The organism is Pseudonocardia sp. DxW (genome assembly GCF_058448985.1).
In genome coordinates, this window is record NZ_JBZFLK010000005.1 from 1 (window position 1) to 56,529 (window position 56,529).

Annotated in this window: 52 protein-coding genes, 1 pseudogene and 1 riboswitch (1 of these 54 only partly in view); of the genes and pseudogenes, 30 read left to right on the plus strand and 23 right to left on the minus strand. The window is 75.7% G+C overall.

Annotated elements, in window-relative coordinates; genetic code table 11:
• Window positions 1–95 precede the first annotated feature (95 nt).
• Window positions 96–683, minus strand: a pseudogene (locus tag ACVJO7_RS08960) (sodium:solute symporter family transporter); the annotation flags it as partial.
• A gap of 203 nt (window positions 684–886) precedes the next feature.
• Here ACVJO7_RS08960 and ACVJO7_RS08965 point away from each other — a divergent pair.
• Entirely contained in the window at window positions 887–1,681 is a 795-nt protein-coding gene (locus ACVJO7_RS08965) for a DeoR/GlpR family DNA-binding transcription regulator (RefSeq protein WP_491672469.1), read from the plus strand.
• A gap of 8 nt (window positions 1,682–1,689) precedes the next feature.
• Entirely contained in the window at window positions 1,690–2,772 is a 1,083-nt protein-coding gene (gene galT, locus ACVJO7_RS08970; protein WP_491672699.1) for a galactose-1-phosphate uridylyltransferase, read from the plus strand.
• 457 nt (window positions 2,773–3,229) lie between these two features.
• On the opposite strand, the gene ACVJO7_RS08975 is transcribed toward galT, so the two are convergent.
• Window positions 3,230–4,378, minus strand: a complete 1,149-nt coding sequence (locus ACVJO7_RS08975; RefSeq protein ID WP_491672470.1) for a C40 family peptidase — start codon at window positions 4,376–4,378, stop codon at window positions 3,230–3,232.
• A gap of 620 nt (window positions 4,379–4,998) precedes the next feature.
• On the opposite strand from ACVJO7_RS08975, the gene ACVJO7_RS08980 reads away from it, so the two are divergent.
• Entirely contained in the window at window positions 4,999–6,405 is a 1,407-nt protein-coding gene (locus tag ACVJO7_RS08980; protein ID WP_491672471.1) for a glycosyltransferase family 2 protein, read from the plus strand.
• 39 nt (window positions 6,406–6,444) lie between these two features.
• Here the strand turns inward: ACVJO7_RS08980 and ACVJO7_RS08985 are convergent, their stop codons facing one another.
• Window positions 6,445–7,611 carry a CaiB/BaiF CoA transferase family protein gene (locus ACVJO7_RS08985; protein WP_491672472.1) on the minus strand — a complete coding sequence of 389 codons (1,167 nt, stop codon included), beginning with the start codon at window positions 7,609–7,611 and terminating at the stop codon, window positions 6,445–6,447.
• A gap of 83 nt (window positions 7,612–7,694) precedes the next feature.
• Between ACVJO7_RS08985 and ACVJO7_RS08990 the strand changes: the two genes are divergently transcribed.
• Entirely contained in the window at window positions 7,695–8,432 is a 738-nt protein-coding gene (locus ACVJO7_RS08990) for a GntR family transcriptional regulator (protein ID WP_344018518.1), read from the plus strand.
• 11 nt (window positions 8,433–8,443) lie between these two features.
• Here ACVJO7_RS08990 and ACVJO7_RS08995 read toward each other — a convergent pair whose 3' ends face one another.
• On the minus strand, window positions 8,444–9,181 hold the full coding sequence (locus tag ACVJO7_RS08995; RefSeq protein WP_344018520.1) for an IclR family transcriptional regulator: 738 nt from the start codon (window positions 9,179–9,181) through the stop codon (window positions 8,444–8,446).
• Window positions 9,181–10,743: an SLC13 family permease gene (locus ACVJO7_RS09000; RefSeq protein WP_491672473.1), complete on the minus strand. Its 1,563-nt coding sequence runs from the start codon at window positions 10,741–10,743 to the stop codon at window positions 9,181–9,183. Before ACVJO7_RS09000 ends, ACVJO7_RS08995 begins: the two co-directional genes overlap by 1 nt.
• Before the next feature lie 153 nt (window positions 10,744–10,896).
• Here ACVJO7_RS09000 and ACVJO7_RS09005 point away from each other — a divergent pair, with 153 nt between their 5' ends.
• From ACVJO7_RS09005 to ACVJO7_RS09015, 3 genes are read left to right on the plus strand one after another with little or no spacing between them, the layout of a single operon-like run.
• On the plus strand, window positions 10,897–12,063 hold the full coding sequence (locus ACVJO7_RS09005; protein WP_358481993.1) for a pyridoxal-phosphate-dependent aminotransferase family protein: 1,167 nt from the start codon (window positions 10,897–10,899) through the stop codon (window positions 12,061–12,063).
• A 50-nt stretch (window positions 12,064–12,113) separates the two neighbouring features.
• Window positions 12,114–15,068 carry an FAD-binding and (Fe-S)-binding domain-containing protein gene (locus ACVJO7_RS09010; protein WP_491672474.1) on the plus strand — a complete coding sequence of 985 codons (2,955 nt, stop codon included), beginning with the start codon at window positions 12,114–12,116 and terminating at the stop codon, window positions 15,066–15,068.
• Between the two features lie 4 nt (window positions 15,069–15,072).
• Window positions 15,073–15,846 carry a fumarylacetoacetate hydrolase family protein gene (locus ACVJO7_RS09015; protein WP_491672475.1) on the plus strand — a complete coding sequence of 258 codons (774 nt, stop codon included), beginning with the start codon at window positions 15,073–15,075 and terminating at the stop codon, window positions 15,844–15,846.
• Window positions 15,847–15,861: 15 nt separating this feature from the next.
• Here ACVJO7_RS09015 and ACVJO7_RS09020 read toward each other — a convergent pair whose 3' ends face one another.
• The gene (locus tag ACVJO7_RS09020; protein WP_491672476.1) at window positions 15,862–17,031 is read right to left on the minus strand and encodes a glycosyltransferase family 4 protein; all 1,170 of its coding nucleotides are present in this window, start codon (window positions 17,029–17,031) and stop codon (window positions 15,862–15,864) included.
• A 147-nt stretch (window positions 17,032–17,178) separates the two neighbouring features.
• On the opposite strand from ACVJO7_RS09020, the gene cobF reads away from it, so the two are divergent.
• From cobF to ACVJO7_RS09040, 4 genes are all read left to right on the plus strand, one after another.
• Complete coding sequence (gene cobF / locus ACVJO7_RS09025; RefSeq protein ID WP_491672477.1) at window positions 17,179–17,976, plus strand: precorrin-6A synthase (deacetylating); 798 nt, start codon at window positions 17,179–17,181, stop codon at window positions 17,974–17,976.
• An 11-nt stretch (window positions 17,977–17,987) separates the two neighbouring features.
• A complete protein-coding gene (gene mptB, locus ACVJO7_RS09030) occupies window positions 17,988–19,430 on the plus strand; it encodes a polyprenol phosphomannose-dependent alpha 1,6 mannosyltransferase MptB (RefSeq protein ID WP_491672478.1) in 1,443 nt (480 codons plus the stop codon).
• Between the two features lie 113 nt (window positions 19,431–19,543).
• Window positions 19,544–21,079: an apolipoprotein N-acyltransferase gene (gene lnt / locus ACVJO7_RS09035; RefSeq protein ID WP_491672479.1), complete on the plus strand. Its 1,536-nt coding sequence runs from the start codon at window positions 19,544–19,546 to the stop codon at window positions 21,077–21,079.
• Between the two features lie 53 nt (window positions 21,080–21,132).
• Window positions 21,133–22,113: an SDR family NAD(P)-dependent oxidoreductase gene (locus ACVJO7_RS09040; protein WP_491672480.1), complete on the plus strand. Its 981-nt coding sequence runs from the start codon at window positions 21,133–21,135 to the stop codon at window positions 22,111–22,113.
• Here ACVJO7_RS09040 and ACVJO7_RS09045 read toward each other — a convergent pair.
• Window positions 22,103–22,693 (minus strand): TetR/AcrR family transcriptional regulator, encoded by a 591-nt coding sequence (locus ACVJO7_RS09045; protein WP_344018545.1) that lies wholly within the window; start codon window positions 22,691–22,693, stop codon window positions 22,103–22,105. The genes ACVJO7_RS09040 and ACVJO7_RS09045 overlap by 11 nt on opposite strands.
• Before the next feature lie 151 nt (window positions 22,694–22,844).
• Here ACVJO7_RS09045 and ACVJO7_RS09050 point away from each other — a divergent pair, with 151 nt between their 5' ends.
• Window positions 22,845–23,375, plus strand: a complete 531-nt coding sequence (locus tag ACVJO7_RS09050; RefSeq protein WP_491672481.1) for a DUF5709 domain-containing protein — start codon at window positions 22,845–22,847, stop codon at window positions 23,373–23,375.
• 140 nt (window positions 23,376–23,515) lie between these two features.
• Here the strand turns inward: ACVJO7_RS09050 and ACVJO7_RS09055 are convergent, their stop codons facing one another.
• On the minus strand, window positions 23,516–23,926 hold the full coding sequence (locus ACVJO7_RS09055; protein ID WP_344018549.1) for an SsgA family sporulation/cell division regulator: 411 nt from the start codon (window positions 23,924–23,926) through the stop codon (window positions 23,516–23,518).
• 259 nt (window positions 23,927–24,185) lie between these two features.
• Window positions 24,186–24,896: a hypothetical protein gene (locus ACVJO7_RS09060; RefSeq protein WP_491672482.1), complete on the minus strand. Its 711-nt coding sequence runs from the start codon at window positions 24,894–24,896 to the stop codon at window positions 24,186–24,188.
• Window positions 24,897–25,075: 179 nt separating this feature from the next.
• On the opposite strand from ACVJO7_RS09060, the gene ACVJO7_RS09065 reads away from it, so the two are divergent.
• Window positions 25,076–26,773 carry an AMP-binding protein gene (locus ACVJO7_RS09065; RefSeq protein ID WP_491672483.1) on the plus strand — a complete coding sequence of 566 codons (1,698 nt, stop codon included), beginning with the start codon at window positions 25,076–25,078 and terminating at the stop codon, window positions 26,771–26,773.
• 19 nt (window positions 26,774–26,792) lie between these two features.
• Here the strand turns inward: ACVJO7_RS09065 and ACVJO7_RS09070 are convergent, their stop codons facing one another.
• Window positions 26,793–27,434 (minus strand): flavin reductase family protein, encoded by a 642-nt coding sequence (locus ACVJO7_RS09070; protein WP_491672484.1) that lies wholly within the window; start codon window positions 27,432–27,434, stop codon window positions 26,793–26,795.
• Window positions 27,435–27,485: 51 nt separating this feature from the next.
• Between ACVJO7_RS09070 and ACVJO7_RS09075 the strand changes: the two genes are divergently transcribed.
• Window positions 27,486–28,451, plus strand: coding sequence for a cobalamin biosynthesis protein (locus tag ACVJO7_RS09075; RefSeq protein WP_491672485.1), 966 nt, complete (start codon window positions 27,486–27,488; stop codon window positions 28,449–28,451).
• A 66-nt stretch (window positions 28,452–28,517) separates the two neighbouring features.
• Here the strand turns inward: ACVJO7_RS09075 and ACVJO7_RS09080 are convergent, their stop codons facing one another.
• Window positions 28,518–28,847, minus strand: a complete 330-nt coding sequence (locus ACVJO7_RS09080; RefSeq protein ID WP_491672486.1) for a hypothetical protein — start codon at window positions 28,845–28,847, stop codon at window positions 28,518–28,520.
• A 122-nt stretch (window positions 28,848–28,969) separates the two neighbouring features.
• Window positions 28,970–29,908, minus strand: a complete 939-nt coding sequence (locus tag ACVJO7_RS09085) for an SURF1 family cytochrome oxidase biogenesis protein (protein WP_491672487.1) — start codon at window positions 29,906–29,908, stop codon at window positions 28,970–28,972.
• Between the two features lie 41 nt (window positions 29,909–29,949).
• Between ACVJO7_RS09085 and ACVJO7_RS09090 the strand changes: the two genes are divergently transcribed.
• The 8 genes from ACVJO7_RS09090 to ACVJO7_RS09125 all read left to right on the plus strand — a co-directional run bounded on the left by ACVJO7_RS09090 (window position 29,950) and on the right by ACVJO7_RS09125 (window position 39,795).
• Entirely contained in the window at window positions 29,950–31,488 is a 1,539-nt protein-coding gene (locus tag ACVJO7_RS09090) for a cobyric acid synthase (protein ID WP_344018565.1), read from the plus strand.
• Window positions 31,485–33,743: a VWA domain-containing protein gene (locus ACVJO7_RS09095; protein WP_491672488.1), complete on the plus strand. Its 2,259-nt coding sequence runs from the start codon at window positions 31,485–31,487 to the stop codon at window positions 33,741–33,743. Before ACVJO7_RS09090 ends, ACVJO7_RS09095 begins: the two co-directional genes overlap by 4 nt.
• A 14-nt stretch (window positions 33,744–33,757) precedes the next feature.
• Complete coding sequence (gene cobO, locus ACVJO7_RS09100; RefSeq protein ID WP_358481965.1) at window positions 33,758–34,372, plus strand: cob(I)yrinic acid a,c-diamide adenosyltransferase; 615 nt, start codon at window positions 33,758–33,760, stop codon at window positions 34,370–34,372.
• Window positions 34,366–35,859 carry a cobyrinic acid a,c-diamide synthase CobB gene (locus tag ACVJO7_RS09105; RefSeq protein ID WP_491672489.1) on the plus strand — a complete coding sequence of 498 codons (1,494 nt, stop codon included), beginning with the start codon at window positions 34,366–34,368 and terminating at the stop codon, window positions 35,857–35,859. Before cobO ends, ACVJO7_RS09105 begins: the two co-directional genes overlap by 7 nt.
• Window positions 35,856–36,281 carry a cobalamin biosynthesis protein gene (locus ACVJO7_RS09110; RefSeq protein WP_491672490.1) on the plus strand — a complete coding sequence of 142 codons (426 nt, stop codon included), beginning with the start codon at window positions 35,856–35,858 and terminating at the stop codon, window positions 36,279–36,281. The genes ACVJO7_RS09105 and ACVJO7_RS09110 overlap by 4 nt, the downstream gene beginning before the upstream one ends.
• A gap of 680 nt (window positions 36,282–36,961) precedes the next feature.
• On the plus strand, window positions 36,962–38,182 hold the full coding sequence (gene cobA, locus ACVJO7_RS09115; protein WP_491672491.1) for a uroporphyrinogen-III C-methyltransferase: 1,221 nt from the start codon (window positions 36,962–36,964) through the stop codon (window positions 38,180–38,182).
• Between the two features lie 54 nt (window positions 38,183–38,236).
• Entirely contained in the window at window positions 38,237–39,205 is a 969-nt protein-coding gene (locus tag ACVJO7_RS09120) for a TetR/AcrR family transcriptional regulator (RefSeq protein ID WP_491672492.1), read from the plus strand.
• A riboswitch (cobalamin riboswitch) is annotated at window positions 39,206–39,373 on the plus strand.
• 38 nt (window positions 39,374–39,411) lie between these two features.
• Window positions 39,412–39,795: a hypothetical protein gene (locus tag ACVJO7_RS09125; RefSeq protein ID WP_491672493.1), complete on the plus strand. Its 384-nt coding sequence runs from the start codon at window positions 39,412–39,414 to the stop codon at window positions 39,793–39,795.
• A gap of 48 nt (window positions 39,796–39,843) precedes the next feature.
• Here the strand turns inward: ACVJO7_RS09125 and ACVJO7_RS09130 are convergent, their stop codons facing one another.
• The 3 genes from ACVJO7_RS09130 to ACVJO7_RS09140 form a co-directional block, all read right to left on the minus strand.
• Entirely contained in the window at window positions 39,844–41,331 is a 1,488-nt protein-coding gene (locus ACVJO7_RS09130; protein WP_491672494.1) for a DNA polymerase IV, read from the minus strand.
• Window positions 41,328–42,038, minus strand: a complete 711-nt coding sequence (locus ACVJO7_RS09135) for a 4'-phosphopantetheinyl transferase family protein (RefSeq protein WP_491672495.1) — start codon at window positions 42,036–42,038, stop codon at window positions 41,328–41,330. Before ACVJO7_RS09135 ends, ACVJO7_RS09130 begins: the two co-directional genes overlap by 4 nt.
• Before the next feature lie 96 nt (window positions 42,039–42,134).
• Window positions 42,135–42,335, minus strand: a complete 201-nt coding sequence (locus ACVJO7_RS09140; RefSeq protein WP_491672496.1) for a hypothetical protein — start codon at window positions 42,333–42,335, stop codon at window positions 42,135–42,137.
• Between the two features lie 253 nt (window positions 42,336–42,588).
• Here ACVJO7_RS09140 and ACVJO7_RS09145 point away from each other — a divergent pair, with 253 nt between their 5' ends.
• Window positions 42,589–43,725, plus strand: a complete 1,137-nt coding sequence (locus ACVJO7_RS09145; RefSeq protein WP_491672497.1) for an NAD(P)/FAD-dependent oxidoreductase — start codon at window positions 42,589–42,591, stop codon at window positions 43,723–43,725.
• A gap of 39 nt (window positions 43,726–43,764) precedes the next feature.
• The gene (locus tag ACVJO7_RS09150; protein WP_491672498.1) at window positions 43,765–44,976 is read left to right on the plus strand and encodes a cytochrome P450 family protein; all 1,212 of its coding nucleotides are present in this window, start codon (window positions 43,765–43,767) and stop codon (window positions 44,974–44,976) included.
• A gap of 4 nt (window positions 44,977–44,980) precedes the next feature.
• Here ACVJO7_RS09150 and ACVJO7_RS09155 read toward each other — a convergent pair whose 3' ends face one another.
• From ACVJO7_RS09155 to ACVJO7_RS09165, 3 genes are all read right to left on the minus strand, one after another.
• Window positions 44,981–45,460 (minus strand): amidohydrolase family protein, encoded by a 480-nt coding sequence (locus ACVJO7_RS09155; protein WP_491672700.1) that lies wholly within the window; start codon window positions 45,458–45,460, stop codon window positions 44,981–44,983.
• Complete coding sequence (locus tag ACVJO7_RS09160) at window positions 45,403–46,113, minus strand: ABC transporter permease (RefSeq protein WP_491672499.1); 711 nt, start codon at window positions 46,111–46,113, stop codon at window positions 45,403–45,405. The genes ACVJO7_RS09155 and ACVJO7_RS09160 overlap by 58 nt, the downstream gene beginning before the upstream one ends.
• A gap of 64 nt (window positions 46,114–46,177) precedes the next feature.
• The gene (locus ACVJO7_RS09165) at window positions 46,178–46,969 is read right to left on the minus strand and encodes an ABC transporter ATP-binding protein (RefSeq protein ID WP_491672500.1); all 792 of its coding nucleotides are present in this window, start codon (window positions 46,967–46,969) and stop codon (window positions 46,178–46,180) included.
• 129 nt (window positions 46,970–47,098) lie between these two features.
• On the opposite strand from ACVJO7_RS09165, the gene ACVJO7_RS09170 reads away from it, so the two are divergent.
• Complete coding sequence (locus tag ACVJO7_RS09170) at window positions 47,099–47,698, plus strand: TetR/AcrR family transcriptional regulator (RefSeq protein WP_491672501.1); 600 nt, start codon at window positions 47,099–47,101, stop codon at window positions 47,696–47,698.
• Here ACVJO7_RS09170 and ACVJO7_RS09175 read toward each other — a convergent pair.
• The 5 genes from ACVJO7_RS09175 to ACVJO7_RS09195 all read right to left on the minus strand — a co-directional run bounded on the left by ACVJO7_RS09175 (window position 47,683) and on the right by ACVJO7_RS09195 (window position 51,634).
• Complete coding sequence (locus tag ACVJO7_RS09175) at window positions 47,683–48,006, minus strand: TauD/TfdA family dioxygenase (protein ID WP_491672701.1); 324 nt, start codon at window positions 48,004–48,006, stop codon at window positions 47,683–47,685. The genes ACVJO7_RS09170 and ACVJO7_RS09175 overlap by 16 nt on opposite strands.
• Before the next feature lie 571 nt (window positions 48,007–48,577).
• Window positions 48,578–49,204: a 3-oxoacid CoA-transferase subunit B gene (locus ACVJO7_RS09180; protein ID WP_344018707.1), complete on the minus strand. Its 627-nt coding sequence runs from the start codon at window positions 49,202–49,204 to the stop codon at window positions 48,578–48,580.
• Window positions 49,204–49,971: a CoA transferase subunit A gene (locus tag ACVJO7_RS09185; protein ID WP_491672502.1), complete on the minus strand. Its 768-nt coding sequence runs from the start codon at window positions 49,969–49,971 to the stop codon at window positions 49,204–49,206. Before ACVJO7_RS09185 ends, ACVJO7_RS09180 begins: the two co-directional genes overlap by 1 nt.
• A gap of 70 nt (window positions 49,972–50,041) precedes the next feature.
• Window positions 50,042–50,941, minus strand: coding sequence for an MOSC domain-containing protein (locus ACVJO7_RS09190; RefSeq protein WP_491672503.1), 900 nt, complete (start codon window positions 50,939–50,941; stop codon window positions 50,042–50,044).
• 45 nt (window positions 50,942–50,986) lie between these two features.
• A complete protein-coding gene (locus ACVJO7_RS09195; protein WP_491672504.1) occupies window positions 50,987–51,634 on the minus strand; it encodes an HAD hydrolase-like protein in 648 nt (215 codons plus the stop codon).
• 49 nt (window positions 51,635–51,683) lie between these two features.
• Between ACVJO7_RS09195 and ACVJO7_RS09200 the strand changes: the two genes are divergently transcribed.
• From ACVJO7_RS09200 to ACVJO7_RS09220, 5 genes are all read left to right on the plus strand, one after another.
• Window positions 51,684–52,835 (plus strand): lyase family protein, encoded by a 1,152-nt coding sequence (locus ACVJO7_RS09200; RefSeq protein ID WP_344018716.1) that lies wholly within the window; start codon window positions 51,684–51,686, stop codon window positions 52,833–52,835.
• Entirely contained in the window at window positions 52,832–53,617 is a 786-nt protein-coding gene (locus tag ACVJO7_RS09205; protein ID WP_491672505.1) for an IclR family transcriptional regulator domain-containing protein, read from the plus strand. Before ACVJO7_RS09200 ends, ACVJO7_RS09205 begins: the two co-directional genes overlap by 4 nt.
• 79 nt (window positions 53,618–53,696) lie before the next feature.
• Window positions 53,697–54,830, plus strand: coding sequence for an LLM class flavin-dependent oxidoreductase (locus tag ACVJO7_RS09210; RefSeq protein WP_491672506.1), 1,134 nt, complete (start codon window positions 53,697–53,699; stop codon window positions 54,828–54,830).
• Window positions 54,831–54,847: 17 nt separating this feature from the next.
• On the plus strand, window positions 54,848–55,909 hold the full coding sequence (locus ACVJO7_RS09215) for a winged helix DNA-binding domain-containing protein (RefSeq protein ID WP_491672507.1): 1,062 nt from the start codon (window positions 54,848–54,850) through the stop codon (window positions 55,907–55,909).
• A gap of 78 nt (window positions 55,910–55,987) precedes the next feature.
• Window positions 55,988–56,529: the 5' portion of a helix-turn-helix domain-containing protein gene (locus ACVJO7_RS09220; RefSeq protein ID WP_491672508.1), read on the plus strand. The gene runs 424 nt beyond the window's last position; only the first 542 of its 966 coding nucleotides appear in the window; the start codon lies at window positions 55,988–55,990; its stop codon lies off the right edge, out of view.

Here is a 56,529-nt window from a genome sequence, read left to right on the forward strand (position 1 = left end):
GGTGGTCCCTCCCTGAGCCGATCTTGAATCCGACGCGCCGGACCAACGACAGATCAGCTCGTACCTACAGCGACATCAGAGCCCGTACGCGGACACAGGATCACGAAGAACTGCAGGACCTCGGTGTAGATCGCGGCGGACAGCCCGCCGAGCGAGATGTAGCCGAGCACGACGACCGCGGCGACCGGGATGGCCAGGTAGAGCGACCAGCCGAGCAGCGCCTCCAGGACGAGGCCGAGCGAGAACAGGTTGACGCCGGCGATCAGGATCGAGGCGACGGCGAAGATCACCGCCTGCACCCGCTGGGTGGTCCGGTTGAACCGCTTGAGCAGGAACTCCGGCACGCTGCGGGCCTGCGAGCCGTAGTAGAACGGCATCATCACTATGCCGAGGAACACCATCGCCGGGATCGCGCCGAGCCAGTAGTAGTGCACGGTCGGGACGCCGTACTGGGCCCCGTTGGCGACCATGCCGATCAGCTCGATCGCGCCCAGGTTCGCCGAGATGAACGCCAGGCCGGTGATCCAGGCCGGCATCGACCGGCCGGACAGCAGGAAGTCCAGGCTGGACGAGACCGAGCGGCGGGCGGCGAAGCCGATGCCCAGCACCAGCACGAAGTAGAAGGCGACGAGCAGGTAGTCGACGAGGTTCGGATCGAGCCGGAGGATCTCTTCGGTCGTCATGCCACGCCCTTCCGCAGGGCGGTCTCGCACTGGTCCATCCGGACGCTCCTCGTCGTCGAGTGGGGTGCGCGCAGGGTTGCGTTGCGCAAATCAACGCACAAGATAGACCGCAGCCGGACAGAAGTGAACACGGGGTGTGTGGTTGTACTGCGTTCGGTTTTGTTGCAACCTGTGCGGGTGATGGCCGTCCCGGATCCGCCGCCGTGAGCCTCCTCGCCGAGCAGCGCCGCGAGATGATCGTGGAGCGGGTGCGCGCCCGTGGCGCGGTCCGGGTGTCCGAGCTGGCCGGGGACCTGGGCGTGTCCGAGATGACGGTGCGCCGCGATCTCGACGTGCTGGCCCGCCGCCGGCTGGTCGACAAGGTGCACGGCGGCGCGACGGCGGTCGGCGACCAGACCACCACCGAGCCCGGCTTCTCGGCGAAGGCGGTCCGCGAGCCCGCCGAGAAGGAGGCGATCGCGGCCGCCGCGGCCGCGCTCGTCGAGCCCGGTGCCGCGGTCGGCCTGTCCGCAGGCACGACGACGTGGCGGCTCGCGCACCGGCTCGCCCGGATCCCGCGGCTCACCGTCGTCACCAACTCGCTCGCCGTCGCCGAGGTGCTGCACACCGGTGGCGCGGAGGTCCGCGGCAGCACGGTGATCCTCACCGGCGGGGTGCGCACGCCGTCCGAGGCGCTGGTCGGGCCGGTCGCGATCGCCGCGCTCCGCTCGCTGAACCTGGAGATCGTGTTCCTCGGTGTGCACGGGATGAGCGCGGCGGCCGGGTTCTCCACGCCGAACCTCACCGAGCGCGACACCAACCGGGCACTCGCCGACGCCGGCCGGCAGCTCGTCGTCGTCGCCGACCACACGAAGTGGGGCACCGTCGGGATCTCGACGATCGCCGAGCTGGGCGAGGCGGACGTGCTGGTCACCGACTCCGGTCTGGCCGGGGCCGACCTGGCGGTGCTCGAGGGCGAGATCGACCGCGTGATCGTCGCCCGGACGGAGGAGCAGTGATGGGCAACGTGCGCCGCTCGGCGACCCGGTTGGCCGACGGCCGGGAGATCCTCTGGTTCGACGAGCCCGGCTCGCCGCCGCGCGATCCGGCCGCCCTGGTGGACCGGCGCGACCTGCCCCGGGTTACACCGGCCTCGCAGCTGCGCCTCGATCCGCTCGCCGGGGAGTGGATCGCGATCGCCGCGCACCGCCAGGACCGCACCTACCAGCCGCCGGACGACGAATGCCCGCTGTGCCCCAGCCGGGACGGCAGGCTCACCGAGGTGCCGTCACCGGAGTACCAGGTGGTCGCGTTCGAGAACCGGTTCCCGGCGTTCGGGTCGGCGCCGGGTGCGCCGGTCGCCGAGCCGGCAGGGGACACACCGGTCGCGGAGTCCGGGCGCTGCGAGGTGGTCTGCTTCACCGACGACCACGACACCCCGTTCGCCCGGCTGTCCGCCCGCCGGGTCCGGCTGGTGCTGGAGGCGTGGGCCGACCGCACCGCCGAGCTGGGCGCCCGGCCGGGGGTGCGGTACGTCTTCCCGTTCGAGAACCGGGGCGCCGAGATCGGCGTGACGCTCTCGCACCCGCACGGCCAGATCTACGCCTACCCGTACCTGCCGCCGTTCCCGCAGCGGATGCTCGCGCAGGTGGCCGCGCACCGGGAGGCGACCGGGGAGAACCTGTTCGACGTCCGGCTGGCCGCCGAGCGGGCCGGGGAGCGGGTCGTCGTCGCGGGGGAGCACTGGACGGCCTTCGTGCCCGAGGCGGCCCGCTGGCCGGTCGAGGTGCACCTCTACCCGCACTGCCCGACGCCGGACCTCCCGGCGCTCGACGAGTCGCAGCGCGCCGAGTTCGGGCACGTCTACCTGGACGTGCTGCGCCGGCTCGACGCCCTCCACGACGACGAGCTGCCCTACGTCGCCGCCTGGAACCAGGCCCCCGTCCGGGCGGCCGACGGGCGCGGTGACGCCCGGCTGCACCTGCGGCTGCACTCGATCCGGCGGGCGCCCGGGAAGATCAAGTATCTGGCCGGGTCGGAGTCGGGGGCCGGGGCGTTCATCTCCGACGTGCTCCCCGAGGCCGTCGCGGAGCGGTTGCGGGGGCTGTAGCCGGCGGCCGGAGCGGGTGGCCGGGCGCGACGCCGCACCCCCGCCGCGACGCCGCACCCCGGCCGCGACGCCGCACCTGCTCGAGCCGGTGCGACGACGTGTGGGAGGTGCGACGTAGGAGCCGGGGTGCGGGGTCCGCGGGCCGGTGTGGGGGTCCGCCGGCTGGGGTGCGAGGTCTGCCGTGGGATCCGCCGTGGACTCGTGGACTCGTGGACTCGTGGACTCGTGGAGGCGGGTGTGGGGTGTCTGGGGTCGTGTCGCACCCCGGGGTCGTTCGCGCACCGTCTCCACCCGGTGCGGGACCGGAGCCGGGGTGCGGGGTGCGCGTGTAGGGGTGCGAGGTCAGCGGGCCGCGGCACCGGACCCAGGGCACCGACCCGCTGACCCGACCCGGACATGCGTCGAGGCCGGGCCCCTCCCCAGGGACCCGGCCTCGGCCGTCGTGCGGTGTTCCGGGTCAGACCCGGATCGCGTTGTGGAACGGCATTGCGTCGATGTCGGAGTACTTGACCGGTTCCCCGCTGGTCGACGCGTGCAGGATCTGGCCGTTGCCGGCGTAGATGCCGACGTGGCTGACCGGCGAGTAGAAGAACACCATGTCGCCGGGCTTCAGCTCGCTCTTGGAGACCGACTGGCCGCCCATCTGCGACTGCGCGCTCGACGTCCTCGGCAGGTCGATGCCGGCCTGCTCGAAGGCCCAGACCATCAGCCCGGAGCAGTCGAAGGCGCTCGGCCCGGTGGCGCCCCACTTGTAGGGCGACCCGAGGGCGGTCTTCGCGGTGGCGAGCGCCTGGATGCCGGCCGAGGACCCGGTCAGGTCACCGACGATGTCGCCGGCACCCGATCCGGCGCCGCGGCCCGCGTTGTTCGCGGCGCGCTCACCGGCGCGGGCGCGCTCCTGCTCGGCGCGCTCCTGCGCCTCCTGCTGGGCGACCGCGGCGATCCGCGCCGCGTCGGCCTGCTCGAACGCCTGCGGTACCGCGGCGGTGGCCTGCTCCAGCCCGCTGCCGAGCGTGGTCGCGGCCTCGCTGGTGCCCGCGCCGCCCTGCTCGGAGCCTGCGGCGGGCAGCGACAGCGTCATCGTCGCCTCGTTGTTGGCGCCTGCCAGGTCGACCCCGGCCGCCTGCTCCTCGGCGGCCTGCTCGCCGGGGGTGCTGATGGCCGTCACGACGCCCATCACCGCGGTGGCGCCGACCAGCGTCGCGGACATCGTCGCGGCGACCGCTCGCGGGTTGCGGCCGAACGGCCCGGTGTCGGAGGTGCCGCGCACCAGGCCGATCGCGGACCGGGAGGTGACGCCGGCCGGGAGGTCCCGGGAGACGATCGAGTCGTCGGTGCCGGGGAGGCCGGTGCCGGGGAGGCCGGGGAACCCGGTGGGCGGGGTGTCGATCTGCTCGATCGCCGGGCCGAACGCGCCGGTACCGGCGGCCCGGGCGGCGCGACGGCCGCCGGACGCGGGGGTGTCGAAGCCTGCCTCGGCGTAGCGGGAGAGCAGTTCGGCGGCCGAGATGCCGGCGCCGGAGTCGCGATCGCGGCGGCGCCGGGGGGCGCCGATGTCGGGGAGCTCGGTCGCGGGGGAGTCGACCGGATTCAGTGCAGTGGTCATACGTGGTTCCTCGCCGCCACGGGCCCACCCCGGCCCTCGGCCGGTCGCGAACCCGTCCCCGCCGCGTGCTGGTGGGCGCCAGGGGGAGTGTCGGCAGGCGGGGCTCGGACGGCCGACCAGGCGCACCAGCCGACGTTTCGTCGGCCAGCACGAAGGACCGTAACCGCTCCGTGACTCACATGCTTGTCAGCCCCGCCGCGTGTGCGACGAGCGGCGCTTTCCGCGCGATTCACGCACAGAACGGCCGCCGAACGGTGGATGCACTGCGCCGTTCGAGGTTGCCGAAGCCAATTCTGCGACGAACGGTCGGTACGAGTGGGTGACGGTCCGGGTGCCGGATCGGCCGGTGGGCCGGACGGCGCAGGGATGTCGTTCGCACGGCCGCTCCGGCCGCCGGTGCCGGTGCGACGGTGTCGGAAACCGGGTGCTCTGCCACGATCAGGTGGCCGCACCGACCCGTGCGGTGCCGAAACGCGCACCACGGCGGCCGCGACCTGAACCACGACCGACGTGCCGTCCCGCACCCGCCCGTCCGGGCGGGCCGCCGGGACCGAACCGGACCGGGCATCCGGTACGAATCCACCACCACATGTCGACGACACACACCGGAGGTCCCCGCAGTGCCGGACCGACCACCCGGCCCGATCTGGGTCGGGGAGACCGCCCACCGGCGCGGCCCGGGCGGGCCGCCCGGGGCGGGCCTGCACGTCCCCCCGCGGTTCACCACCGCCCGTCTCCTGGTCACCGACGCGGGTCTGCCCGTCGGCCAGGTCGACGTCCCGCTGACCGGCGGCCGCGCCTCCGCCGGGGAGATCGGCCGGGCGACCGCCGCGGTGGTCGCGGCCACCCCGCCGGAGCCGCCCCCGACCTCGGACGAGCCGATGACCGTCGTCGTCGCGACCCGCGGCCGCCCGGAGAGCGTGCGCCGCTGCCTCGCGGCGATCCTGGCCGGCGACCACGCGGCGGTGACCGTGCTGGTCGTCGACAACGACCCGCCGGACGGCAGCACCCGCGACGTGGTCGCCGCGTTCGGCGACGAGCGGGTGCGCTACGTCCACGAGCTGCGGCGCGGCGTGTCGGTCGGCCGCAACCGGGGGCTGGCCGAGGCGCGGACCGAGGTCGTCGCCTTCACCGACGACGACACCGAGCCGGACCGGCGCTGGGCGTCCCGGATCGCGGGCGCGTTCGCCGCCGATCCCGGGCTCACCGGGCTCAGCGGGCCGGTGCTGGCCGCCCGGCTGGACACCCCGCAGGAGCGGGCCGCCGACGTCGCCCTGGCCTGGAACAAGGGGTTCGCCCCGCGCCGGTTCCGGCTGGACGACCCGCCGTCGGACTCGCCGGTGTTCCCGTTCTCACCGGGCCTGTTCGGGATCGGCGCGAACCTCGCGGTGCGCGCCCGGCGGGTCCGTGAGCTGGGCGGCTTCGACGAGGCGCTCGGCCCGGGCCGGCCGACCCGCGGCGGCGAGGACATCGAGCTGCTGGTTCGGATCGTGCTCGACGGCGGCACCCTCGGCTACCTGCCCGCCGCCTACGTCTGGCACCACCACCGGCCCTCGGACGGCGAGCTGCGCGACCAGCTCGGCGGCTACGCGCTCGGGCTGGGTGCGTTCCTGGGCAAGGTCGCGCTGGACGGGCGGGCCCGCCGGCTCGCGCTGCGCCGGTTCCCGGCCGGGATCGCCCGGCTGCGCGAGATCGTGCGCCGCGAGTCCGCGGGCGCCGGGGATGCTCCCGAGCCGGAACCCGCCGCCGGTGCGGTCGTCCCGGGGCCGGCCCCGGCGGGTGGCGACGCCGGGGCGGCCGACGCCGCCCCGGGCGCCGGGCCCTCGGCGGTCGCGGTGGCCGAGGTGGCCGAGGTGCCGGCGGACCCGGAGGAGCGGCGGCACGAGACGGTCGCGCTGCCCGACGGCGCGGCGGCCCGGAAGCTGCGCGGCCTGGCCGGTGGCCCGGTGCTGTACCTGCGCACCCGGCGGCAGGTGCTCGCCGAGGGCGGTAGCTGCCCGCCGCTGACCGCGCCGGACCGGAACTGACCCGGTGACCCGGCGGCCGCACCCGGCCGCCGGGTCGGCTCAGACCCCCGGCCGCTGCGACGGGCCGGCCGGCTCGCCGAGCACGGCCGCGGTGTCCGAGCCGAGCGGCGGACCGGCGTCGCCGCGCCGGGCCGGGGTCCGGGAGAAGCGCATCGGCGAGCCGAGCTGGCGCACCGGCCCGAGACGGGGGTGCGGCGCCTCCCAGAAGAACCCGCGCTCGCGCAGCACCGGATCGTCGAACACCTCGTCGTAGCCGGCGATCGGCGCGCACGGGACACCGGCGGCGTCCAGCCGGGCCGCCACGTCGGCCGTCGTCATCGTCGTGGTGGTCTCCTCGATCAGCCCGACCAGCTCCGCGCGGGCGGCCATCCGGGCGGTGTTGCCGGCGAACCGCGGGTCGTCGCGCAGCGCCGGCGCGAGCGCCCCGCACAGCGACACCCACAACCGCTCGGTGTTCGCGCCGACCGTCACGTACCCGTCGGCGGTGCGGACGGCCTGGTAGGGCGCGTAGCGCTGGTGCGCCGACCCGTGCCGGACGGGTACCTCGCCGTCGCCGAGGTACATCCCGGCCTCCCACACGGCCAGTGACACCCCGGACTCCAGCAGCGACACGTCGATCTGCTGGCCGGTCCCGGACCGGTCCCGCTCGCGCAGCGCCGCGGTCACCGCGAGCGCCAGGTACAGCCCGGTGACCAGGTCGCACACCGGGACGCCGACCTTGACCGGATCGCCGCCGGGCTCCCCGGTGACGCTCATCAGCCCGCTCGCCGCCTGCGCCATGATGTCCAGCCCGGCGCGCCCGGCGGCCGGACCGTCCTGCCCCCAGCCCGACGCCGAGGCGTAGACCAGCTCCGGCCGGCGCCCGCGCAGCGTCCCGGCGCCCAGCCCGAGCCGGTCCATCGCGCCCGGCCGCAGGTTCTCCACGACGACGTCGGCCCGGTCGGCGAGGTCGAGGAACGCGTCCCGGCCGCGCTCGTCCTTCAGGTCCAGGACGACCGACTCCTTGTTCCGGTTCAGCCGCAGGAACGGCGAGCTCTCGCCGTCCAGGAACGGCCCGGCGGACCGGGTGGGGTCGCCGGTGCCGGGCGGCTCGATCTTGACCACCCGGGCGCCGAGATCCGCCAGCTGCATGGTGGCGAACGGCGCCGCCATGAAGGCGCCGACCTCAAGCACGAGTACCCCGGTCAGGGGAGGGTCCGTCGTCATGCTGGGTACTCCTGGATCCTGCGGGCCGCCGCGACGACCTGCTATACGGTATACGGAGAACTGTCCGATTCGAGGTGGTGACCATGACCGCGGTGCAGTCCGGGCTGTCGGGGCGGATCGTCGCGCCGCCGAGCATGGCCGACCTGGCGACCGACGCGATCCGGGCGATGATCTTCTCCGGCGAGCTCGCCCTCGGTGAGCGGCTGGTCGAGGCCCGGCTCACCGAGCGGCTCGGCGTCTCCCGGCCGCCGCTGCGCGAGGCACTGCAGCGGCTCGGCCACGAGGGGCTCGTCGTGTCGCACCCGCGGCGCGGCGCCTCCGTCCGCACGCTGAGCAGGCACGACGTCTACGAGATCGTGACGCTGCGCGAGGAGCTGGAGTCGATCGCCGTCCGGCTCGGGATCCCGGTGCGCTCGCCGGCCCGGCTGGCCCGCTGCCACGACGCGCTGCGCGCCTTCGACGGGACCGCCCGCGAGGCCGACGAGAGCCGGTTCCTGCAGCGCAAGTTCGACTTCCATCTCGCCGTCGTCGATCTCGCCGGGCACTCCCGGCTGACCGACGCCTACCGCGCGCTGTCCTCGCAGCTGCAGCTCTGCATGGCACTGAACCGGACCGCCCGCCGGGACCGGGAGAGCCTGCTGGAGAACGTCGAGCGGCACCGCGAGCTGCTGGCCGTGATCGAGGACGGCGACCCGCAGGCCGTGCAGCGGGCGCTCACCGAGCACGGTCACGGGTCGTTCCTGCTCGACGTCGTCGACCAGCTCGACGGCGGCAGCCCGGAGTCCGAGGAGTGGCTCGCCCGGCGCCGCGGCACCGGCTGACCCGGCCGGGCTCACCGGAACCGCCCGGCCAGCCGGGCCGCCGCCGCGCGCAGCAGCACGGCGGCCTCGTCGGTGCGGTCGGCGGAGAACCGGCTGGTCGGCCCGGACACCGAGAGCGCGGACGGGCTCGGCGCGCCCGGCACCGGCACCGCGACGCAGAACACGCCGTCCTCCTGCTCCTCGGCGTCCACCGCGTGCCCGATCAGCCGGACCACGTCCAGCTCGTCGAGCAGCGTCCCGACGTCGACCACGGTGTGCCCGGTCTGCCCCGGCATCCCGGCCGTCTCCAGCAGCCGCCGGGCCTGCACGACGGGCAGCTGCGCGAGCAGCGCCTTGCCCACCCCGGTGCTGTGCAGGAACACCCGCCGCCCCACCTCGGTGAACGTCCGCATCGAGTGCGGGGACGGCACCTGCGCGGTGTAGACGGCCCGCTCGCCGTCGAGCACCGCCATGTTCGCCGTCTCGCCGATCCGCTCGGCGAGCGACCGCAGATCGGTCCCCACCCGCGCGCCCAGCACCTCCGACGCCCGGTCGCCGAGCCCGATCAGCCGCGGGCCGAGGGTGTAGCGGCGGTCGGACAGCTGATGGACGTGGCCGAGATCGACCAGCGTCCGGACGAGCCGGTGGATGGTCGGCAGCGGCAGCCCGGACGTCTGGGCCAGCTCGCTGACCGAGAGCCCGCCGCCCGCCCCGGCCAGCAGCTCCAGGATGCCGAACGCGCGGGCGACGGACTGGACCCCGCCCGCCATCAGCCCCAGCCGGGCACGACGAAGATCAGCCAGCTGAGCAGCGGCGCGACGGCGCACATGCTGAAGCCCCAGATCATCAGGCCGCGGAACACCCGGTCGGTCTGCTCGGTCGGCGCGTTCGCCACGACCAGCGCGCCGCTGGTGGAGAACGGCGACGAGTCCACCACCGACGACGAGATCGACAGCGCGATGATCAGCCCGATCGGGCCGATCTCGCCGGCCAGCAGGAACGGCACGGCCAGCGGGATGAGCGCACCCAGGATGCCGGTGGTCGAGGCGAACGCGGAGACCACCGCGCCGATCAGGCAGATCAGGATCGCCGCGAACAGCGGCGCCCCGATCTGGGTCACCAGGTTGCCGAGCCAGTCGATCGTGCCGACCCGTTCCATCAGGGCCACGAAGGTGACGATCCCGCAGATCAGCAGCACCGTCGGCCACGCGACCTGGCCGACCGCCGCCTTCGCCGAGGCCGGTGAGATCAGGGACAGCACCACCGCGACGGTCAGCGCGGTGAACCCGACGTCCAGGCCGAAGGCCAGTGCGCCGACGGCCAGGAACACCAGGACGAGCACGGTCAGCACGTGGTCGCGCTCCAGCGGGAGGTGCTCCGGCTCGGCAGTGCCGACAGAGCCGACAGAGCCGACAGTGCCGACAGTGCCGACAGTGCCGACAGTGCCGACGGAGCCGGCAGTGCCCCCAGAGCCGGCAGTGCCCCCAGAGCCGACCGAGCCGACCGAGCCGACCGAGCCGGCAGTGCCGCCAGAGCCCGCGGTGCCGCCGCTGCCCGCCGTCCCGCCGGTGCCGCTGCTGCCGCTCGTGCGGCTGCTGCCGCCGGTGGCGGTGGTGGACGTCCGCGGGTGCCCGACGGCCCCGCCGCCGAGCGCCACCGAGGTCCCGGGCTCCGCCGCGACCGCGATCCGGCCGGAGCCGCCGAGTGCGGCGTTCTCCGCCGAGCGGCGCAGCAGTTCGCGCCCGCCGAACAGGGAGAACACCACGATGCTCAGCGCCAGGTTGAACACGAACGACGACACGAACAGCAGGCCCGGGTTGCTGGGCAGCCCGTTCCGGCTGACCACCCCGTTGACGATGCTGCCGAAGATGCTGATCGGCGAGAACCCGCCCGCGCTCGCCCCGTTGATGATCAGCAGGCCCATCAGCATCGGGTTGATCCGGTAGCGCAGGGCGAAGCCCATCCCGATCGGCGCGATGATCGCGACGGCCGCCGGGACCACCGCACCCGCCGCCGTCAGCACCGCGGTGACGCCGAACATCACCCACGGGATCAGCGCGATCCGGCCGCCGACGGCGCGCACCGCGAGCTGGACGAGCCGGTCGACGGTGCCGTTCCCCTTCGCGATCGCGAACAGGAACGTCACCCCGACCAGGATGACGAACAGGTCCCCGGGGAAGCCGCCGACGATGTCGTCGGTGTCCTCGCCGACGAACGCCGTGCCGACCACGAAGGCCGCGACGAAGGCCAGCGCCCCCATGTGCACCGGCAGGACCGTCGCTATCAGGAACACCAGGCCGAGGGCCACGACGGTGATGAGTTCGATGGACATCTTGATCCTCTGTGGTCGGCGTTGACGCAGTCAGGGTTCAGGGATGTTCGGGACGATCCGTATCGACGGCAGACTGTAGACGGTATACCGTCGATTGCGCGAGACCCGGTTTCCGTGATGCGGAACCGCGGGCACCGAGCGTGGAGGGGAACCATGACGTACGCAGCCGGCAGGCACTTCCTGCAGATCCCGGGGCCGACGAACGTGCCGGACTCGGTGCTCCGCGCGATGTCGGCGGCCACGATCGACCACCGCGGCCCGGAGTTCGGCGAGCTCGGGGCCCAGCTGCTGCGCGACGTCCGGCCGGTCTTCGGCACCACCGGCCCGGTCGTGATCTACCCGGCCACCGGCACCGGCGCCTGGGAGGCCGCGCTGGTCAACACGCTCAGCCCCGGCGACGCCGTGCTCACCTTCGAGACCGGGCACTTCGCCACGCTCTGGCAGGACATGGCCCGCGGCCTCGGGCTGGAGGTCGACTTCGTCCCCGGCGACTGGCGGCACGGCGCCGATCCGGCGGTCGTCGCCGAGCGGCTCGCCGCCGACACCGCGCACCGGATCCGGGCGGTCTGCGTGGTGCACAACGAGACCTCCACCGGCGTGACCAGCCGGATCCCGGAGATCCGGGCCGCCATCGACGCCGCCCGCCATCCGGCGCTGCTGCTCGTCGACACCATCTCCTCGCTCGGCTCGATCGACTACCGGCACGACGAGTGGGGCGTCGACGTCACCGTCGCGGGCTCGCAGAAGGGCCTGATGCTGCCGCCCGGGATGAGCTTCAACGCGATCAGCGCCAAGGCGCTCGACGCCTCGCGCACCGCCCGGATGCCCCGGACGTTCTGGGACTGGGGCCCGATGCTCGCCGCGAACGAGCGCGGGTACTTCCCCTACACACCGAACACCAACCTGCTCTACGGCCTGCGCGAGGCGCTGCGGCTGCTCGACGACGAGGGTCTGGAGAACGTCTTCGCCCGGCACCTGCGGCACGCCGAGGCCACCCGCGCCGCCGTGCGCGGCTGGGGACTGGAGGTGCTCGCCCTCGACGAGCGCGAGTACTCCGCCGCGCTCACCGCGGTGCTGGTCCCGGACGGCGTCGACGCCGACAAGGTGCGCGCGGTGATCCTGGACCGGTTCGACATGTCGCTGGGCGCCGGGCTGGGCCGGCTCGCCGGGCGGGTCTTCCGGATCGGGCATCTCGGCGCGTTCAACGACCTGACGCTCGCCGGGACCCTCGCCGGCGTCCAGATGGGGCTCGGCCTGGCCGGCGTCGAGGTGGACGGGCGCGGGCTGGACGCCGCGCTGGAGGTCCTGCAGCAGTCCTGAACCCGGGCCGGCCCGCCCGCACACGCACCGTCGCGAGAGGAACGCCCCGCATGACCGCCGAGCTGACCGGCACCACCACCCGGCCCGCCACCGCCGTCCCCGGCCTGGAGCAGACGCTGCGCTCCCGGCTCGCCGGGGAGGTCGCGTTCGACGACTACAGCCGCCACCTGTTCTCCCGGGACGCCAGCATGTACGCGATCACGCCGCTCGGCGTGGTCTTCCCGCGCACCCACGACGACGTCGCCGAGGCCGTCCGGATCGCCGGCGAGTTCGGCGTGCCGGTCGTCCCGCGCGGCGCCGGGACCAGCCTGGCCGGGCAGACCGTCGGCCCCGGCATCGTGCTGGACACCTCCCGGCACCTGAACCGCATCGTCGAGATCGACCCGGCGGCCCGCACCGCCGTCGTCGAGGTCGGGGTGGTGCAGGACCAGCTCAACCGGGCCGCCGCCGAGCACGGGCTGATGTTCGGGCCGGACACCTCCACCAGCAACCGGGCCACCATCGGCGGGATGGTCGGCAACAACTCCGCCGGCAGCGGCTCGCTGACCTTCGGGATGACGATCGACCACGTCCGGGCGCTCGACGTGGTGCTCGCCGACGGGTCCACCGCCCGCCTCGAACCGGTCGACGAGGCCGAGCGGCTGCGCCGGGCCGCGGCCGACACCCTGGAGGGCCGGATCCACCGCGAGCTGCCCGCCCTGGTCGCGGCGAACGAGCAGGCGATCGCCGACGGCATGCCGCTGTTCTGGCGGCGGGCCTGCGGCTACCGGCTGGACCGGCTGGCCGGCCACGGCGGGGCGAACCCGTTCGACCTGGCGAAGTTCGTCGTGGGCGCGGAGGGGACGCTGGTGGTGGCCACCCGCGCCGTGGTCGACCTGGTGCCGAAGCCGAGGCGGACGGTGTACGCGGTCGGGCACTTCGCGACCGTGCACGGCGCGATCTCGGCGACCCTGGACGCGCTGAGCTGCGCGCCGCACCAGGTCGAGATGATGGACAGGACGATCCTCGACCTGTCCCGGCAGAAGATCGAGTACGCCGACCTGGGCAACCACCTGGTCGGGGACCCGGCGGCGCTGCTGTTCGTGTCGTTCTCCGGCGACGACGAGCCGGAGCTGGTCGCGAAGCTGGACGCGCTGACCGCGCTGTGGGAACGGCACGGGCACGGCTACCACACGCTGCGGCTGGTCACCCCGGCCGAGCAGGCCGCGCTGCTGAAGGTCCGCAAGTCCTCGCTCGGCCTGCTGATGGCGGCCGGCGAGGGCACCCGGCGCCCACTCGCGTTCGTCGAGGACACCGCCGTCGCGCCCGAGCACCTGGCCGGGTACACGGAGCGGTTCGCCGCGATCCTGGACGAGCACCGCCTGGAGGCCGGGTTCTACGGCCACTGCTCGGTCGGCTGCCTGCACATCCGCCCGTTCGTGGATCTCACCGATCCCGAGCAGGTCGCGACGATGCGGGTGGTCGCCGAGAAGATCAAGGACCTCGTCGCCGAGTACGGCGGCGTGAACTCCTCCGAGCACGGCGACGGCCTGGCCCGCTCCGAGTTCAACCGGGAGATCTTCGGCGACCGGCTCTACGAGGCGATGCGGCAGGTCAAGGCGTTGTTCGACCCGGCGGGCGTGCTGAACCCCGGCAAGATCGTGGACGCCCCGCCGATGACCGACAACCTGCGCGACCGGGACGCGCTGCCCCCCGCCCCGCCGCTGACCACGGCGCTGTCGTTCGAGGTGATCGGCTCCGGCTCCGCGTCGGGGATGCGCGACGCCGCCGACCGCTGCATGAACATCGGGCTCTGCCGCAAGACCACGGCCGGGGTGATGTGCCCGTCGTACCAGGTCACGCTGCAGGAGGAGCACTCCACCCGGGGCCGGGCGAACGCGCTGGTCAAGGCGCTGTCCGAGCCGGACCCGGCGGCCGCGCTGGGCGACGAGCGGCTGCACGAGATCCTCGATCTCTGCCTGATGTGCAAGGCGTGCAAGAGCGAGTGCCCGATGGGCGTCGACATGGCGTCGCTGAAGTCCGAGGCGCTGCACCAGCAGCACGTCCGGCACGGCACCCCGCTGCGGTCGCGGCTGTTCGGGGCGAGCCGGACGCTGAACCGGCTGGGCGCGGCGACCGCCCCGCTGTCCAACCTGCCCGGCCGGATCGGGTTCCTGCGCCGGATCATGGAGCGCACCGTCGGGATCGCCGCGGCCCGGCCGCTGCCCCGGTTCGTCCGCGACGACCTGGTCCGCTGGCAGCGCGGGCGGCGCCCGGCGCCGGGCAGCGCCGGCACCGTCACCTGGCTCGCCGACTCCTTCACCACCTACACCGAACCGCACATCGGCAAGGCCGCGATCGAGCTCCTGGAGGCGGCGGGCTGGGCCGTGCAGCTCGCCTCCGGTGGCTGCTGCGGCCGGTCCAGCCTGTCCAAGGGCCTGCTCGACGACGCCCGCCGCAAGGCGTCCGGGCTGGTCACCGCGCTCGCCCGGGACACCCCGCCGGGCTCGCCGATCGTCGGCTGCGAGCCGTCCTGCGTGTTCACCCTGCGGGACGAGACGATCGCGCTGCTCGGCGACTCGGCCGAGGCCGCGCAGGTCGGGAAGCGGGTCCGGCAGGTCGAGGAGCTGCTGGTCGAGGCGATCGACGACGGCCGGCTGGTGCTGCCGGAGCGGTCCGGGCTGAGCGGGCGGCGGGTCGTCTACCACGGCCACTGCCACCAGAAGGCCGAGGTCGGCACCGCCGCGACGCTGGCGCTGCTGCGCCGGATCCCCGGGCTGGACGTCGCCGAGATCGACTCGGGCTGCTGCGGGATGGCCGGCTCGTTCGGCTTCGAGGCCGAGCACTACGCGACGTCGATGGAGGTCGGCCGGGACCGGCTGTTCCCGGCGATCGAGGCCGAGTCCGCCGACACCCTGGTCGCCGCCACCGGGGTGTCCTGCCGGCAGCAGATCTTCCACGGCGTCGGGCGGACCGCGTGGCATCCGCTGGAGCTGGTGCGCGACGCGCTGCGCGGGCAGGGCTGACGGGGTGCGGATCGTCCGGTTCGACGGCGACGGCGGGCCGGTGCGCACCGGCTGCGTCGAACCCGGTCCGGCGGGCCCGGCTGGTCCGGCGGCCGGGATCGTGCGGGAGCTCGGCCGGTCCGGCCCGGGAGCGGTCGCCGGGCGGCTCGACGAGCTGCGGCTGGCCGCGCCCTGCGAGCCGCGCACCATCGTCTGCGTCGGCAGCAACTACCCGTGCCAGGTCGAGGAGAAGCGGCGGCCCTGGCCGGACCGGCCGGCGCTGTTCCTGAAGGCGCCGAACGCGGTCGTCGGGCCGGGGGAGCCGGTGCGGCACCCGCGCGAGGTGACCCGGCTGGAGTACGAGGGCGAGCTGGCGGTGGTGATCGGCACCCTCGCCCGGGACGTCCACGAGTCCGACGCGATGCGCCACGTCCTCGGCCTGACCTGCGCCAACGACGTCACCGCCGACGACTGGCGGGCCGACGGGCAGTGGACCAGGGCGAAGAGCGCCGACACCTTCTGCCCGCTCGGGCCGTGGATCGAGACCGACCCGGGCCCCGGGCCGCTGACCCTGACCACCCGGCTCGGCGAGCGGACCGTGCAGCGCTCCGACACCGGCGCGATGATCTTCGACGTGCCCCGGATCCTGGCCTGGGTGACCCGCTGGATCACGCTGTCGCCCGGCGACGTCGTGCTCACCGGCAGCCCGGCCGGGGTCGGGCCGATGGCGCCCGGGGACCGGGTCACCGTGGAGATCGAGGGGATCGGCGCCCTCACCAACCCGGTCGTCCGGCGCTGATCCCGCCGCGACGGCTCAGCCGCCGCCCAGCGGCAGCACCGGCTCCGGCGCGTCCAGCTCGGCGGGCGCCGGGGCGTCGGCGTGCCCGAGCGCGCTGCGGTAGACCTCGCCGAGCGCGCGGGCCCACACCGACGCCTCGAACCGGTCCAGGAACCGGGCCCGGGCGGCGGCGCCGCGGCGGGCCCGCAGCTGCGGCTCACGGGCCATCCGGACCAGCTCCTCGGCGATCCGGGACGCCGACACCGGGGTCAGCGCGCCGGTCTCCCGGGTGACGATCTCCGGGATCCCGCCGACCCGGGTCGCCACCGCGGGCGTCCCGGTGCCGTGCCCGAGCACCAGCCGGCGCGGCATCGTGTCGTGCCGGGTGGTGTGCAGCTGCACGTCGGCGACCTGCAGCAGCTCCACCGGGTCGGTGTCCTTGCGGAACGCGACCCGCCCGGACAGCAGCTCGTCGCCGGCCACCCGGGACTCCAGCCACGGCCGCAGCGGGCCGTCCCCGCCGAGCACGACGGTCACCGGCTCGTCCGGCGGCAGCTCGGCGACGGCGTCGAGCAGCATGTCCTGGCCCTGCCCGCGGCGCATCGGCGCCACCGAGACGGCGACCACCTCGTTCTCGCCGACACCCAGCCCGCGCCGGAACCGCAGCGCCGCCTCGGGCGTCCCGACGCCGGGATCGGCGGCACCGTCCGGGATCACCGACAGCCCGGCCGTCGATCCGGCGGCGGCCCGGTACCAGTCCCGCTGCAGCATCGACGTCGCGATGGTGCGGGTCATGAACCGCTTGCGGGCGAACGTCTTCGCGGTCCGCCGCAGGTGGTCGGCGCGGTCCGCGGGCTGGGCGTGGATGTGGTGCAGCGTCGAGATCGCCGGCACCCGCAGCCGGGCCGCGGCGGCCGAGCCGACGACGTCCGGCCGGAGCCCGTGCGTGTGCACCAGGTCCACCCCGTGCTCGCGGAACGCGCGGAGCACCTTCGGCACCGCCCGCGGGTCCCACGGGGCGACGTTCAGCTCCACGACGGGGGTGGCCGTCCGGTCGAGCCGGGCGGCGATGCCGGGCTGGTCGGTCGGCGTCAGCGCGACCACGACCAGGCCGTACCCGGCCGCGGGGCCCGCGGCCGCCAGGTCGGCGAGCGCGGCCGCCACGCCGCGCGGGTCGAGCGACTCGACCAGGTGTCCGATCTTCATCGTGCTTCGGCCTCCCGGGATGGATCTGGGATGTCGGTCGGCGGGGCACCGACACTACCGAGTGACAGCGGTCCGTGACGGCCGGGACGCTGCGCGTATCAGGGGAGGGGAGCCGGGCGGGACCGGTCCGTCGATTACCGTCGCAGCGTGCGCACGGTGCTGGTGATCGGGATCGGGGCGGGCGACCCGGAGCACCTGACGCTCCAGGCGGTCGACGCCCTGCGGCGGACCGACGTCGTGTTCGTGATCGACAAGGGCGACGTCAAGGACGACCTGCTCGCGCTGCGCACCGGGATCCTGCAGCAGCACCGCCCGGACGGCGGGCACCGGGTCGTCGTCGCACCCGAGGTGGACCGCAAACGCGGCGCCGACGTGGTGCACGACGACGCGCGCTACCGCGACGTCGTCGTCGACTGGCAGGACCGGCGGGCCGAGCTGTACCGCACGATGCTGGAGACCGAGCTCGCCGACGGCGCGACCGGCGCGTTCCTGGTCTGGGGCGATCCGTCGCTCTACGACGGCACGCTGCGGCTGCTGGACCGGGTGCTGGCCGACGCGCCGGACGGCGACTGGCAGGTCCGGTCGATCCCCGGGATCTCCAGCGTCGCCGCGCTGGCCGCCGCGCACCGGCTGATCCTCAACCGGGTCGGCCGGCCGGTGCTGATCACCACCGGCCGCCGGATCGCCGACGGGCTGCCGGCCGACGTCGACGACGTCGTGGTGATGCTCGACGGCCGCACCGCGTTCGCGACGCTCCCGCCGGAGCAGCGCGCCGACCTGCACGTCTACTGGGGCGCCTATCTGGGCACCCCGGACGAGCTGCTGGTCGCCGGCCCGCTCGACGAGGTCTGCGACGAGATCCTGCGGGTGCGCGCCGCGGCCCGCGAGCGCAAGGGCTGGATCATGGACACCTACCTGCTCCGGCGGGGCGCCGAGGAGCGCTGAGACCGGCGGGCATGGGCGGCGACGCGACGGGGGCCGGTCCGCTGCGGTGGACCGGGTTCGCCGGTGCCGTCCTGCTGACCGGCGGCGCCTGGGCGCTGCTCGGCCCCGCGCCGCCGGGCCCCGCGCTCGCCGCCGGCGTCACCGGCACCGGCCTGCTGGTGGCGGCCTGGGCGGTGCTAGGCCGCCGGTTGCTGCGCGGCAGCCCGCCGCCCGCCGGCTGGTCGCTCCGGACGCTGCTGCTCTGGGCGGCGCCGCTGCTCGTCGCGCCGCCGCTGTTCAGCCGGGACGTCTACAGCTACCTCGCGCAGGGCGAGATCGCGCACCGCGGGCTCGATCCGCATCTCGTCGGGCCGCGCGCGGCGCTCGGCACCGGATCCGGCATCGGGGCGCTGGTCGACGGGCACTGGGTGGACACGCCGTCGCCGTACGGGCCGCTGTTCACCACGTTCGCCCGGGCGGTCGCCGCGGTCGCCGGGGAGGACCCGGTCGCCGGGGTCGCGCTGCACCGGCTCGCCGCGGTGGCCGGGCTGGTGCTGGTGGTCGTCGCGGTGCCCCGGCTGTGCGCGCTGTCCGGTGCGCCGCCCGCGGTCGCGATGTGGCTCGGCCCGGGGAACCCGCTGGTGCTGCTGCACCTGGTCGGCGGGGTGCACAACGACGCGCTGATGCTCGGGCTCGGGCTCGCCGGGACCGCGCTCGCGCTGCAGGCACTCGACGCGGACCGGGAGCGGATCGGCCTGGCCCGGCTCGGTGCGGGCGTGCTGCTGGTGTCGCTGGGCGCGCTGGTGAAGCTGCCCGTGCTGGCGGCGCTCGCGGTGGTCGGGACGGCGCTGGCCCGCCGCCGCGGCGGGACGCCGTGGGCGTTCCTGGCGGCCGGGCTCGCTGCCACCGTCGCGTTCGCCGTCGTCGCGGCGGTGACGTCGGTGCTCACCGGCGCCGGGACCGGGTGGATCCGGTCGGTCGGCACCCCCGGCACGCTGTGGAGCTGGATGGCGCCGACGAACTGGGCCGGCTTCGCCGCGGGCGGGATCGGTGCGCTCGCCGGCGCCGACCTCACCGGCCCGGTGATCGCCGCCGGCCGGGCGGCCGGCACGGTGCTCACCGTCGCCGGGATCGCGTTCGTGCTGCACCGGCAGCTGCGCGGCCGGATCGAGCCGGTCCCGGCCTGCGGCGCCGTGTTCGGCCTGATCGTGCTGTTCGGGCCGGTGCTGCACCCGTGGTACCTGCTGTGGGCGGTGCTGCCGCTGGCCGCGTCCCCGCTGACGACCCGGGCCCGGGCCGGGGTCGCCGTGCTGTCCGGGGTGTTCGCGGTGCTGCTCCCGCCGCTCGCCGGGGACCACGGCGACCGGCCCGGGACGCTGGTCGCGGCCTACGCGACGGCCGCACTGGTCACCGGGGTGGCCCTGGCCGTGCTGCTGCGCCGGGAGCGGACGCCGGCCGGGCCGGCGGCGGTGTGATGCTCCGGCCGGGCCGGCGGTGTGATGCGCACCCCGGTGCGCCCGTCCGGCCCGGACGTCCCGGATCATGGGGGCGTCGATCCCGGGGGACCCCCGGAGGAACGGATGAGCCGATGAGCGGTGTCGTGACCGGGCGTGCGGACGGCCCGTGGCGGGAGCGCCTGCGCGCGCTGCGGCACGTCCCGCTGCGGCACGCCGCCGCGCTCCCGGCCGGGGTGCTGCTGCACCTGTCCTTCCCGCCCCGGCTGCTCTGGTGGACGGCGCCGATCGCGTTCGCCCTGCTGTGGTGGGCGCTGCAGCGGACGACCGTGCGCCGCGCCGCGCTGGTCGGCTTCGTGTTCGGGCTGGCGTTCTTCCTGCCGCACCTGGTGTGGATCCAGGACTTCCTCGGCCGCGAGTTCGGGCCCGCCCCGTGGATCGGGCTGTCCGCGCTGATGGCGGTGTTCACCGCGGCGTTCGGCGCGGTCGTCCCGCTGCTGTGCCGCCTGCCCGGGGCGCCGCTGTGGGCGGCCGCGGCGTTCGTGCTGCAGGAGTCGCTGCGCGGCCGGATCCCGCTCAACGGGTTCCCCTGGGGCCGGGTCGCGTTCGGCCAGGTCGAGGGCCCGTACCTGCCGCTGGCCGCGTTCGGCGGCGCCCCGCTGGTGACCTTCGCGGTGGTCGCGACCGGCTTCACGGTGGCCGCGCTGCTCACCCGGCCGAGCGTGCTGCGGGCGGTGCCGGTGCTGGTGCTGGTGGTGGCCGTGATCGGGGTGCCCGCGCCGCCGACCGACGCGCAGGACGGCACCCGCACCGTCGCGCTCGTCCAGGGCAACGCGCCGGATCTCGGCCTGGGCCTGCTCGGTGCGCGCGACCTGCTGCGCCGCAACCACCTCGCCGTCACCGCGCAGCTCGCGGACGAGATCCGGGCCGGCACCGTGCCGCGCCCGGACCTGGTGCTGTGGCCGGAGGGCGCCACCGGCACCGACGGCACCGACCCGGCGATCGACCGCGCCGTCGCCGATCTCGGGGTGCCCACCCTGATCGGCGCGATGTACCGGGACGCGGGCGGCACCGAGAACGCCGTCGTCGCCTGGGACCCGCGGACCGGGCCGGGGGAGCGGTACGCCAAGCAGGAGCTCGTCCCGTTCGCCGAGCGGATCCCGCTGCGGCCGATCGCCAGCCTGGTCACCCCGTTCGTCGACGTCCCCGACCTGGTGGCCGGGGACCGGCCGGGCCGGATCGATCTCGCGGACACCCGGCTGGGCGTCGGGATCTGCTACGAGGTCGCCTACGACCGGGTGCTCCGCGAGGCCGCCGCGCAGGGCGCCGAGCTGCTGGTCGTCCCCACCGACAACGCCTGGTACGGCCCCGGCGAGATGACCTACCAGCAGCTCGCGATGGCCCGGCTGCGCGCCGTCGAGCACGGCCGGGCGGCCGTCGTCCCGGCGCTGAGCGGGGTCAGCGCGGTCGTCCGGCCGGACGGCAGCGTCGCCCGCTCCACCGCGATGTACACCCCGGCGACCCTGGTCGAGCAGGTGCCGCTGCGCACCGACATCACCCCGGCCACCCGCTGGGGCGGCGTCGTGGAGGCCCTGTTCGTGGCCGCCGCGGCCGGGGGATGCCTGGCCGGGGCGGTGCGCCACCGCAGGCGCCGGGGCGGCGCGGGCTGAGCCGGGCGCGGGTCGGCGGGCGGGACCGGCCCGGCTGTGGTCGGATCGGACCCGTGCGCAGCGTGCTGGACACCGTCCTCGACCGTGCCGTGGTCCCCGGCTACTCGCGGATCGGGTACCTGCTGCGCCGGCGCGGCTGGACCGGCCCGCGGGCCGATCCGCCGCGCGGCGCGCTGACCGGCCGGACCGCGCTGGTCACCGGTGCGGGCGGCGGGCTCGGCGAGGCCGTCGCGACCGGGCTGGTCCGGCTCGGCGCGACGGTGCACCTGCTGGTGCGCTCGGCGGACAAGGGCCGCGCCGCGCAGGACCGGATCCTGGCCGCCGTCCCCGGCCTGTCCCGGGACCGGTTGCCGGTGCAGATCTGCGACATCGGCGAGCTCGCCCGGGTGCGGTCGTTCGCGACCCGGTTCGCCACCGAGGTCGACGCGCTCGACCTGCTGGTGCACAACGCCGGGCTGCTGCCCGACCGGCGCGGCGAGACCACCGAGGGCAACGAGACCACGCTGGCCGTGCACGTCCTCGGCCCGCTGCTGCTCACCCGGCTGCTGGCCGATCGGCTCGCCGACGGCGCGCAGCGGTCCGGCACCGCCTCCCGGGTGATCGTCATGTCGTCCGGCGGGATGTACGCCCAGCCGCTGCGCACCGACGACCTGCAGTTCGAGCAGGGCAGCTACGGCGGGACGGCCGCCTACGCACGGACCAAGCGGATGCAGGTCGTGATGACCGGGCTGCTCGCCGACGAGCTGGCGCCCCGGCGGATCACGGTGCACGCGCTGCACCCCGGATGGGCCGCGACGCCCGGCGTGACCGGGTCGCTGCCGCTGTTCGGGACGCTGCTCGGGCCGGTGCTGCGCACCCCGGCGCAGGGCGCGGACACCGCGGTGTGGCTGGCCGCGGCGCCGTCGTCGGAGATCGGGACCGGGCGGTTCTGGCACGACCGGGCGGCGCGCCCGGAGCACTACCTGTCGCGGACCCGGGAGAGCGCCGCGGACCGGGAGCGCTTCGCCCGGGAGGTGGACCGGCTCACCGGGTGAGCGGCCCGTCGAGCAGCGCCGCCGCGGTCCGCCGGACGTGCACCAGCACGTCGTCCGGGTCGGACCGGCCGATCGAGCCGTCCGGCAGCAGCGGATGCACCAGGCTCAGCCCGAGCAGCCAGGCCAGCAGCAGCTCGGCCCGCAGCTCGGCGTCGGCGTGGTCGGCGGCGCCGGTCGCGCGGGCCGCGAACGCCGCGGTGAACGCACCGGCCAGCTCCACCCGCACGGCCGCCGCCGCCTCCGAGGTGCCCGCCGAGCGGACCACCGAGCCGAACAGGTCGTGCTCCGGCCCGTTGCCGCCGTCGAAGATCGACCGGATGGTGCGCTCCAGCAGCTCCTCCGGCGGGCCGCCGTGCAGCACCGCCAGCGCGCGTTCCGCGGCGACCCGGGCGAACAGCGCGTCCTTGCTGCCGAAGTAGCGGAACAGCAGCGCCTGGTTGACCCCGGCACGTTCGGCGATCGCCCGGACCGGGGTGCGGTCGTAGCCGTGCTCGGCGAACAGGTCCGCGGCCGCGGCGAGCAGCGCGCGCCGGGTGGCGTCGCCGGAACGCACCGGCGGGGCACCGGAGTCGGCGCTCACGGGCGGGCTCCTCTCCTGCGGGTCACGGTGATCAGGTGAGTGGACGGTAGCGCCCGTCCGGCGGCGCATGGCACTCCCGGTGCCCGGGTACCTGCAGTGCGACACCGCGACCGGTGAGTGCGAGACCCGAACCGAGGAGGACGTGGGACCCATGGCCGCAGGCGAGGAGAACGAGTTGCAGCCGGAGGCGCCGGACCTGGCGTCGGCGTTGCAGCTGGACACCGACGAGGCGCTGACCGGCCCGTCGGACAGCGACCCGCTGGACGCCGGCTACGTGCCGCCGGACCGTCCGTACGGGGTCGAGGACAAGGCGGTGACACCGGCCGGTGAGCGGGCCGGCGAGACGCTCGACGAGCGGCTCGCGAAGGAGGTCCCGGACGAGCTGTCCACGGCGGGGACCGACCGCTCCGGGCGGCTGGTGAACGCGACCGACTCGCCGGCCGGGCAGCCTGCGGTGGACGGCGCGGCGCACGACGTCGGTATCGACGGCGGGGCGGCCGGTGCGGAGGAGGCCGCCGTGCACGAGGCGGACCGCCGGATCGTGCCGGTGGTCGACGAGTCCCCGGCCGGTGACCCGGAGGTCAGCGCCCAGCTGGTGGAGGACGCCGACCGGGCCGACGAGGCCGCCGCGCACGCCGAGTGGGACGCCGACAACCATCCGGGCTGGGCCGACCGCGGCTGACCGGCGCCGGGCGCCGTGCCGGCCCTGCTCGGACAGCGCTGCTCGGACTGCGCTGCTCGGAAAGCAACGCTCAGACAGGGCTGCTCGGACAGGGCTGCTCGGACGGCGACGCTCGGATGGCGCCGCTCAGGGTGCGCCGCTCAGGCCGCGCTGCCGGTGAGCCGGGCGATCGCACCGTCGAGATCGAGGTGATCGTTCTCCTCGCCGAGGTCGACGATCTCCAGCGTCGCCTCCACGAACTGGGCGAGCAGGTCGCGGTCGACCTCGAGGACCGCGGACCCGCCGTCCGAGCGGATCTCGATCTCGACGACGTCGTAGCCGTCGACCCGGCGCGGCGCCATCCGGATGTCGCCGATCCCGGTCGGCGTGGTCAGCCCCTCGATCACCAGGTCGCGGGCGACCAGCCACTCGATCCAGCGGTCGGCGGAGCGGCGCACCGAGAAGGAGATCGCGAACGGGTCGGCCGCCCGGAACGCCCAGCGGCTCACGATCGGGGACGCCTGGCCGTGCAGCACGGTGAAGACGTCCTGCTGGATCGAGTCGCTGGTCATCCTGCTCGCCCTCCGAAAACCGTGCCCCGGACCGCCGTGTGTGCCGCGGTCTCACCAGGAACATCGCCGGGGAGCCCCTCGGCGCTGCACCTCGGGCGAGGATTCACCCGTTCGCGCCATCTGTCGTTCACGTCACGATACGGAAGTGGCACAGCAGGTCCAACGACCGGCTGGGCCGGAGGGGACGGCCCGGGTGGGTCGCCGGATCCGGTGACACCGGGTAGTTCCCGGCGGCGGCACGGCCGCTCCGGTGCGGCGCTCAGCGCCGGGTGACGGCGGTGACCACCCAGATCCCGCCGGGGCCCCGGCGGACGGTCTGCTCCAGGGTGACGGTCGCCCGGGCGGCGGACCGGCCGTCGGCGACGTCGTAGTTGCCCGGGGCCAGCTCGGTCAGCTCGGGACTGCGGTACTCCAGCTCGGCACCGACGTAGGAGATCGCGACCTCCTGCGGGTCGAGCAGCCACGGGTCGCCGCCCCGGTCGGCCTGCTGCTGCATCCGCTGCGCGGTGCCGGCGTCGCCGGCCGGCCACATCGGGACGTCCTGCTCGGCGCGCGGTGCCTGCATCGCCTGCGGCGGCCCGGGGTGCCCGCCGCCGGGCGGCGGCGCGGGCCGCGCGGTGTCCCCGGCCGGTCCGGGCGCGCCGCCGGTGGGCCCGGATCCTGGTCCGGAGCCGGTTGCGGTCCCGGTCCCCGGGGACGGTTCCGGCGGTCCGGACGACGATCCGGACGACGATCCGGAGGTCGGCCCCGGCGACGGCACTGCGGACGGCTGCGGGCCGGGTGCCTGCGGCGCCCCGGGGAGCGCGGCGTTCCCGCACCCGACGAGCAGCACCACCAGCACCAGCAGGGCCAGCCCGACGAACGCGCCGCGCAGCATCACCCGCGGCCCGAACCGGCCCACCCGGATCCCGGCCGGGCGGCCCGGTGCGGCCCCGGCCGGCGTCACCTGCGGGAGGTCCGGTGCGGTCACGCGGGCACCCTACGACCGGGACGGCGCCGGACCGCGGAGGCGACGCCATCCCGTTCCGGTGATCGACGCCCGGCGGACGACCCGGCGGGACGAACGGTGCCGGTTTCCGCCGGAGTGATTAGGGTCGCCGGTGAACGACGGGGAGCGGCCCCGGCACGAGCCCGACGAGGTGCACGAGAATGGCGTCCGGTACCGCGGCGACGGAGAAGTTCATCGCAGCACGCGACTTCCTGCTCACCCATCGCGAGGACTACACCACCGCCTACCGGGACTTCCGCTGGCCGGAGCTCGAGGAGTTCAACTTCGCGCTGGACCACTTCGACGTCGTCGCCGCCGATCCGGAGCGCGGCGCACGGCGCGCGCTCTGGATCGTCGAGCAGGACGGGTCGCAGGCGCACTGGACCTTCGCCGAGCTGTCCGAGCGGTCGAACCGGGTGGCGAACTGGCTGCGCGCCCAGGGCGTCGGCCGCGGCGACCGGATCATCCTGATGCTGGGCAACCAGCTGGAGCTGTGGGAGACGCTGCTCGCGGCGATGAAGCTCGGCGCCGTCGTCATCCCGGCGACGACCCTGCTCACCCCGGCCGACCTGCAGGACCGGGTGGACCGCGGCGCGGCCCGGCACGTCGTCGCGGCCGCGTCGGACACCGCGAAGTTCGACGACGTCACCGGCGACTTCACCCGGATCGCGGTGCGCGGCACCGTCGACGGCTGGCGCGACTACACCGGCGAGGCGTACGCCGCGGACGCCGAGTTCACCCCGGACGGCCGCACCGCGGCGTCCGACACGCTGCTGCTCTACTTCACCTCCGGCACCACGGCGAAGCCGAAGCTGGTGGAGCACACGCACACGTCGTACCCGGTGGGGCACCTGTCGACGATGTTCTGGATCGGGCTGGAGCCCGGCGACGTGCACCTCAACATCTCCTCGCCGGGCTGGGCGAAGCACGCCTGGTCGAACGTCTTCGCGCCGTGGATCGCCGAGGCGACGGTGCTGGTGATGAACTACGCCCGGTTCGACGCCGAGTCGGTGCTGGGCGTGCTCGACTCCTGCGGCGTGACCAGCTTCTGCGCCCCGCCGACGGTGTGGCGGATGCTGATCCAGGCGGACCTGTCGGTGCTGGCGACGCCGCCGGCCAAGGTGGTCGGGGCCGGCGAGCCGCTCAACCCGGAGGTCATCGAGCAGGTCGAGAAGGCGTGGGGGCTGCGGATCCGGGACGGGTTCGGGCAGACCGAGTCGTCGGTGCAGATCGGGAACTCGCCGTCGCAGCCGGTGAAGCCGGGCTCGATGGGCCGGCCGATCCCCGGGTTCGTCGTGGCGCTGGTCGATCCGGCGACCGGCGAGGTCGGCGACGAGGGCGAGATCTGCCTGGACCTGGAGCACCGCCCGACCGGGCTGATGGTCGGCTACGCCGACGACCCGGAGCGCAACGCCGAGGCGATGGCCGGCGGCTTCTACCACACCGGCGACGTCGGGTCCCGGGACGCGGACGGCTACATCACCTACGTCGGCCGCGCCGACGACGTGTTCAAGGCCAGCGACTACCGGATCAGCCCGTTCGAGCTGGAGAGCGTGCTCATCGGGCACCCGGCGGTCGCCGAGGCCGCGGTGGTGCCGTCGCCGGACCCGGTGCGGCTCGCCGTGCCGAAGGCCTACGTCGTGCTCGCCGCCGGGCACGAGCCGACCGAGGCGACCGCCACCGACATCCTGCGGTTCGCCTACGACAACCTGGCGCCCTACAAGCGGATCCGCCGGCTCGAGTTCTTCGAGCTGCCGAAGACGATCTCCGGCAAGATCCGCCGGGTGGAGCTGCGCGGCCGGGAGAGCGAGATCCACTCCGACCCGCAGGCCACGGTCGGGACGGAGTACACGCTCTAGCGGGCCCGGCCGTCAGCCGTCAGCCGTCGGTGTCGTTCGCGTAGTGGCCGGGCCAGTCGCGGTAGGGGATCCGCGTGATCTCCACGATCTCGCCGAGCCGGGACCACTCGTTGCGGCCGAGCCGGGCCAGCGGGGCGAGCCGGCGCACGTCGGGCAGTGTGTGGCCGTGCGCGTCGGTCGTGAACACGTCGTCGTCGATCGCCGCGTTCACCACCCGCCCGATCACGACGGTGGAGTTCCCGAGCTCGATCGCCGAGTGCAGCACGCACTCCAGCGCGACCGGGGACTCCGCCACCCGGCACGGGGTGACGGCGGTGCTCGGCTCGGCGGTCAGCCCGACCGAGGCGAACTCGCTGATCTCGGCCGGGAAGTCGGTGCCGGTGGCGTTGATCTTCTCGAACATCGGCTCGCCGGCGAGGCACACCACGAACTCCCGGGTCTCCGAGACGTTGCGCAGCGAGTCCTTCTTCCCGACCGAGGTGAACTGGACCATCGGCGGATCGACGCAGGAGACCGTGAAGAACGAGTGCGGTGCCAGGTTGTCGACGCCGTCGGCCGAGCGGGTGGACACCCACGCGATCGGGCGGGGGACGACGACGCTGGTCAGCAGCTTGTAGAACGGGCCGGCGCCCAGCTCGTCCGGCGTGTGGTCGGTGCGCATGGGGTGATCCTGCCTGCTCGGTGATCGGCGCGCCGACCTACCGTCACCCGCATGCGCGACGGTGCCCGGGCGGCCGGGCTGATGATCGGGATCCTGGCGGACGCGATGCTCGGCGATCCGCGGCGCGGGCACCCGGTCGCGGCGTTCGGCACGCTCGCGGCCGCGCTGGAGCGGCGGCTGTACCGCGACTCCCGGGCCGCCGGGGTGGTGTACACGACGGTGCTGGTCGGCGGGACGGTCGCCGCCGGCGTGCTGGCCGGCCGGATCGGCGGGCCGGTCACCCGGACTGCAGTCACCGCCGCGTCCACCTGGGCGGTGCTGGGCGGGACGTCCCTGGTCGGCGAGGGCACCGCGCTCGCCGCGGCGCTCGACGCGGGCGACACGGCCGCGGCCCGGACCCGGGTGACCCACCTGTGCGCCCGCGACCCGGAACTGCTCGACGCCGACGGCATGGCCCGGGCCGGCGTCGAGTCGCTGGCCGAGAACACCTCGGACGCGGTGGTCGGCCCGCTCCTCTGGGGCGCCGTCGCGGGCGTGCCCGGGCTGCTCGGCTACCGCGCCGTGAACACCCTCGACGCCATGGTCGGCTACCGGTCGGCACGCTACGAACGGTTCGGCTGGGCGGCGGCCCGGCTCGACGACCTGGCGAACCTCGTCCCGTCCCGGATCACCGCCCTGCTCACCGTCGCGCTCGCCCCGGTCGTCGGAGGATCGCCGTGGGACGCGCTGCGCGCCTGGCGCCGCGACGCCGCCGGCCATCCCAGCCCGAACGCCGGCCCGGTCGAGGCGACCGTCGCCGGCGCGCTGGGCCTGCGGCTGGGCGGGCCGACGACCTACCCGTACGGCACCGAGAACCGGCCCACCCTCGGCGACGGCCACCCGCCGCGCCGGGCCGACCTGGCGCGGGCCGCACGGCTGTCGCGGCTGGTGGCCGCGGCCGCCGGGGGGCTGGCGGTCGGCACAGCCTGCACGGTCGGCGCAGCCCGCAGCGCGGCCGGGTCCCGCGCCGGGGCGTGACGGCACTGCCCGGACCCACCCGCGAGGTGGGCGGACATCGCCCGGGTGCCCGCACCCGGTGGCGGCCTACCGGCGCGCGCCGCTCAGGATCACGCCTGCGAGCAGCGCCGGGACGGCCCACTCGGCGGCGCGGATCGCGGACGCCGGGGTGTCGTCGCGGCCGCCCAGCACGGCGGTGCCCGCGGTGACACCCGCGGCGGCGACGGTCAGCCCGATCCCGACCGCGTCACCGCTCCCGCGACGGGTCGCCAGCTGACCGAGACCCCCGGTCAGGGTCGCGGCGAGCGCGGCCCGCGCGATCGGCGTCCAGGTGGACCAGCCGGCCTGCGCGACCCGCTGCCGGTCGGCGGGCCCGCCGGCGGCGTCGGCCGCGGCGTTCAGGCCGGAGACCCCCATCAGCGAGCCGCCGAACCAGGCGGCGGCGCCGACGTCACGAAGGGCCCGGAATGCGGTCGCGCGGTCTATGTCTCTCCTCGGGGAGCGCCGATGTGTGCGCGCGAGACCCTAGCGCCGGGCCGTCACCGGTCCGCGCGACCCTCGGCGCCCTCGCCGGTCGCCATCGCGGGACCGCCCGAACCGGGACCGTCGGAACCGGGACCGCCCGAACCGGGACCGTCGGAACCGGGACCGCCCGAACCGGGACCGTCCGAGCCGGGACCGTCCGAGCCGTAGCCGTCCCGGCCGGACAGCTGCTCGCGCAGGCTGCCGCGGGTGTCCCGGCCGCCGCGTCGTTGCAGCATCTCCAGCCGGATGAAGATCACCAGCGCGACCAGCGCGACCACGCCGAACGTGAGCCACTGCAGCGCGTAGGAGAAGTTGCTGAACGGCGCCCCGCCGCCGGGCGGTGCGATCGGGATCGGGTTCAGCACCCCGGCCTGGTCCTCGTCGAGGGACACGACGCCCTCGACCGGATCCGTCCCGGTCGCCTCGGCGAGGGCCCGGGAGTCGGCCGCGTAGATCTGCCGGGTGCCGCCGTCGAGCAGCGGCGGCCTGCCCTGCGGGTCGTTCTCGTTGAGCCGCAGCCGCCCCTCGACGCTCACGGTGCCGGTCGGGGCCGGCGCGAACTCGGGCACGACGCCGCCCTCGCCGCCGGCGACCGTGCCCCGGTTGACGACGACCAGCCGCCCGTCGGTGAGCCGCAGCGGCGTCAGCACCTCGTAGGCGGGCGCGCCGTCGACGACCCGGAGCCGGACCAGCGCCTCGGCGTCCTGCTCGTAGGTGCCGGTCAGGTCGACCCGGCGCCAGATGTCGTCCGGCGAGACGGCCTCGCCCGGCGGGACCAGCACGGCGAACGGAACCGCCGGGGTGCCGTCGGCGGCGGCGATGGCGGCGTTCTGCGCCTCCCGTTCGGCCTCGCGATCGAACTGCCACGGCGCGAGCAGCGTGTAGCAGGCCACCACGAACGCACAGACGACGCCGATGAAGGCGAGCCAGCCGGGCCGGAACAGGAAACGCACGCCGTCCAGGGTAGTCGTGCCGCACAGGGATACTGACCGGTGTGGCAGTCGACCTCTCGGGCGCGGTGCTGATCGCCGGGACGACCTCGGACGCGGGCAAGAGCGCCGTCGTCGCCGGCATCTGCCGCTGGCTGCACCGGCGCGGGGTGTCGGTGGCGCCGTTCAAGGCCCAGAACATGAGCAACAACTCGGTGGTCACGCCGGACGGCGGGGAGATCGGACGGGCCCAGGCGATGCAGGCCCACGCCTGCGGGATCGCCCCCGGCGTCGATCTCAATCCGGTGCTGCTGAAGCCGGGCAGCGACCGGACCTCCCAGGTCGTCGTCCGGGGGCGGGCCGACGGGCAGGTGTCCGCACTGTCCTACCGGCACCGCACCGCGGCACTCGCCGAGGTCGTGGCCGACTCGCTGGCCCGGCTGCGGGAGCGCTACGACGTCGTCGTCTGCGAGGGCGCCGGATCCCCCGCGGAGATCAACCTGCGCGCCACCGACCTGGCGAACATGGGCTTCGCCCGGCGCAACGACCTGCCGGTGCTCGTCGTCGGCGACATCGACCGCGGCGGGGTGCTCGCGCACCTGTTCGGCACCCTCGCCGTCCTCGAACCGGCCGACCAGGCGCTGGTCGCCGGATTCGTGATCAACAAGTTCCGCGGGGACGTCCGGCTGCTCGAACCCGGGCTGGAGCAGCTGCGGGCGCTCACCGGGCGTCCCACCCTGGGGGTGCTGCCATTCGCCGACGGTCTGTGGCTGGACGCCGAGGACTCGCTGTCCGCCGTCGCCGACGGGATCCTCGGCCGGCCCGCACCGCCGCGCGGCGGCCAGTGGCTGCGGGTGTCGGTGGTCCGGCTGCCGCGGATCTCCAACGCCACCGACGCCGAGGCGCTGGCCTGCGAGCCGGGCGTCGCCGTCCGGTACGTGACCGAGCCGTCCCGGATCGCCGACACCGACGTCGTCGTGCTGCCCGGGTCGAAGTCCACCGTGTCCGATCTCGGATGGTTGCGGTCGTCCGGGATGGCCGACGCGGTGCTCGCGCACGCCGCCGCCGGACGGCCGGTGCTCGGCATCTGCGGCGGCTACCAGATGCTGGGCGCCGCGATCACCGACCCGCACGGCGTCGAGGCGCCCGCCGGGACCGCCGTCGACGGGCTCGGCCTGCTCGACCTGGAGATCGCCTTCGACCGGGACAAGCACCTGGGCACGCCGTCGTCGACCGCCTGGGGGCATCCGGTCACCGGGTACGAGATCCACCACGGCCGGGTCGTGCGCTCCGGCGATCCCGGCCTGGTCGGCGACGAGGGCTCCGATCGCGGCCACGTGCTCGGCACGCACTGGCACGGGCTCGCCGAGAACGACGGCTTCCGGCGCGCGCTGCTGACCCGGCTGGCCGCCGAGGCGGGCCGGGACGGCTTCCGGGTGGCGGACGACACGTCGTTCGCCGCCGAGCGGACCCGGCAGGCCGATCTGCTGGCCGACCTGGTGGAACGACACCTGGACACGTCGTCACTTGAACATGTGATCCGACACGATGGACCCGCCGACCTCCCGGTGCTGACGTCCGGTCTGGCAGCCTCGGCCGGGTGAGCGCTGCGGTGACGTCCCTCCGGTTCCCGTTCTCCGCCGTCGTCGGGCACGACGACCTGCGGCTGGCGCTGCTGCTCAACGCCGTGCACCCGGGCGTCGGCGGCGTGCTGGTGCGCGGTGAGAAGGGCACCGCGAAGTCGACGGCCGTGCGGGCGCTGGCCGCGCTGCTGCCGGATCTCGACGTCGTCGAGGGCTGCCGGTTCGGCTGCGATCCGGGCGCCCCGGACCCCGGCTGCCCGGACGGCCCGCACCTGCTCGGCGAGCCCAGCGCCCGGCGCCCGGCCCGGCTGGTGGAGCTGCCGGTGGGTGCCACCGAGGACCGCCTCGTCGGGTCGCTCGACCTGGAGCGGGCGCTGTCCGAGGGCAGGCGCGCGTACCAGCCGGGGCTGCTCGCCGACGCGCACCGCGGGGTGCTCTACGTCGACGAGGTCAACCTGCTGCACGACCACCTGGTGGACCTGCTGCTCGACGCGGCCGCGATGGGCCGCGCACACGTCGAGCGGGACGGGGTCTCGGTCGCGCACGCGGCCCGGTTCCTGCTGGTCGGGACGATGAACCCGGAGGAGGGCGAGCTGCGCCCGCAGCTGCTCGACCGGTTCGGTCTGACCGTGGAGGTGCGGGCCTCGCGCGACGTCGACACCCGGGTCGAGGTGACCCGGCGGCGGCTGGCGTTCGAGGACGACCCGGCCGGGTTCGCCGCCCGGTTCGCCGACGCCGAGACCGACACCGCCGCCCGGTTGCGCGCCGCCCGGGAGCGGGTCGCCGCGGTCCGGCTGCCGGACCGGGAGCTGCGCCGGATCGCGTTCGTCTGCGCCCGGTTCGACGTCGACGGGATGCGCGCCGACCTGGTGATCAGCCGGGCGGCCGCGGCGCACGCGGCCTGGGAGGGGCGCACCGCCGTGGTCGAGGACGATGTCCGGGTCGCCGCCCGGCTCGCGCTGCCGCACCGGCGCCGGCGCGACCCGTTCGACGAGCCGGGGATCGACGAGAAGGACCTCGAGGAGGCCCTGCGCGACGCCGAGGACCAGCTCGGCCCCGACGACGACCCGGACCCCGACGGCCCGGACCCCGACGACCCGGACTCCGGCGGCCCGGACGGCGGGTCCGGTCCCGACGGATCCGATCCGCACGACGGATCCGGCTCCGACGGGGAAGGCCCGGACGGAACCGGCCCGGACGGGGCCGGCCCGGACGGGGCCGGATCGCCGGGCGGCTCCGGCCCGCACGACCGGCGCGGCCCGCAGGACGGGCCGGACCGGCCCGGCGCGGACGGCGGCCCGGCCGGGGACGAGCCGAGCCACGACGCAGGCCCCGGCGATCCCGCCGGCACGGACCCGCAGCAGGACCCCGGTCCGGACGGACCGGGGGACACCGACCGGCGGCCGGGCGGCGACGGCGGGCCGGGGAACGCCGTCGTCGTCGGTGCCGCCGCGCGGCTGCGCCGGGCGACGATCCGGAAGTTCGCCGTCCCCGGGCTCGGCGCGGGCGCACCCGGGCGCCGGTCGCGGGCCCGCACCGAGACCGGCCGGGTCGTCCGGCCGACCGACGGGGGCACCACCCGGGCCGCCGACCTGCACCTGCCGGCCACCGTGCTGGCGGCGGCGCCGCATCAGGCGCAGCGCGGCCGCAGCGGCCCCGGGCTGCTCGTGCAGCGGGGTGACCTGCGCCGCGCCGAGCGGGAGGGGCGCGAGGGGAACCTGGTGCTGTTCGTCGTCGACGCGTCCGGGTCGATGGCCGCGCGGAAGCGGATGACCGCCGTCTCCGGGGCCGTCCTCGGTCTGCTCCGGGACGCCTACCAGCGTCGCGACAAGGTCGGGCTGGTCACCTTCCGGGCCCGTGCGGCCGAGCTGACGCTGCCGCCGACGTCGTCGGTCCCGACCGCGCAGCAGCGGCTCGCGACGCTGCGCACCGGCGGCCGGACCCCGCTGGCCGAGGGCATCCTGCGGGCCCGCTCGGTGCTCGCCGCCGAACGCCGCCGCGACCCGCGCCGCCGCCCGCTCGTCGTGCTGCTGACCGACGGCCGCGCCACCGTGCCGGCCCGCCCCGGCGGCGATCCGGTGGCCGACGCCCGCCGCGCGGCCGGCCTGCTGGCCGACGACGGCGTGCACACCGTCGTCGTCGACTGCGAGTCCGGGCACGTCCGGCTCGGGCTGGCCGGGCCGCTCGCCGCGTCCGCCGGTGGCGAGCTGGTGACCCTGGACGAGCTGACCGCCGAGAGCGTGGGGGACCTCGTCCGGTCCGCCCGCGCCGCCTGAGAGGAGGGCCCGCCGTGCCGCAGGGACAGGTGAGCGTCACCCCCGCAGACGGGCTGACCACCCGGCAGCGCCGCAACCGGCCGCTGCTGGTGGTGCACACCGGCGTCATGAAGGGGAAGTCGACGGCCGCGTTCGGGATGGCCCTGCGCGGCTGGAACCAGGGCTGGTCGATCGGGGTCTTCCAGTTCGTGAAGTCGGCGAAGTGGAAGGTCGGCGAGGAGGAGGCGTTCCGCGCGCTCGGCCGGGTGCACGACGAGACCGGGGAGGGCGGCCCCGTCGAGTGGCACAAGATGGGCTCGGGCTGGTCCTGGTCGCGCAAGCAGGGCTCGGAGACCGACCACGCCGAGGACGCCCGCGAGGGCTGGGCCGAGATCCGCCGCCGGCTGCGCGACGAGCGGCACGGCCTCTACGTGCTCGACGAGTTCACCTACCCGCTGAAGTGGGGCTGGATCGACGTCGACGAGGTGGTCGCCGAGCTGACCGACCGCCCAGGGCACCAGCACGTGATCATCACCGGCCGGGACGCGCCGCAGGCACTCGTCGACGCCGCCGACCTGGTGATGGAGACGACGAAGGTCAAGCACCCGATGGACGCCGGCCAGAAGGGGCAGCGGGGGATCGAGTGGTGACCGCGCGCGCCCTGGTGGTCGCGGCGCCGTCGTCGGGGAGCGGGAAGACGACCGTCTCCACCGGCCTGATGGCCGCGCTGCGCCGCCGGGGCACCCGGGTCGCGCCGTTCAAGGTCGGCCCGGACTACATCGATCCCGGCTACCACACGCTGGCGGCCGGACGGCCCGGCCGCAATCTCGACGTCGTGCTGCAGGGCGCGGACCGGCTCGCCCCGCTGGCCCGGCACGGCTCCCGGGACGCTGACGTCGCCGTCGTCGAGGGTGTGATGGGCCTGTTCGACGGCCGCATCCCGGACGGCTCCGGTTCGACGGCGCAGGTCGCCGCCGCGCTGGGCGCGCCGGTCGTGCTGGTGGTGGACGTCCGCGGGCAGTCCCGTTCGCTGGCCGCGCTGCTGCACGGCTTCCGGTCGTTCGACCCGTCGGTCACGGTCGCCGGGGTGATCCTGAACCGGGTCGGCTCGGCGCGGCACGAGGAGGTGCTGCGCGCCGCCGCCGACGAGATCGGGCTGCCGGTGCTCGGCGCGGTGCCGCGGCGGGCCGAGCTCGCCGTGCCCTCCCGGCATCTCGGGCTGGTCACCGCCGCGGAGCACGGTGCCGCCGCGACCGCCGCCGTGGACGCGATGGCCGGGCTGGTCGCGGCGCACGTCGATCTCGACGCGGTGCTCGCCCTCGCCCGGCCGCTGCCCGACGGCCCGCTCTGGGACCCGCACGCCGAGATCGCCGCCGCCCTCGCAGTACGGGACGCCGCCCGGCCGGTGGGTGCGACCCCGGGTGTTGCCCGGCCGGTGGGGGCGGATCCCGGTGCTGTCCCGCCGGTGGGTGGGGTGCCAGGCGCCGCCCAGCCGGTGGCCGCCGATCCGGGGTGCGCGCGGCCGGTGATCGCGGCACCGGGGCCCCGCCGGCCGGTGGTCGCGGTGGCCGGCGGCCCGGCGTTCGGGTTCGGCTACGCCGAGCACGTCGAGCTGCTCGCCGCCGCCGGGGCGCAGGTCGTGGTCGTCGATCCGCTGCGCGACCCGGACCTGCCGGACGGGACGTCCGCGCTCGTGCTGCCCGGCGGCTTCCCCGAGGAGCACGTCGGCGCGCTGGGGGAGAACCGCTCGCTGCGGGCGGCGGTGGCCCGGCTGGCCGGGTCCGGCGCGCCGGTGCACGCCGAGTGCGGCGGGCTGCTCTACCTGTGCCGGGAACTCGACGGCACTCCCATGTGCGGGGTGCTCGACGCCTCGGCCGCGATGACCGACCGGCTCACCCTCGGCTACCGGGACGCGGTGGCGGTGTCGGCGTCGCCGCTGTTCGACGCCGGGGCGCGGGTGGGGGCGCACGAGTTCCACCGCTGCGCGGTCACCCCGCGGGCCGGCGCGGAGCCCGCCTGGGCGTGGCGCGGCGGGGAGTCGGAGGGCCACGTGGCCGGCGGAGTGCACGCCTCCTTCCTGCACACCCATCCCGCGGGCAACCCGGACGCCGTCGCCCGCCTGGTCGCCGGCGCATGATCACCGGTTCTGGAGCGGAACGCCCGCGTGGTGGGGCTCCGGCTCCACAACCGGTGATCACCGTCGGGGTGGGGATGCGGCCGGGGGTGGAGGCCGCTGAGGTGCAGGGGCTGCTGCGCCGGGTGGCGGCGGAGCACGGCCTGGAGCTCGGTCCCGCCGTCGTCGCGACGCTGGACCGGCGGATCGCCGAGCCGGGGCTGCTGCGGGCCGTCGCACCGCGCATCCCGCGCGGTTTCACCGCCGAGCAGCTCGCCCGGGTGCCGGTGCCGACCCCCAGCAACCAGGTCGCCGCCGCCACCGGGACGCCCGCGGTCGCCGAGGCCGCGGCGCTGCTGGCGGCCGGCCCCGGCGCGGTGCTGCTGGTGCCCAAGACCGCGGGCCAGGGGGTGACCGTGGCGGTGGCACGGTCCCCGGCCCCCTGACCACCTCCTGCCTCGAATCCCGCGCCGCCCCTGAACCCCGCGCTCGGGCCCTCGCCCCCGGCGCCGTCTCTCGACCCCGGCGCCGTCTCTCGACCCCGGCGCCGCCACCTGCCCGGCCCTCCGCCCCGGCGCCCGGCTCCCGGCGCCGCGCCTCGCTCCGACAGCCGCACGGGTTCGCTGCGTTCGCACGGGATCGCAGCGTTCGCACGGGATCGGACCTCGTGCGAACGCGCCGACCCCGTGCGAACAGTGCCCGGTGCCCGGTGCCCGGTGCCCGGTGCCCGGTGCCCGGTACCCGGTGCCTGGTGCCCGGTGGTCCGTGCCGTGCGCCGTGCCGCGTGCTCCGTGCCGTGCCCCATCCGCCGTGCCCCATCCGCCGTGCGCCGTGCCGAGTGCTGCGCGCCGCGTGCCGTGTCGCGCGCCGAGTGCTGCGCGCCGCGTGCGCCGTGCCCCGTGCCCGCGCGGCTGCCGGGGCCGGGGCGGGGGGCGGGATTTGGGGGGTCTGGTGTGGGTTTGGCCTCCGCGGGGCCTGCCGAGGGCGTCCGGCTCGTTATCCTCGGCCGCCGCCGCACGGGAGCCGGGGGTTCACCGGTCCGGGCACGCACCGCCCGGCACGAGCACGGGGCACCGGGCACGGGCCGCCGGGGGATGGGCACGGAGCGCCCGGGAGAGGAACGTCGTTGAGCGCGCAGCACGAGCAGTACCTGGTCGGCCTGGACCTGTCCGGCCGGCGCGTCGTCGTGGTCGGCGGGGGGCAGGTCGCCCAGCGCCGGGTCGCCCGGCTGATCGCGGCCGGGGCGCTGGTCGAGGTGGTGTCGCCCGAGGTCACCCCGGCCGTCGAGGGCATGGTGTCAGCCGGTGAGATCACCTGGACCGCCCGCCGCTACGCCGAGGGGGACCTGGCAGGCGCCTGGTACGCGATCGCCGCGACCGACGACGTGGCGGTGAACGGGGCGGTCACCGCGGAGGCGGAGCGGGACCGGGTGTTCTGCGTCCGCGCCGACGACGGCGCCCGCGGCACCGCCGTCACCCCGGCCACCGGCGCGCACGACGGGCTGACCGTCGGCGTGCTGGCCCGGGGCGCGCACCGGCGTTCGGCGGCGGTCCGCACCGCGCTGGTCGAGGCGCTGCAGTCCGGCGTCGTCGACGAGAGCGCGGAGCCGCCGCAGCCGGGCGTCGCGCTGGTCGGCGGCGGCCCCGGCGACCCGGAGCTGATCACCGTCCGCGGGCGGCGGCTGCTGTCCCGGGCCCAGGTCGTGGTCACCGACCGGCTCGGCCCGCGCGACCTGATGGACGAGCTCCCGTCGGACGTCGAGGTCATCGACGCCTCGAAGATCCCGTACGGCCGGGCGATGACCCAGGAGAAGATCAACGAGCTGTTGGTCGAGCATGCCAGGGGCGGGAAGTTCGTGGTGCGGCTCAAGGGCGGCGACCCGTTCGTCTACGGCCGCGGGTTCGAGGAGGTGCAGGCGTGCGCCGCGGCCGGGGTGCCGGTCACCGTCGTCCCGGGCCTCACCAGCGCGTTCGCCGCGCCCGCCGTCGCCGGGACACCGGTGACGCACCGTGGGGTGGCGCACGAGATCGTCGTCGTCTCCGGGCACGTCGCGCCGGAGGACCCGCGCAGCCTCACCGACTGGACGGCGCTCGGCCGGATGGCCGGCACCATCGTGCTGATGATGGCGGTGGAGCGGCTCGGCCGGTTCGCCGAGGTCCTCGTCGAGCACGGCCGCGACCCGTCGACACCGGTGCTGATCGTGCAGGACGGCACTACCCGGATCCAGCGGACCGTGCGGGCGACCCTGGCGACGGCCGCCGAGGTCGCCGCCGCGGAGGAGGTCAGCCCGCCCGCGATCGTGGTGATCGGCCCTGTCGCCGGGCTGGAGGCCCCGGTCGGACCGTGACGCCGGTTACGTGCACAGTGTGCAAACTCTGCGCGGAGCGCAAAGATCGTTGTCGTGGCGCAACGAGGAGAGGGCCTGCGCGACCGCAGGCGGAGTGAGACCCGGCGCGGCATCCATCTCGTGGTGCTGCGGCTGGCCCGGGAGCACGGCCTGGAGAAGGTCACCGTCGAAACGATCGGCGCCGAGGCCGGCATCTCGCCGCGGACGTTCTTCAACTACTTCCCGGGCAAGGAGGCCGCGGCCGTCGAGCTGTCCCTGGCCGAGCTGTCCCCGGACCTGGTGGAGAACTTCGTGGCCGGCCCGCCCGGCCCGCCCCGCGAGGTCCTCGCCGACCTGAGCCGGCTGCTGCTCGACCAGCTCGGCGAGGACCCACCGGACCGCGACGAGGCGAACGAGGTCTTCGCGCTCGCCCGCACCGTCCCCGGTGTCACCGGTGCCCTGATGTCGCTGAGCGAGAACTCCCCCCGCAGGCTCGCCGACGCCGCCGCGCTGCGGATGGGCCCCGACGTCGATCCGCAGCTCCCGGTGCTGATCGCCTCGATGGCGATGGCCGCCGTCCGCACCGGCATGGAGAACTGGGCGCGCTCGGGACGAACGACCTGCGGACCCGCTACGCCGCACCCCGGACGACGTTGCCCGCGCGCTCGGTCGCTACCCGGACCATCCGGCCGGGTTCGCGGCGGCGCTCGGGCTGCCGGTGCCGCGGTTCGTGGTCCTCGCGCCGTCGCCGATGGACGGGGCCGCCAAGCGGTTCGTCGCGTCGATGCCCGCCCCCGGGGGTCTACGACGCGGCCTCGGCCGCCGCGTCACGACGGCTCGCCGGGCCGCTGCGTGCGCCGACGGCCGCGGGTGGTCACGCGTTCTTCGATGCGGCCCCGATCACCCGGACCGGGATCGACGGCTGCCATCTCGACGCGGAGGCACACCGGCGGCTGGCCGGGGCGCTGGGCCCCGGTGGTGCGGGACCTCGCCGCCGGACAGGCGTCACCGTCACCCGTTGTTGACCCCCCGACCGGCTCGTGATGGGCTGACCCGGACGACGGTGCAGGAAGCCGGTGCGAGTCCGGCGCGGTCCCGCCACTGTCACCGGGGAGCGCTCCCCACCCCGCAGCCACTGCCCGGCGAGGGTGGGAAGGCGGGGGAGCGCGTCGATCCGGGAGCCAGGAGACTGGCCGTCGTCGCAGGAGTTCCCACTGTTGAGGGCGCGGACCCTCGAGGAGGACATTGCGATGAGCGTCGACCCGCTCCCTACCCTGGTCGTTCTCGGCACCGAGCCGGCCGGTGAGTCGGCCGGGCACGGGCTGGAGGGCCTGCTCGCGGAGGCCGACACCGTCTTCACGTTCCCCCGCGGGCCGGAGTCGGTGGCCCTGTTCTACGCCGAGGCGTGGCGGGTCGAACGGATCTCGCCGCGCGACGCGGTCGGCCGGATCACCGCCTGGGCCGCGGACCACCCGGCCGGCAACGGGGTGCTGCTGGTGGCGGGCGAGCCCGCCGCCGACGTCGCGCTGGGCGCGGTGCTCGACGGCCTCGCCCGCACCGCACCCGGACTCGGGATCCGGGTCGCCGCGGGCACCCGGGTCGCCCCGCCGCACCGGAGCCCGCTGATCGGCTGAGCGCTGGTCGGCTGAGCCCGCTGATCGGCTGGGTCCGGTCCGGCCGGTTCACCCGGCAGGTCGCCAGCTCAGGAGCGGATCGGCGCGGGTCAGCTGTGGATCGGCGGCGTCCAGCGTGCGGGTGCGGCCCGGCCCGGTCAGCGCGGTCTCGAATCGGACGGTGACCCGCCCGTGCCCGGCGCCCTGCACCCAGCCGTGGCCGTGCTCGGGATGATCGACGTCGTCACCGGCCCGCCACGGCCGGTCGTCGCCGGGCGGCTCCCCGGGAGCCGCGGGCCGGTCGACCGGCTCCTCCCCGGGCACCGCCGGGGGCCCTGCCGGCTCCTCGACCGCCACCGGCGTGCCCATCCGCCCGGTCGCAGCTCCGCCCGGGTCGCCCGGGTCCGCCGTGCCCGGTCCCGCGCCGTCCGGGTCCACCGGGGCCGCGCGCCACCCCCGCGCCGAGGGCACCGCGTCGAACAGGGCCAGCGGCGGCTCCTCGCTGAAGCCCGACACCGACACCCCGAGCAGCCGCACCCCACCCTCGCCGAGGGCGGTGTCGGCGAGCCGGCGGGCCACCGCGACCAGCGTGGCGAGGTCCCGGCTGGGGAACGGCGTCGTCTCCGACCGGGTGTGGGTGACGAAGTCGCCGGTGCGCGCCTTGACGGTGACGGTGCGCGCGGCCCGGCCGTCGGCGACCAGCCTGCGGTGCACCGCCACGCAGATCGACTCGACGGCGGCGTGCACCGCGGACATCGCGGTCAGGTCGGTGTCGAAGGTGGTCTCGGCGCTGATCTGCTTCGCCGCCCCGCGCGGTGCGACCGGCCGGTCGTCGATCCCGCGGGCCAGCCGGTGCAGCTCGGTGCCCATCGCCGTGCCCAGCACCCCGGTGACCTCCCGGCCGTCCATCGCGGCGAGCTGGCCGATCGTCTCGATCCCGATCCGGCGCAGCGCCTCGCCGGACACCGGTCCGATGCCCCACAGCGAGCGCACCGGCAGCGGATCGAGCACGGCGCCCTGCTCGGCGTGCGCGACGACCCGTAGCCCGTCCGGCTTCGCCAGCTCGGAGGCGATCTTGGCGATCTGCTTGCCGGAGCCGGCGCCGACCGAGGCGGGCAGCCCGGTCCGCTCCCGGACCGTCGCGCGCAGCCGGGTGCCGAACTCCCGCACGGCGTCCGGGGAGGCGCCGGCCAGCGCCGGCGGCTCGATGAACGCCTCGTCCACCGAGACCGGTTCGAGCACCGGTGAGAACTCGGCGAGCACACCCATCACCTCGTCCGAGATCGCCTTGTACAGCGGGAACCGCGGCGGCAGCACGGTGGCGTGCGGGCAGCGCCGCCGGGCCTGCCCCATCGGCATCGCCGAGCGCGCCCCGAACACCCGCGCCTGGTAGCTGGCGCCCGCGACGACGCCGCGCGGCCCCGCCCCGCCGACCAGTACCGGACGGTCGGCCAGGGTGGGCCGGGTCAGCTGCTCGACGGAGGCGAAGAACGCGTCCATGTCGAGGTGCAGCACCCAGCGCGCTCCGGTCGCGCCCGGCCGGTCCGGCGAGCTCACCCGCCCATGGTGCCCCGGACCACCGACAGGACCGCGTCGCCGTCGGCGACCGTGATCGGCGGCACGTCGGCACCGGCACCCGCGACGGCGCCGGGATGATCCGGGTGCGGGGTATCGACGTCGGCGAGCCACCACGAGCCGGTAGCGTCCGGCCAGTGCAGGACCCGCGCCGGGTCGCCGGGCGCGGACAGGGTGATCGCGTCCATCGGGGCGGACAGGCCGTCGCCGGTGGCCTTGAGCAGGGCCTCCTTGCGGGTCCAGGTGACCAGGAACCCGGCCGGTCCGGGGACGCCCAGCTCGCGTTCGGCGGGGGAGAGGGCGTGCCGGGCCAGCCCGTCCAGCCCGGACAGCTCGCGGTGCTGCTCGACGTCGACGCCGACCGGGCCGGGCCCCAGCGCAACCCCGACCAGCGTGCCGGAGTGGGTCAGCGAGAAGCCGGGGGCGCCGTCGCGGTGCCCGGCGAGCCGCGGCTTGCCGTGCGGCTTCCCGCAGCGGCAGTTGCGGTCCATGTCGATCGACGCCGGATCGGTGCCCAGGTGCTCCGCCAGCACCAGCCGGGCCAGCGCGTGCGCGGCCAGGTAGCGGGCGCGGTCCTCGGCGCGGCGCAGCGCCGCCATCCGCTCCCGCTCGTGCGCGTCGAGCAGGGCCACGAGATCGGGCCGCCCACCGGGATCGGTCGGAGCGGCCCACCACACGGTCACGGTCACGGCGTCCAGCCTCGCACGCGCCGGCTGATCACGGATCGGGAACCCGGACGGTCGCCTGCCGACCGTTCCGGTTCCCGATCCGCGATCACCGCCGGATCAGCCGGAGCGGCGGGCGGCGAAGTCGGTGCGGACGTGCGCGGGCCTCGCGTGCGGTGCCGGGCCGGTGATGCGGGGGGCCGCCGGACCGGTGCCGGCGTCCTCCACCGGGCGGCCGCGGCGGGCCGCGCGGCGCTCGGCGCGGTTGGCCGGCTGCGGCGCCGGGTCGGTGCCGGACGATCGGGACGGGGTGGTGCGCATACGGGCCTCCAACGGATCGGGTCGGGCAGGGTCGGTCGCACGGACCGGGGGCCGGTGACGCACTGCCGGACGCAGGGATGCCGGAGGGACGGCGCAGCATCGGTTCCGGGCCTGCGTGCGTGGGACGTCACGGGCCGGCGGGAGCGCGGACGGTCGTCCGCGGGCCGCTCAGAGGAACCGGATCAGCATGACGGCGACGGTAGGCCGGGCCCGGCCGGCGGTCCACCGGTTTTCCGCAGCTACCGTCGGCCCGGTGGACGCGCATGACACGGACCTGGTGGTGGTCGGCGGCGGCATCGCCGGCGTCTCGGTGGCGTACGAGCTGGCCGCGCACGGCCGCGTCGTGCTGCTCGAGGCGGAGGCGGACATGCCGGTGCACTCCACCGCACGATCCGCGGCGACCTACATCCCCGGGCACGGGTCCGGCCCGTTCCGGGCGCTGATCGACGCGTCCGGGCCGCGGTTCGGCGCGCTGCAGACCGAGCTGGACACGCCGCCGCTGCTGTCCCCGCGCCCGGTGCTGCACCTCGGCGACGACGACGCGGGCGCCGCCGGGATCGCGGCGATGCTCGACGAGCAGCGCGGCGAGCCGCACGCCCCGGTCGAGCTGGACCCGGCCGAGGCGCTGCGGCGGGCACCGGTGCTGCGCCGGGCGCCGCGCGCCGCCGCCTGGACCGCCGGATCGGCCGACATCGACGCGATCGCCCTGCACGACGGCTACCGGCGCGGCCTGCGGGCCCGCGGCGGCACGGTGCTGCGCGGCGCCCGGGTGACCGCGGTGACCCGGGACGGCGCCGGCTGGCGGGTGGCGACGGCGGCCGGGCACCGGGTGCGGGCCGCCGCCGTCGTCGACGCGGCCGGCTCGTGGGCCGACGAGATCGCCGGGCTCGCCGGGGTGCCCCGGGCCGGGCTCACCCCGCTGCGCCGGACGATCGCGGCCTGCCCGGTGCCGGACCCGGCCGCGCTGCGGGTGGCCGGCGCCCCGCTCCCGCTGATCGCGGACGCCGCCGAGCGCTGGTACCTCAAGCCGGAGGCCGACACGGTGCTGGTGTCGCCCGCCGACGAGACCCCGCAGCCGCCGGGCGAGGCCCGGCCCGACGAGCTGGACGTCGCGCGCGGGCTGGACCGGGTCGGCGAGGTCACCACGCTGGGCCTGCGCTCGGTCCGCACGGCCTGGGCGGGGCTGCGGACGTTCGCGCCCGACCGTGCCCCGGTGCTGGGGGAGTGGCCCGGCCATCCCGGGTTCCACTTCGTCGCCGGCCAGGGCGGGTCGGGCATCGAGTCGTCGCCGGCACTGGCCGCACTGGCCGCGTCGGTGATCGTCGGCACCGCGGTCCCGGACGACGTCGCGCTCGACCCGGCTGTGTGCTCGGTCACTCGTCTGGCCTGATGTAAGCGCCTGCTTACGTCACGCTGGCACGATGGGCCCATGGCGCTGACCACCACCGGCTCCGAGCGGCACGATCTGTTCTCGGGCACCTTCTGGCAGAACCCGCACCCCGCCTACGCCGCGCTGCGCGCCGAGGAGCCGGTGCGCAGGCTCGCGCTGCCGGACGGCCCCGTCTGGCTGCTCACTCGCTACCACGACGTGCGCGAGGCGTTCGTCGACGCGCGGCTGTCGAAGGACTGGCGCCACACGCTGCCCGAGGGCCAGCGGGCGGACATGCCGGCCACGCCGACACCGATGATGATCCTGATGGACCCGCCGGACCACACCCGGCTGCGCAAGCTGGTCGGCAGGTCGTTCACCGTCCGCCGGATGAACGAGCTGGAGCCGCGGATCACCGAGATCGCCGACGGCCTGCTCGCCGGCCTGCCCGCCGACGGCCCGGTCGATCTGATGCGCGAGTACGCGTTCCAGATCCCGGTACAGGTGATCTGCGAGCTGCTCGGGGTGCCCGCCGAGGACCGCGACGACTTCTCCGCATGGTCGTCGGTGCTGGTCGACGACTCGCCGGCCGACGACAAGAACGCGGCCATGGGCAAGCTGCACGGCTACCTGTCCGACCTGCTGGAGCGCAAGCGCACCGAACCTGACGACGCGCTGCTGTCGTCGCTGCTGGCAGTGTCCGACGAGGACGGCGACCGGCTCTCCCAGGAGGAGCTCGTCGCGATGGCGATGCTGCTGCTGATCGCCGGGCACGAGACGACGGTCAACCTGATCGGCAACGGCGTGCTCGCCCTGCTCACCAACCCCGACCAGCGGAAGCTACTGGCCGAGGACCCGTCGCTGATCGGCTCGGCGGTCGAGGAGTTCCTGCGCTTCGACTCGCCGGTCTCGCAGGCCCCGATCCGGTTCGCCGCGGAGGACGTCACCTACTCCGGGGTGACCATCCCGGCCGGCGACATGGTCATGCTCGGCCTCGCCGCCGCCAACCGGGACGGCGACTGGGCGGCCGAGCCGGACCGGCTCGACATCACCCGGGACGCCTCCGGCGGGGTGTTCTTCGGGCACGGCATCCACTTCTGCCTCGGTGCCCAGCTGGCCCGCCTGGAGGGCCGGGTCGCGATCGGGCGGCTGTTCGCCGACCGCCCGGAGCTGGCGCTCGCGGTCGGGCTCGACGACCTGACCTACCGGGAGTCGACGCTGGTCCGCGGCCTGACGAGCATGCCGGTCACGATGGGGCCGCGCAGCCGGTAGCGGCTCACGCCGTCCACGCCCCGATCCGGTCGAGCGCCGGGCGCACGATCTCCGGCGGCGCCCCGGACGCCTCGACCGAGGTGCGGGCCATGGCGGCGAGCCGGGCGTCGTCCAGGCCGAACGAGGTGCGCGCCAGCTCGTACTCGGCGAGCAGGCCCGGCCCGAACAGCAGCGGGTCGTCGCCGTTGAGCGTGCAGCGCACGCCGGCGTCGAGCAGCCGGACCAGCGGGTGCCGGTCGAGATCGGGGACGACCTCCAGCATCACGTTCGAGGTCGGGCACATGTCGAGCACGATCCCGTCGGAGGCGAGCCGGTCGAGCAGCGCCGGGTCCTCGACCGAGCGGACGCCGTGGCAGATGCGCTGCGCGCCGAGCGCGCCCAGCACGGACTCCGGCCCGGCCAGCTCGCCGGCGTGCGGCGCGCTGATCAGGCCGGCGTCCCGGGCGATCGCGAACGCCTCGGCGAACGGCTCGGGGCCGAACAGCGACTCGTCGGCGGCGAGCCGTTCGACACGACGCCGCGGCCGGCGAACCGGGCGGCCAGCCGGGCGAGCTCGACGGCCTGCTCCGGCGGCGCGTCCCGCAGGGCCGAGATCATGCCGCGGCGGGCACCGAACCATTCCCCGATCACCGCGCCGAGCACCGCGGCCGGTGCGGCGAGGGTCAGGCCGTCGACGATCGTCGGGAGCCCGGCCGGGAACCGCAGCCGCAGCAACGTCGTCCAGCGGGACGCGCCGAGCACCCGGAACACGTCCTGCTGCGCCTCGCCAGGCGTGGCCAGCCCCGAGGTGGCGGCCACGAACACGGCGAACCCGGCGGCGATCGCGGCGACCACGGTGGAGGTGCCCTCCCGCCCGACCGTGGTCACCAGCAGCGGCCCGAGCGCGATCAGCGGGACGGCGTGCAGCACCGCGGCCAGCCGGTCGAGGCCCGGGTGCACGACGCCCAGCACCGCCACCGCGAGCGCGGCGAGGCCGCCGAGCAGGAACCCGAGCAGGGCGGCGGTGCCGGTGGCGCCGATCGCGCGCAGCAGCAGCGGTCCGGCCGTGGGCCCGCCGAGGAACGCGAGCAGGTCGGTGGCCGTGGGCCAGGCGGGCCCGGCCAGCCCGGTCCGGCCGACGAGGTCCGCGGCGAGCACAGCAGCGCGATCCCGGTCGCGGCGAGCAGCACGCCCCGGCGGTCCCGGCGCGGTGCGACGGTCGTCATGCGGCGGGCTCCTCGGCGGCCGGGTCCGGCCCGTCGAGCAGCGCGGTCAGCTCGTCGACGATCCGGTGGAACTCCGGGGCGCGGGTGGCGCCGGTGCCCCGCGGGCGGGGGAGCCCGATCGTGCGGATCTGCCGGATCCGGCCGGGCCGGCCGGGCATCACGACGACCCGGTCGGCGAGCAGCACGGCCTCGGTGACGTCGTGCGTCACGAGCAGCGTGGTGATCCGCTGCTCGGACCCGATCCGGGCCAGCTCCAGGTTCATCCGCCGGCGGGTGACGGCGTCCAGCGCGCCGAACGGCTCGTCGAGCAGCAGCACGTCGGGTTCCAGGGCGAGTGCCCGGGCGATCGCCACCCGCTGCCGCATGCCGCCGGAGAGCTGGCGCGGCCGCGCGTCGGCGAAGCCGTCGAGGCCGACCAGGCCGAGCAGCGCGTCGACCCGGTCGGTGTCGACCCGGCGCCCGGCGACCTTCCACGGCAGCGCGATGTTCTCCCGGGGCGGTCGCCCAGGGAGCAGCGCGTGCTCCTGGAAGGCGACGCCGAGCCGGTGGCCCGCGATGAGCTCGGACGGGCTCGCGCCCTCGACCGAGACGCTGCCCCGGGTGGGCTGCTCCAGCCCGGCGAGCAGGCGCAGCACGGTGGACTTGCCGCAGCCGGACGGCCCGAGCACGGCGACGAACTCACCGTCGGCGACGTCCAGGTCGAGGTGGTCGAGGGCGCGCACGGTGGTGCCGCGGCCGAGCGGGAAGTCCTTGACGACGCCGTGCAGGGTGATGGCGGGTTCCGGCATGGATCTCCCCGGTACGAAACGGGCGATGAATCGTTCGGTTCAGAACGGTAGGAACGGATGATTGCCACGGTGTTGCTGCCCGGGCGCTCCCGCGTAACCGACGACCGGGCCGCTGGCTACGGTGGGCGCATGGGTCCGTCCGGGGAATCGGAGCGCGAGCGGCTGCTCCGCCTCACTGCGGCGTACGTGGTCGAGCACGGGGTCGGCGGGCTGACCCTGCGCAGGCTCGGCGCGGCCATCGGGTCCAACAACCGCATGCTGCTGTACTACTTCGAGTCCAAGGAGCGGCTGATCGAGCAGGCCCTGCTCACCGCGTCCGGCGCGTTCCCCGAGCTCGCCGGGGCGCTGGACCGGCTGGGCGGCCCCGGCCCGCTGAAGGAGCGGCTCGACGACTGCTGGGCGGGCATCGCCGCCGCCGGGAACCACCCGTTCCACCGGCTGTTCTTCGAGGTGTTCGGCACCGCGCTGCACCAGCCCGGCCGGTTCGACCGCTTCCTCGCCTCGGTCGGTGCCCAGTGGGCGTCACTGGTGGCCGAGCGCCTGCGGGCGGAGGGCGTGCCGGACCCGGAGGCGTCCCGGCTCGGCCGCGAGATCGTCGCGTTGTGGCGGGGCCTGCAGTTCGACCTGCTCTCGACGGGGGACGCGGCCGAGGTGGCGCGGATCCACTCGGCCGCGTCCGCCGCCCTCGCCGAGCGGTGCGCCCGTGCGGGCGTTCACACCGCGGGCTGAACGGGGTTCACGATGTCGAGCACCCGGTGCGGGACGGCGACCGCGGACGTCGTCCAGCCCCAGATCGAGTAGAGCAGCCGGTCCGGGTCGGTGTAGCCGTGCCGGCCGTGGAACACCCGGTAGTTGTCCACGACGGCCATCTCGCCGGCCTCCATCCGGAACCGGGCGCCGGTGTCGCGGGCCGCGACGACGGCGTCCAGCCAGGCCCGGACCATCGGCCAGTGCGCCGCCTCGTCCGGTCCGAGCGCCGGGGCGAGGTAGGGGTGGTGGCGGACCTGCGGCCGTCCGGCCGGGGTGGTGCGCAGGATCGGTGAGCACCCGGCTGCGGGAACCCGGGCTCGGAGTGGTCGACCGGCACGGTCCGGACGAACCGGGCGACATCGTCGGGCAGCAGATCGGCCAGCGCGAGCCCGTCGATCAGGAAGTTGTCCCCGCCGTCACGGGCCGGCCGGGCCTGGAGCAGGAACAGCCGGTCGGGCGCCTCGTCGCCGAAGGCGAACCCGTCGTTGTGCGGCGGCATCGGGACGGTGGTGTCCCGGCTCAGCTGCCGTTTGCGGCCGCGGGCGTCGACCGGCTGGCGCTCCACCACCGCGCCCTCGGTCTCGGCGCGGGCCCTGGTCGCCTCGATCTGCCGTCCGATGCGGACGAGCTCGTCGCCGAGCATGGCGCGACCGCAGTCCATCGCGGCGTCCTCGTCGACGATCCCGGAGACCAGCGCGGCCCCCTCCTGCTCGACGACCTCGCGGGCCTCGGCGGGCGAGGACACCCGTCGGGGGACCAGTGCGGCGGAACCGACATCCATCACGACCGTCTGTTGAACCGAGCGGTTCAACAGACGGTGGGGGCCGTCCGTGACGGGGGTGTTTCGGTTCCCGTACGTCAGTGCAGCGGGGCGCCGGTCTTCTCCCGCACCTCGTCGGCGGTCACGCCGGGGGCGGTCTCGACCAGCGTCAGGCCGTCCGGCGTGACGTCGACGACGGCGAGATCGGTGACGATCTTCGTGACGCAGCCCAGCCCGGTGATCGGCAGGCTGCACCGCTCGACGATCTTGGGTGTGCCGTCCCGGGAGACGTGGTCCATCATCACGATGACGGTGCGGGCGCCGTGCACGAGGTCCATCGCCCCGCCCATGCCCTTGATCATCTTGCCGGGGACGGCCCAGTTGGCGAGATCGCCGTTGGCCGCGACCTCCATCCCGCCGAGCACGGCGACGTCGAGCTTCCCGGCGCGGATCTGGGCGAAGCTGTCCGAGGAGCCGAAGTAGGCGGCGCCGTCGTTGACGGTGACGGTCTCCTTGCCGGCGTTGATCAGGTCCGGATCGACCTCGTCGTCGGTGGGGTAGGGGCCGACGCCGAGGATGCCGTTCTCGGAGTGCAGGATCACCGTGCGGCCGGCCGGGATGTGGCCGGGGACCAGGGTCGGCATGCCGATGCCGAGATTGACGTACGAGCCGTCGGGCAGCTCGTCGGCGACCCGGGCCGCCATCTCGTCGCGGGTGCGCGCCATCAGCCCTGCTCCGTCCCGGTCGTGGTGGAGACGGTCCGGAACTCCACCGGCTTGTCGACGTCCGGCACGTGCACCACGCGCTGCACGTGGATGCCGGGGGTGTGCACGTGATCGGGATCGATCTCGCCGGGCTCGACCAGGTGCTCGACCTGGGCGATGGTGATCCGGCCCGCGGCGGCGGCGTCGGGGTTGAAGTTGCGTGCCGAGCGCCGGTAGACGAGGTTGCCGTGCCGGTCGCCCTTCCAGGCGTGGACCAGCCCGAAGTCGGGGGTGAGGGCGCGCTCGAGGACGTAGGACACGCCGTCGAACTCGCGGACCTCCTTGGTCGGTGACATCACCGCGACCGACCCGTCCGGCGCGTAGCGCCAGGGCAGTCCGCCCTCGGCGACCAGGGTGCCGACCCCGGCGGGGGTGAATAACGCGGGGATCCCGGCGCCGCCGGCGCGCAGCCGTTCGGCGAGGGTGCCCTGCGGGGTCAGCTCCAGCTCCAGCTCGCCGGCCAGGTACTGCCGGGCGAACTCCTTGTTGTTGCCGACGTAGGAGCCGATCGTGCGCCGGATCCGGCCGGCCGCGAGCAGCGTGCCCAGGCCGAACCCGTCGACGCCGAGATTGTTCGAGATCGTCTCCAGGTCCGTCGCGCCCTGCTCCAGCAGCGCCGCGATCAGCACCGTCGGGACCCCGGACATGCCGAACCCGCCGACCGCCAGCGACGCGCCGTCGCCGATGTCGGCGACCGCCTCAGCGGCGGATGCCACCACCTTGTCCATCACGCACCTCCGTCGGGCGCCACGGTACCGCGGTGTTCGATTCACGCACAAACGTTCGCTGTGCGAACACCTACCCGGCGACGGGACCGGAGTGCTCGTCGCCGACCGCGATCGCGCCGTCGGACACCACGTCGGCGTACACCCCCGCGCACGCCCAGATCCCGCCGATCTGCGGGATCTCGATCCGGTTGTGCTTCGCGATCGCCCGCAGCGTGTTCGGGTCCCGGTCCAGGTCGCCCTGGGCGAGCGTGGTCATCACGCAGCGCATGGTGGCGAACGAGTACCGCACCCGGACGCCGCCGATCAGCGACTCCAGGCCCGGCCAGTCGTTCTCGACGAAGCCCGCGTCGGCCCCGCGCAGCACGACGTTCGGCCGGTACCGGCGGGCGTCGAAGGTCGCCTCCGGCGCGAGCTCGCGCAACCGGTCCAGGGTGGACTCGGTGAGCACGTGCAGCGTGGACAGGTCGAAGAAGGTGCCGGGCGCGCCGAACATGGACACGTCGAACCGGCTGACCCGCTCGCCGGTCTCCTCGTGCCGGGCGGTGGTGCCCGCGATCAGCTGCTCGGGGGCCAGCTGGTCGACCGGCAGGCCCTCGATCTCCGGCCACACCTCCTCGAACTGGCTGCCCTCCGGCGGCTCGGCGATCAGCCGCACCTCCCGGTCCAGCGCGGCCGACAGCGCGGTGTCGATCCCGGGATCGTCGGAGCGCAGCATCGACCCGTCCGGGAACCGGATCTCGATCTCGGGCAGCGGCCGGCCGGGTTCGGGATCGGCGGCGAACCGGGCGGAGAAGTCCAGCAGCCCGGACCACAGCCGGGGGACCTTGGCGCTGGCGACGGTGCCCGACTCGACGTCGTACACGGCCAGCGCCCGGTCCCCGAGCAGGCCGCGGGCGGACACGTCCGCCCGGTCGAGGCTCTCGCCGAGCATGGACTTCACCGGGTACCGGTGCAGGGAGACGACGGTCATGGCGGTGTGTCTACCGGTCGCGAACCGGCCCCGCCCAGCACCTCCTCAGCCGAGGAGTGCGGTGCGCAGTCCGTCCGCGGATGCGTACACCGTCGTGGCGCCGGCGGCCTCCAGCTCGCCGGGCTCGGCGTAGCCCCAGCCCGCGCCGACGCAGCGCAGGCCGTGCTCGGCCGCGCCCTCGACGTCGTGCAGGCGGTCGCCGACCATCAGCGGCTCGTCGGCGCCGGTGGGCCCGCCGAGCCGGCGCAGCGCCTCGGCGACGACCGCACCCTTGGTCGGCCGGTCCGCGGTGCGGGTGTCGCCGACGATCTCGGCGAACAGGTCGGTCCAGCCGTGGTGGGCGAGGATCTTGCGCGCCGACGGCTCGGCCTTGCTGGTCGCGAGCGCCATCGTCACGCCGGCGTCGGACAGCGCGCGGAGCAGGTCCTCGATACCGGGGTAGGGGGCGCAGTCCAGGCAGCCGTCCTCGTCGCCGTAGATCCGCCGGTAGATCGGGAGCACCCGGGCGGTGCCCTCGTCGCCCAGGATCGGCGGCAGCGAGCGGTAGAGCGGCGGGCCGAGCAGGTGGGTGCCCAGCGCGGAGTCGGGAACCTCCAGGCCGGCCTCGTCGATGGCCCGGCGCATCGAACCGAGGATGCCGGGGGCGGAGTCGACGAGGGTGCCGTCGAGATCGAGCAGGATGTGGGTCAGCACGTCCCCATTGTGCCCATCCCGTTCGTGCGGCCTCCGTACACTCGTCCGCATGTCGAACAGTCTCTTCGGTCCGCTGTCCGGCACCGCACGCGTCGACACCGTGCTCGACGACGCCGCCTGGATCGCGGCGCTGCTGGAGGTCGAGCTGGCGCTGTCCGCCGTCGCGGCCGAGCAGGGCGCCGTCGACCCGGACGACGCGGACGGCGTCGAGCGGGCGGTCGCGGCCGTCGCCGGGCTCGACCCGGCCGCGCTCGCCGCCGAGTCGGTCGAGGGCGGCAATCCGGTGATCCCGCTGGTGAAGCGGCTGAAGGCGGCCGCGGCCCGGATCCAGCCGGGCGCCGAGCGCGCCGTGCACCCCGGCGCCACCAGCCAGGACGTCCTGGACACCGCCCTGGTGCTGCTCACCCGCCGGGCCGGGCACCGGATCGTCGAGGACCTGACCGCCTGCGCCGACGCCGCCGCCGCACTCGCGGCCGCCCACCGGGACACCCCGTGCGCCGCCCGCACGCTCGGCCAGCAGGCGCTGCCGACCACGTTCGGCCTGGTCGCCGCCACCTGGTGCACCGGGCTGGACCGGGCCCGGGTCCGGCTCGGCGCGCTGCTCGACGCGCTGCCCGTCCAGTTCGGCGGGGCCGCGGGCACCCTCGCCGCGTCGCACCCGCACGGCCCGGCCGTCGCCGACGCGCTCGCCGCCCGGCTCGGGCTCGCCGCGCAGGGCGTCCCGTGGCACACCGAGCGGACCCGGATCGGCGAGCTCGCCGGTGCGCTCGGCGTCGCCGCCGGGGCGTGCGCGAAGCCGGCCACCGACGTCGTGCTGCTGTCCGCCACCGAGCTCGGCGAGGTGTCCGAGGCCGCGCCCGGCGACTCGTCGTCGATGCCGCACAAGCGCAACCCGGCGGCCGCCGTCACCGCGCGCGGATCGGCCCGCCGGGCACCCGGGCTGGTCGCGACCCTGCTGGCGAACGCCGATCACGAGTTCCAGCGGGCCGCCGGTGCCTGGCACGCCGAGTGGGGGACGCTCACCGAGCTGCTGCGGGTCACCGCGGGCGCCGCCGCCCGGCTACGGGTCTGTCTGAGCGGACTGCAGGTGCACCCCGACGCGATGGCCCGCACTCTCGCGCTCGCCGCCGGCGCGCAGGGCGCGGGCAGCGGGCACGCCGCCGAGCTGGTCGACCGGGTGCTCGCCGGGCGGCCCGGATGAGCGAGGAGCGCCGCGAGCAGGTCCGCTCGCTGGCCCGCGGGCTGGCCGTCATCCGGTCCTTCGACGCCGACCATCCACAGCAGACGCTCGCCGACGTCGCCCGGTCCACCGGTCTCACCCGCGCCGCCGCCCGCCGGTTCCTGCTCACCCTGGCCGACGAGGGCTACGTCCGCACCGACGGCAGGCTCTTCGCGCTGACCCCGCGGGTGCTGGAGCTGGGCTGGTCCTACCTGTCCGCGATGGGCCTGCCCGAGGTCGCCGCGCCGCACCTGGAACGGCTGGTCGCGACCGTGCGCGACTCGGCGTCGGTCTCGGTGCTCGACGGCGACCCGGCGACCGGCTACGACGTCGTCTACGTCGCCCGGGTGCCGACCGCCCGGATCATGACGGTCACCATCACGATCGGCACCCGGTTCCCGGCCTGGGCGACGTCGATGGGCCGGGTGCTGCTCGCGGCGCTCCCGGACTCCACACTGGACACCTACCTGGACGGGCTGCGGCCGGAGACGCTCACCGAGCACACGGTCGCCGGCGCCGATGCGCTGCGCGCCGAACTGGACCGGGTGCGCGCGGACCGGCACTGCGTCGTCGACCAGGAGCTGGAGGCCGGGCTGCGGTCGATCGCGGTGCCGGTGCACGACCGTTCCGGACGGGTGACGGCGGCGGCGAACGTGTCCACCCACGCGTCCCGCCGGGACGCCGCCGCGCTGCGCGCCGAGGTGCTGCCGGAGCTGCGGGGCTGCGCGGCCGCGATCGAGCTGGACCTGCGCGCCTCCGGGTGACGCCGGCCGGCCGGGCCGGGGAACATCGGGACGGCGGCGCCGGTTGGCCAGGACGAGGCACGAGCATTACGGAGGCACGGTGAGCGGACGTCTGCACCTGGCGGTCGAACTCGGCGCGGCGGGCCGGCATCCCGGCGGGTGGCGGCTCGCGGGCGACCCGGAACGGCTCTTCGGCGCCGGGCACCACGTGGAGCTGGTCCGCACCGCGGCGCGCGGCGGGCTGGACCTGGTCGCGCTGCCCGACTCGCTGCTCCCGCCGTCCGACGACCCGGCGGCGCTGCCCGGCACCCTCGACGCGGTCGGCATCGCCGCCCGGGTCGCGCCGGTCGTGCCGGGGATCGGGCTGGTGCCGACCGTGACGGTCACCCACACCGAGCCGTTCCACCTGTCGAAGGCGATCGCGACGCTCGACTTCGTCGCGACCGGCCGGGCCGGCTGGCAGCCGGACGTGTCGCGCACCCGCGCCGAGGCCGACCTGTTCGGCCGCACCACCGACCCGCGCGAGCCCGGCTCGCTGTGGCGGGAGGCCGGCGAGGTCGCCGAGGTCGTCGCCCGGCTCTGGGACTCCTGGGAGGACGACGCCGAGATCCGGGACGCCGCCACCGGCCGGTTCGCCGACCGGGCCAAGCTGCACCACATCGACTTCGCCGGTGAGTTCTTCTCGGTGAAGGGGCCCTCGATCACGCCGCGGCCGCCGCAGGGGCACCCGCTGACGGTGCTGCGCGGCGACGAGCCGGCGGCGCTGGCGGTCGCCGCCCGGTACGCCGACGTCGTCCGGGTCACCGCCGACGGCATCGCCGCCGCGGCCGAGGCCCGGGACCGCGTGCGCGCCGCCGTCGCCGACGCGGGCCGCGATCCCGAGCAGGTCGCCGTGCTGCTCGACGTGGAGACGCTGCTCGGGCCCGGCGCCGCGGACCGGCTCGCCGAGCTGGACCGGCTCGCCCCCGCCGGGGCGGACATCGCGCCGTCGACGCTGCGGCACGTGGGCGACCCGGCCGAGCTGGCGGAGCTGCTGCGCGACGCCGCCGAGGAGCGCGCCGCGGACGGGTTCGTGCTGGTCCCGCTGGCGCTGCCCACCGGCATCGACGAGATCGTGGACGGCCTGCTGCCCGCGCTCGGCGACACCTGGGCGCCCGCCCCCTACGACGGCACCCTGCGCGACCGGTTCGGCCTGCCCCGCCCGGCGAACCGGTACACCGCCCCGGTCGCCTGACCGGCAGACTCCGCGGGGTGCGAGAGCTCACCGCGGACCAGAGTCTGCGCGCGCTGCTGGCCCGCCAGCTGCTGCTCGACCGGGCCGAGCTGCCGGTGCCGCGCGCCCTGGAACGGCTGTGCGGCCTGCAGACCCAGCACGCGCCGTCCGGCTACCTGGGCCTGCACGCCCGGCTGGCCCGGTTCGACCGCGGCGAGCTGACCGCGATGCTGCACGACGGCCGGGTCGTGCAGGCGTGGGCGATGCGCTCGACGATCCACATGCTGGCCCGCCGCGATCACGCCCCGTTCACCGCGGCGGTGCGGGCCGAGCAGCGGGCGGGCTGGCTGCGGCTGCGCCGCGAGCTCACCGCCGGCGACATGACCGCGGCCGCGGCCGCGGTGGCCGGGCTGCTCGCCGGCGGGCCGCTGCGACAGGCCGAGATCACCGCCGGGCTCACCGCCCGCGGACTGCCCGCCGCCGCCTTCCCCGGCGTCCAGCAGTGGATCGACCTGGTCCGGGTGCCGCCCGCCGGGACCTGGGACTCGCCGCGGGCGCACGTCTACGGCCTCGCCCCGGCCGGCACCGCGCGCGAGCCCGGCGCTGTGTCCGGCACCGCGTCCGGCGCCGCCCGGACCGGGCTGGCGCGCCGCTACCTGCGCGCGTTCGGCCCGGCGTCGGTACCGGACGTCGCCCGGTTCGCCGGCTGGCCGGTCGGCGTCGCCCGGACCGCACTGGCCGGGACCGAGCTGCGCCGGTTCACCGGCGAGGACGGTGCCGAGCTGGTCGACGTTCCCCGGGCACCGCTGCCCGATCCGCGCATCCCGGCGCCGGTGCGCTTCCTCGGCCCGTTCGACGCCGTGCTGCTGCTCGGGCACGCCGCGCGCGCCCGGATCCTGCCGGCCGCGCACCGCCATCACGTCTTCGCGACGACCCGGCCCCGGTCCGCGCCGACCTTCCTGGTCGACGGCCGGGTCGCCGGCACCTGGGCCCACCGGGACGGGCGGATCGAGACGGTCCCGTTCGCGCCGCTGCGCGCCGCCGACGCCCGCGCGGTGGCCGACGAGGCGGAGCGGCTGGCGGCCTGGCACGCAACCTGACGCCGCCCCGGCCGGAAACCGACGCCGACTGGCAGGATCTTGCTGGACCGGGCGTTCCTGCCGTCCTACTGTCGGTGCATGCTGCGCAGCGTCTCGGTGCTCGTGCTCGACGAGCTCGCCGTCTTCGAGTTCGGCGTGCTCTGCGAGGTGTTCGGGCTGGACCGCTCCGACGACGGCCTGCCCGTCCTCGACTGGGTGGTCTGCGGCCCCGAGGCCGGCCGCCCGGTCACCACCAAGAACGGCTTCACCATCACCCCCGATCGCGGGCTCGACGCGCTGCCCGGCGCCGACCTGGTCTGCGTCGCCGCCACCGCGCTGCGCGAGTTCCCGCCGGCCGCGCTGGACGCGCTGCGCGAGGCCCGCGCCCGCGGCGCCACCATCCTGTCCGTCTGCTCGGGCGTGTTCGTGCTCGGCGCCGCCGGGCTGCTCACCGGCCGGCGCTGCACGGTGCACTGGAAGCACGCCGACGAGCTGCGCGCCACCCATCCCGAGGCACTGGTCGAGGACGACGCGCTCTACGTCGACGACGGCGACCTGGTCACCGGCGCCGGCACCGCCGCCGGGATCGACGCATGCCTGCACCTGGTCCGCCGCGAGCTCGGCGGCGCGGTCGCCAACGG

Excerpts from the sequence above, each read along its gene's own strand:
- ACVJO7_RS09185 (WP_491672502.1), bottom strand. The coding sequence starts at position 49,971 with ATGGACAAGGTGGTGGCATCCGCCGCTGAGGCGGTCGCCGACATCGGC.
- ACVJO7_RS09020 (WP_491672476.1), bottom strand. The coding sequence starts at position 17,031 with ATGAAGATCGGACACCTGGTCGAGTCGCTCGACCCGCGCGGCGTGGCG.
- ACVJO7_RS08975 (WP_491672470.1), bottom strand. The coding sequence starts at position 4,378 with ATGACCACTGCACTGAATCCGGTCGACTCCCCCGCGACCGAGCTCCCC.
- lnt (WP_491672479.1), top strand. The coding sequence starts at position 19,544 with ATGAGCGGTGTCGTGACCGGGCGTGCGGACGGCCCGTGGCGGGAGCGC.
- ACVJO7_RS09165 (WP_491672500.1), bottom strand. The coding sequence starts at position 46,969 with ATGCCGGAACCCGCCATCACCCTGCACGGCGTCGTCAAGGACTTCCCG.
- ACVJO7_RS09065 (WP_491672483.1), top strand. The coding sequence starts at position 25,076 with ATGGCGTCCGGTACCGCGGCGACGGAGAAGTTCATCGCAGCACGCGAC.
- ACVJO7_RS09140 (WP_491672496.1), bottom strand. The coding sequence starts at position 42,335 with ATGCGCACCACCCCGTCCCGATCGTCCGGCACCGACCCGGCGCCGCAG.
- ACVJO7_RS09190 (WP_491672503.1), bottom strand. The coding sequence starts at position 50,941 with ATGACCGTCGTCTCCCTGCACCGGTACCCGGTGAAGTCCATGCTCGGC.
- ACVJO7_RS09005 (WP_358481993.1), top strand. The coding sequence starts at position 10,897 with ATGACGTACGCAGCCGGCAGGCACTTCCTGCAGATCCCGGGGCCGACG.
- ACVJO7_RS09150 (WP_491672498.1), top strand. The coding sequence starts at position 43,765 with ATGGCGCTGACCACCACCGGCTCCGAGCGGCACGATCTGTTCTCGGGC.
- ACVJO7_RS09000 (WP_491672473.1), bottom strand. The coding sequence starts at position 10,743 with ATGTCCATCGAACTCATCACCGTCGTGGCCCTCGGCCTGGTGTTCCTG.
- ACVJO7_RS09205 (WP_491672505.1), top strand. The coding sequence starts at position 52,832 with ATGAGCGAGGAGCGCCGCGAGCAGGTCCGCTCGCTGGCCCGCGGGCTG.
- ACVJO7_RS09055 (WP_344018549.1), bottom strand. The coding sequence starts at position 23,926 with ATGACCAGCGACTCGATCCAGCAGGACGTCTTCACCGTGCTGCACGGC.
- ACVJO7_RS09110 (WP_491672490.1), top strand. The coding sequence starts at position 35,856 with ATGATCACCGGTTCTGGAGCGGAACGCCCGCGTGGTGGGGCTCCGGCT.
- ACVJO7_RS08985 (WP_491672472.1), bottom strand. The coding sequence starts at position 7,611 with ATGACGACGGACCCTCCCCTGACCGGGGTACTCGTGCTTGAGGTCGGC.
- ACVJO7_RS09200 (WP_344018716.1), top strand. The coding sequence starts at position 51,684 with ATGTCGAACAGTCTCTTCGGTCCGCTGTCCGGCACCGCACGCGTCGAC.
- ACVJO7_RS09180 (WP_344018707.1), bottom strand. The coding sequence starts at position 49,204 with ATGGCGCGCACCCGCGACGAGATGGCGGCCCGGGTCGCCGACGAGCTG.
- ACVJO7_RS09070 (WP_491672484.1), bottom strand. The coding sequence starts at position 27,434 with ATGCGCACCGACCACACGCCGGACGAGCTGGGCGCCGGCCCGTTCTAC.
- ACVJO7_RS08995 (WP_344018520.1), bottom strand. The coding sequence starts at position 9,181 with ATGGCGGGCGGGGTCCAGTCCGTCGCCCGCGCGTTCGGCATCCTGGAG.
- mptB (WP_491672478.1), top strand. The coding sequence starts at position 17,988 with ATGGGCGGCGACGCGACGGGGGCCGGTCCGCTGCGGTGGACCGGGTTC.
- ACVJO7_RS09125 (WP_491672493.1), top strand. The coding sequence starts at position 39,412 with ATGAGCGTCGACCCGCTCCCTACCCTGGTCGTTCTCGGCACCGAGCCG.
- ACVJO7_RS09050 (WP_491672481.1), top strand. The coding sequence starts at position 22,845 with ATGGCCGCAGGCGAGGAGAACGAGTTGCAGCCGGAGGCGCCGGACCTG.
- ACVJO7_RS09010 (WP_491672474.1), top strand. The coding sequence starts at position 12,114 with ATGACCGCCGAGCTGACCGGCACCACCACCCGGCCCGCCACCGCCGTC.
- ACVJO7_RS09075 (WP_491672485.1), top strand. The coding sequence starts at position 27,486 with ATGCGCGACGGTGCCCGGGCGGCCGGGCTGATGATCGGGATCCTGGCG.
- ACVJO7_RS08990 (WP_344018518.1), top strand. The coding sequence starts at position 7,695 with ATGACCGCGGTGCAGTCCGGGCTGTCGGGGCGGATCGTCGCGCCGCCG.
- ACVJO7_RS09080 (WP_491672486.1), bottom strand. The coding sequence starts at position 28,847 with ATGGGGGTCTCCGGCCTGAACGCCGCGGCCGACGCCGCCGGCGGGCCC.
- ACVJO7_RS09170 (WP_491672501.1), top strand. The coding sequence starts at position 47,099 with ATGGGTCCGTCCGGGGAATCGGAGCGCGAGCGGCTGCTCCGCCTCACT.